The organism is Nitrosomonas sp. ANs5, assembly GCF_050584665.1.
Taxonomy (GTDB): Bacteria; Pseudomonadota; Gammaproteobacteria; order Burkholderiales; family Nitrosomonadaceae; genus Nitrosomonas.
In genome coordinates this window covers 1-57,366 of the sequence record NZ_JBEUDO010000010.1, presented here as the reverse complement: position 1 = coordinate 57,366, position 57,366 = coordinate 1, and the positions used below count along the sequence as shown (strand labels likewise).

General features: G+C 53.6%; 56 protein-coding genes, 2 tRNA genes and 2 pseudogenes. 36 read left to right on the top strand and 24 right to left on the bottom strand.

Annotation, left to right across the window (positions count from 1 at the left end; translation table 11 throughout):
* The first annotated feature begins 138 nt into the window (after window positions 1-138).
* Genes rpsP through rplS form a run of 4 tightly spaced genes read left to right on the top strand, consistent with a single transcriptional unit; the run spans window position 139 to window position 2,169 of the window.
* The gene (gene rpsP, locus ABTW62_RS04240) at window positions 139-408 is read left to right on the top strand and encodes a 30S ribosomal protein S16 (protein ID WP_430903340.1); all 270 of its coding nucleotides are present in this window, start codon (window positions 139-141) and stop codon (window positions 406-408) included.
* A gap of 10 nt (window positions 409-418) precedes the next feature.
* Window positions 419-946 carry a ribosome maturation factor RimM gene (rimM, locus tag ABTW62_RS04235; protein ID WP_430903339.1) on the top strand — a complete coding sequence of 176 codons (528 nt, stop codon included), beginning with the start codon at window positions 419-421 and terminating at the stop codon, window positions 944-946.
* 12 nt (window positions 947-958) lie between these two features.
* Entirely contained in the window at window positions 959-1,771 is an 813-nt protein-coding gene (gene trmD, locus ABTW62_RS04230; RefSeq protein ID WP_430903338.1) for a tRNA (guanosine(37)-N1)-methyltransferase TrmD, read from the top strand.
* Between the two features lie 2 nt (window positions 1,772-1,773).
* A complete protein-coding gene (gene rplS / locus ABTW62_RS04225) occupies window positions 1,774-2,169 on the top strand; it encodes a 50S ribosomal protein L19 (RefSeq protein ID WP_430903337.1) in 396 nt (131 codons plus the stop codon).
* Window positions 2,170-2,307: 138 nt separating this feature from the next.
* On the opposite strand, the gene ABTW62_RS04220 is transcribed toward rplS, so the two are convergent.
* The 7 genes from ABTW62_RS04220 to ABTW62_RS04190 form a co-directional block, all read right to left on the bottom strand.
* Window positions 2,308-2,655 carry an ArsC/Spx/MgsR family protein gene (locus ABTW62_RS04220; RefSeq protein ID WP_430903335.1) on the bottom strand — a complete coding sequence of 116 codons (348 nt, stop codon included), beginning with the start codon at window positions 2,653-2,655 and terminating at the stop codon, window positions 2,308-2,310.
* Between the two features lie 21 nt (window positions 2,656-2,676).
* The gene (locus tag ABTW62_RS04215) at window positions 2,677-3,189 is read right to left on the bottom strand and encodes an invasion associated locus B family protein (protein ID WP_430903334.1); all 513 of its coding nucleotides are present in this window, start codon (window positions 3,187-3,189) and stop codon (window positions 2,677-2,679) included.
* Between the two features lie 78 nt (window positions 3,190-3,267).
* Complete coding sequence (locus ABTW62_RS04210; RefSeq protein ID WP_430903333.1) at window positions 3,268-3,525, bottom strand: DUF2024 family protein; 258 nt, start codon at window positions 3,523-3,525, stop codon at window positions 3,268-3,270.
* 59 nt (window positions 3,526-3,584) lie between these two features.
* On the bottom strand, window positions 3,585-4,274 hold the full coding sequence (locus tag ABTW62_RS04205) for an O-methyltransferase (protein WP_430903332.1): 690 nt from the start codon (window positions 4,272-4,274) through the stop codon (window positions 3,585-3,587).
* 404 nt (window positions 4,275-4,678) lie between these two features.
* Window positions 4,679-5,986 (bottom strand): O-antigen ligase family protein, encoded by a 1,308-nt coding sequence (locus ABTW62_RS04200; RefSeq protein WP_430903331.1) that lies wholly within the window; start codon window positions 5,984-5,986, stop codon window positions 4,679-4,681.
* Complete coding sequence (locus ABTW62_RS04195; RefSeq protein WP_430903330.1) at window positions 5,983-6,768, bottom strand: FkbM family methyltransferase; 786 nt, start codon at window positions 6,766-6,768, stop codon at window positions 5,983-5,985. The genes ABTW62_RS04200 and ABTW62_RS04195 overlap by 4 nt, the downstream gene beginning before the upstream one ends.
* The gene (locus ABTW62_RS04190; RefSeq protein WP_430903329.1) at window positions 6,761-8,029 is read right to left on the bottom strand and encodes a hypothetical protein; all 1,269 of its coding nucleotides are present in this window, start codon (window positions 8,027-8,029) and stop codon (window positions 6,761-6,763) included. Before ABTW62_RS04190 ends, ABTW62_RS04195 begins: the two co-directional genes overlap by 8 nt.
* A 15-nt stretch (window positions 8,030-8,044) precedes the next feature.
* Between ABTW62_RS04190 and ABTW62_RS04185 the strand changes: the two genes are divergently transcribed.
* Genes ABTW62_RS04185 through ABTW62_RS04150 form a run of 8 tightly spaced genes read left to right on the top strand, consistent with a single transcriptional unit; the run spans window position 8,045 to window position 14,232 of the window.
* Window positions 8,045-8,287 (top strand): hypothetical protein, encoded by a 243-nt coding sequence (locus tag ABTW62_RS04185; protein WP_430903328.1) that lies wholly within the window; start codon window positions 8,045-8,047, stop codon window positions 8,285-8,287.
* A gap of 6 nt (window positions 8,288-8,293) precedes the next feature.
* The gene (locus ABTW62_RS04180; RefSeq protein WP_430903327.1) at window positions 8,294-9,043 is read left to right on the top strand and encodes a 3-deoxy-manno-octulosonate cytidylyltransferase; all 750 of its coding nucleotides are present in this window, start codon (window positions 8,294-8,296) and stop codon (window positions 9,041-9,043) included.
* A gap of 26 nt (window positions 9,044-9,069) precedes the next feature.
* Entirely contained in the window at window positions 9,070-9,831 is a 762-nt protein-coding gene (locus ABTW62_RS04175; protein WP_430903326.1) for an HpcH/HpaI aldolase family protein, read from the top strand.
* Window positions 9,828-10,766, top strand: a complete 939-nt coding sequence (locus tag ABTW62_RS04170) for a phosphoglycerate dehydrogenase (RefSeq protein ID WP_430903325.1) — start codon at window positions 9,828-9,830, stop codon at window positions 10,764-10,766. The genes ABTW62_RS04175 and ABTW62_RS04170 overlap by 4 nt, the downstream gene beginning before the upstream one ends.
* Complete coding sequence (locus ABTW62_RS04165; RefSeq protein ID WP_430903324.1) at window positions 10,759-11,703, top strand: NAD-dependent epimerase/dehydratase family protein; 945 nt, start codon at window positions 10,759-10,761, stop codon at window positions 11,701-11,703. Before ABTW62_RS04170 ends, ABTW62_RS04165 begins: the two co-directional genes overlap by 8 nt.
* On the top strand, window positions 11,700-12,356 hold the full coding sequence (locus ABTW62_RS04160; protein ID WP_430903323.1) for an HAD family hydrolase: 657 nt from the start codon (window positions 11,700-11,702) through the stop codon (window positions 12,354-12,356). The genes ABTW62_RS04165 and ABTW62_RS04160 overlap by 4 nt, the downstream gene beginning before the upstream one ends.
* Window positions 12,338-13,039: a 6-phosphogluconolactonase gene (gene pgl, locus ABTW62_RS04155; protein ID WP_430903322.1), complete on the top strand. Its 702-nt coding sequence runs from the start codon at window positions 12,338-12,340 to the stop codon at window positions 13,037-13,039. The genes ABTW62_RS04160 and pgl overlap by 19 nt, the downstream gene beginning before the upstream one ends.
* 11 nt (window positions 13,040-13,050) lie before the next feature.
* Window positions 13,051-14,232, top strand: a complete 1,182-nt coding sequence (locus tag ABTW62_RS04150) for an alkaline phosphatase PhoX (protein ID WP_430903321.1) — start codon at window positions 13,051-13,053, stop codon at window positions 14,230-14,232.
* A 108-nt stretch (window positions 14,233-14,340) separates the two neighbouring features.
* Here the strand turns inward: ABTW62_RS04150 and ABTW62_RS04145 are convergent, their stop codons facing one another.
* Window positions 14,341-15,075, bottom strand: a complete 735-nt coding sequence (locus ABTW62_RS04145) for an RNA methyltransferase (protein ID WP_430903320.1) — start codon at window positions 15,073-15,075, stop codon at window positions 14,341-14,343.
* A 49-nt stretch (window positions 15,076-15,124) separates the two neighbouring features.
* Between ABTW62_RS04145 and ABTW62_RS04140 the strand changes: the two genes are divergently transcribed.
* The 6 genes from ABTW62_RS04140 to ABTW62_RS04115 all read left to right on the top strand — a co-directional run bounded on the left by ABTW62_RS04140 (window position 15,125) and on the right by ABTW62_RS04115 (window position 20,126).
* On the top strand, window positions 15,125-15,961 hold the full coding sequence (locus ABTW62_RS04140; protein WP_430903319.1) for an inositol monophosphatase family protein: 837 nt from the start codon (window positions 15,125-15,127) through the stop codon (window positions 15,959-15,961).
* Between the two features lie 36 nt (window positions 15,962-15,997).
* Window positions 15,998-16,900 (top strand): MlaD family protein, encoded by a 903-nt coding sequence (locus tag ABTW62_RS04135; RefSeq protein ID WP_430903318.1) that lies wholly within the window; start codon window positions 15,998-16,000, stop codon window positions 16,898-16,900.
* Between the two features lie 2 nt (window positions 16,901-16,902).
* Complete coding sequence (locus ABTW62_RS04130; RefSeq protein WP_430903317.1) at window positions 16,903-17,556, top strand: ABC-type transport auxiliary lipoprotein family protein; 654 nt, start codon at window positions 16,903-16,905, stop codon at window positions 17,554-17,556.
* Between the two features lie 97 nt (window positions 17,557-17,653).
* On the top strand, window positions 17,654-17,806 hold the full coding sequence (gene lptM, locus ABTW62_RS04125) for an LPS translocon maturation chaperone LptM (RefSeq protein ID WP_430903316.1): 153 nt from the start codon (window positions 17,654-17,656) through the stop codon (window positions 17,804-17,806).
* Window positions 17,803-19,056 (top strand): diaminopimelate decarboxylase, encoded by a 1,254-nt coding sequence (gene lysA, locus ABTW62_RS04120; protein ID WP_430903315.1) that lies wholly within the window; start codon window positions 17,803-17,805, stop codon window positions 19,054-19,056. Before lptM ends, lysA begins: the two co-directional genes overlap by 4 nt.
* 23 nt (window positions 19,057-19,079) lie before the next feature.
* The gene (locus ABTW62_RS04115) at window positions 19,080-20,126 is read left to right on the top strand and encodes a phytoene/squalene synthase family protein (RefSeq protein ID WP_430903314.1); all 1,047 of its coding nucleotides are present in this window, start codon (window positions 19,080-19,082) and stop codon (window positions 20,124-20,126) included.
* Between the two features lie 273 nt (window positions 20,127-20,399).
* Here the strand turns inward: ABTW62_RS04115 and pyrF are convergent, their stop codons facing one another.
* The 6 genes from pyrF to aroA all read right to left on the bottom strand — a co-directional run bounded on the left by pyrF (window position 20,400) and on the right by aroA (window position 25,926).
* On the bottom strand, window positions 20,400-21,101 hold the full coding sequence (pyrF, locus tag ABTW62_RS04110) for an orotidine-5'-phosphate decarboxylase (RefSeq protein ID WP_430903313.1): 702 nt from the start codon (window positions 21,099-21,101) through the stop codon (window positions 20,400-20,402).
* A gap of 15 nt (window positions 21,102-21,116) precedes the next feature.
* A complete protein-coding gene (locus ABTW62_RS04105) occupies window positions 21,117-21,404 on the bottom strand; it encodes a lipopolysaccharide assembly protein LapA domain-containing protein (protein WP_430903312.1) in 288 nt (95 codons plus the stop codon).
* A gap of 156 nt (window positions 21,405-21,560) precedes the next feature.
* On the bottom strand, window positions 21,561-21,878 hold the full coding sequence (locus tag ABTW62_RS04100) for an integration host factor subunit beta (protein ID WP_430903311.1): 318 nt from the start codon (window positions 21,876-21,878) through the stop codon (window positions 21,561-21,563).
* An 8-nt stretch (window positions 21,879-21,886) separates the two neighbouring features.
* Window positions 21,887-23,608, bottom strand: a complete 1,722-nt coding sequence (rpsA, locus tag ABTW62_RS04095) for a 30S ribosomal protein S1 (RefSeq protein ID WP_430903310.1) — start codon at window positions 23,606-23,608, stop codon at window positions 21,887-21,889.
* A gap of 184 nt (window positions 23,609-23,792) precedes the next feature.
* Window positions 23,793-24,461: a (d)CMP kinase gene (gene cmk, locus ABTW62_RS04090; RefSeq protein ID WP_430903309.1), complete on the bottom strand. Its 669-nt coding sequence runs from the start codon at window positions 24,459-24,461 to the stop codon at window positions 23,793-23,795.
* A gap of 148 nt (window positions 24,462-24,609) precedes the next feature.
* On the bottom strand, window positions 24,610-25,926 hold the full coding sequence (gene aroA / locus ABTW62_RS04085; RefSeq protein ID WP_430903308.1) for a 3-phosphoshikimate 1-carboxyvinyltransferase: 1,317 nt from the start codon (window positions 25,924-25,926) through the stop codon (window positions 24,610-24,612).
* Between the two features lie 450 nt (window positions 25,927-26,376).
* Between aroA and ABTW62_RS04080 the strand changes: the two genes are divergently transcribed.
* Entirely contained in the window at window positions 26,377-26,625 is a 249-nt protein-coding gene (locus ABTW62_RS04080) for a hypothetical protein (protein ID WP_430903307.1), read from the top strand.
* 152 nt (window positions 26,626-26,777) lie between these two features.
* Here ABTW62_RS04080 and ABTW62_RS04075 read toward each other — a convergent pair whose 3' ends face one another.
* From ABTW62_RS04075 to ABTW62_RS04060, 4 genes are all read right to left on the bottom strand, one after another.
* Entirely contained in the window at window positions 26,778-29,279 is a 2,502-nt protein-coding gene (locus tag ABTW62_RS04075; RefSeq protein ID WP_430903306.1) for a DNA topoisomerase III, read from the bottom strand.
* Window positions 29,280-29,440: 161 nt separating this feature from the next.
* Window positions 29,441-29,899, bottom strand: a complete 459-nt coding sequence (locus ABTW62_RS04070; RefSeq protein ID WP_430903305.1) for a DUF494 domain-containing protein — start codon at window positions 29,897-29,899, stop codon at window positions 29,441-29,443.
* Window positions 29,900-30,091: 192 nt separating this feature from the next.
* The gene (gene dprA / locus ABTW62_RS04065) at window positions 30,092-31,201 is read right to left on the bottom strand and encodes a DNA-processing protein DprA (RefSeq protein WP_430903304.1); all 1,110 of its coding nucleotides are present in this window, start codon (window positions 31,199-31,201) and stop codon (window positions 30,092-30,094) included.
* A gap of 99 nt (window positions 31,202-31,300) precedes the next feature.
* Window positions 31,301-32,263, bottom strand: a complete 963-nt coding sequence (locus tag ABTW62_RS04060) for a LysM peptidoglycan-binding domain-containing protein (RefSeq protein ID WP_430903302.1) — start codon at window positions 32,261-32,263, stop codon at window positions 31,301-31,303.
* Between the two features lie 183 nt (window positions 32,264-32,446).
* Here ABTW62_RS04060 and def point away from each other — a divergent pair, with 183 nt between their 5' ends.
* The 8 genes from def to ABTW62_RS04020 all read left to right on the top strand — a co-directional run bounded on the left by def (window position 32,447) and on the right by ABTW62_RS04020 (window position 40,059).
* A complete protein-coding gene (gene def / locus ABTW62_RS04055; RefSeq protein ID WP_430903350.1) occupies window positions 32,447-32,959 on the top strand; it encodes a peptide deformylase in 513 nt (170 codons plus the stop codon).
* Between the two features lie 51 nt (window positions 32,960-33,010).
* On the top strand, window positions 33,011-33,949 hold the full coding sequence (gene fmt / locus ABTW62_RS04050) for a methionyl-tRNA formyltransferase (protein ID WP_430903301.1): 939 nt from the start codon (window positions 33,011-33,013) through the stop codon (window positions 33,947-33,949).
* Window positions 33,950-33,967: 18 nt separating this feature from the next.
* A complete protein-coding gene (rsmB, locus tag ABTW62_RS04045; protein ID WP_430903300.1) occupies window positions 33,968-35,248 on the top strand; it encodes a 16S rRNA (cytosine(967)-C(5))-methyltransferase RsmB in 1,281 nt (426 codons plus the stop codon).
* Window positions 35,226-35,861, top strand: a complete 636-nt coding sequence (locus tag ABTW62_RS04040) for a DUF4390 domain-containing protein (RefSeq protein WP_430903299.1) — start codon at window positions 35,226-35,228, stop codon at window positions 35,859-35,861. The genes rsmB and ABTW62_RS04040 overlap by 23 nt, the downstream gene beginning before the upstream one ends.
* 9 nt (window positions 35,862-35,870) lie before the next feature.
* Window positions 35,871-38,048, top strand: coding sequence for an ATP-binding protein (locus tag ABTW62_RS04035; RefSeq protein WP_430903298.1), 2,178 nt, complete (start codon window positions 35,871-35,873; stop codon window positions 38,046-38,048).
* A gap of 467 nt (window positions 38,049-38,515) precedes the next feature.
* The gene (locus ABTW62_RS04030) at window positions 38,516-39,781 is read left to right on the top strand and encodes a sigma-54-dependent transcriptional regulator (protein ID WP_430903297.1); all 1,266 of its coding nucleotides are present in this window, start codon (window positions 38,516-38,518) and stop codon (window positions 39,779-39,781) included.
* 102 nt (window positions 39,782-39,883) lie between these two features.
* A tRNA-Ala gene (locus ABTW62_RS04025) sits at window positions 39,884-39,959 on the top strand.
* A gap of 24 nt (window positions 39,960-39,983) precedes the next feature.
* Window positions 39,984-40,059: transfer RNA gene (locus ABTW62_RS04020), tRNA-Glu, on the top strand.
* A 74-nt stretch (window positions 40,060-40,133) separates the two neighbouring features.
* Here the strand turns inward: ABTW62_RS04020 and ABTW62_RS04015 are convergent.
* Window positions 40,134-40,484: a BON domain-containing protein gene (locus ABTW62_RS04015; protein ID WP_430903296.1), complete on the bottom strand. Its 351-nt coding sequence runs from the start codon at window positions 40,482-40,484 to the stop codon at window positions 40,134-40,136.
* Between the two features lie 116 nt (window positions 40,485-40,600).
* A complete protein-coding gene (gene miaA, locus ABTW62_RS04010) occupies window positions 40,601-41,536 on the bottom strand; it encodes a tRNA (adenosine(37)-N6)-dimethylallyltransferase MiaA (protein WP_430903295.1) in 936 nt (311 codons plus the stop codon).
* A gap of 165 nt (window positions 41,537-41,701) precedes the next feature.
* Here miaA and ABTW62_RS04005 point away from each other — a divergent pair, with 165 nt between their 5' ends.
* From ABTW62_RS04005 to tnpB, 8 genes are all read left to right on the top strand, one after another.
* Window positions 41,702-41,893 carry a twin transmembrane helix small protein gene (locus ABTW62_RS04005; protein WP_090413425.1) on the top strand — a complete coding sequence of 64 codons (192 nt, stop codon included), beginning with the start codon at window positions 41,702-41,704 and terminating at the stop codon, window positions 41,891-41,893.
* Between the two features lie 315 nt (window positions 41,894-42,208).
* The gene (locus ABTW62_RS04000) at window positions 42,209-43,921 is read left to right on the top strand and encodes a cation:proton antiporter (RefSeq protein ID WP_430903294.1); all 1,713 of its coding nucleotides are present in this window, start codon (window positions 42,209-42,211) and stop codon (window positions 43,919-43,921) included.
* Between the two features lie 115 nt (window positions 43,922-44,036).
* Window positions 44,037-45,542, top strand: coding sequence for a phenylacetate--CoA ligase family protein (locus ABTW62_RS03995; RefSeq protein WP_430903293.1), 1,506 nt, complete (start codon window positions 44,037-44,039; stop codon window positions 45,540-45,542).
* Between the two features lie 331 nt (window positions 45,543-45,873).
* The gene (locus tag ABTW62_RS03990) at window positions 45,874-49,836 is read left to right on the top strand and encodes a hypothetical protein (RefSeq protein WP_430903292.1); all 3,963 of its coding nucleotides are present in this window, start codon (window positions 45,874-45,876) and stop codon (window positions 49,834-49,836) included.
* A 1-nt stretch (window position 49,837) separates the two neighbouring features.
* Window positions 49,838-50,404 carry a hypothetical protein gene (locus ABTW62_RS03985; RefSeq protein ID WP_430903291.1) on the top strand — a complete coding sequence of 189 codons (567 nt, stop codon included), beginning with the start codon at window positions 49,838-49,840 and terminating at the stop codon, window positions 50,402-50,404.
* Window positions 50,398-53,820, top strand: a complete 3,423-nt coding sequence (locus ABTW62_RS03980; protein ID WP_430903290.1) for a hypothetical protein — start codon at window positions 50,398-50,400, stop codon at window positions 53,818-53,820. Before ABTW62_RS03985 ends, ABTW62_RS03980 begins: the two co-directional genes overlap by 7 nt.
* 153 nt (window positions 53,821-53,973) lie before the next feature.
* Window positions 53,974-54,270 carry an IS66 family insertion sequence element accessory protein TnpA gene (gene tnpA / locus ABTW62_RS03975; protein ID WP_430903289.1) on the top strand — a complete coding sequence of 99 codons (297 nt, stop codon included), beginning with the start codon at window positions 53,974-53,976 and terminating at the stop codon, window positions 54,268-54,270.
* 186 nt (window positions 54,271-54,456) lie between these two features.
* Window positions 54,457-54,648 (top strand): IS66 family insertion sequence element accessory protein TnpB, encoded by a 192-nt coding sequence (gene tnpB, locus ABTW62_RS03970; RefSeq protein WP_430903288.1) that lies wholly within the window; start codon window positions 54,457-54,459, stop codon window positions 54,646-54,648.
* Between the two features lie 111 nt (window positions 54,649-54,759).
* Here tnpB and ABTW62_RS03965 read toward each other — a convergent pair whose 3' ends face one another.
* From ABTW62_RS03965 to ABTW62_RS03955, 3 genes and pseudogenes are all read right to left on the bottom strand, one after another.
* Entirely contained in the window at window positions 54,760-55,053 is a 294-nt protein-coding gene (locus ABTW62_RS03965; protein ID WP_430903287.1) for an addiction module antidote protein, read from the bottom strand.
* 2 nt (window positions 55,054-55,055) lie between these two features.
* Window positions 55,056-55,286: pseudogene (locus ABTW62_RS03960) on the bottom strand (type II toxin-antitoxin system RelE/ParE family toxin); the annotation flags it as partial.
* A 107-nt stretch (window positions 55,287-55,393) separates the two neighbouring features.
* Window positions 55,394-55,585: a hypothetical protein gene (locus tag ABTW62_RS03955; RefSeq protein WP_430903286.1), complete on the bottom strand. Its 192-nt coding sequence runs from the start codon at window positions 55,583-55,585 to the stop codon at window positions 55,394-55,396.
* 410 nt (window positions 55,586-55,995) lie between these two features.
* Between ABTW62_RS03955 and ABTW62_RS03950 the strand changes: the two genes are divergently transcribed.
* The gene (locus ABTW62_RS03950) at window positions 55,996-56,886 is read left to right on the top strand and encodes a zinc metalloprotease HtpX (protein WP_430903285.1); all 891 of its coding nucleotides are present in this window, start codon (window positions 55,996-55,998) and stop codon (window positions 56,884-56,886) included.
* Window positions 56,887-57,012: 126 nt separating this feature from the next.
* On the opposite strand, the pseudogene ABTW62_RS03945 reads toward ABTW62_RS03950, so the two are convergent.
* Window positions 57,013-57,366: pseudogene (locus tag ABTW62_RS03945) on the bottom strand (addiction module toxin RelE); the annotation flags it as partial.

Genomic DNA, 57,366 nt, shown 5'->3' with positions numbered 1-57,366 from the left:
TTCATGAGCATGTTGCTATTTGCACCCCGACAGACGAATCTTCCCTCAAAACTTGATTTTATCGCTTGCTAATTACCTGAAAACTACCATAGAATTACGGGTTTTAGTTTACAAATAAATCATTTAATAAGGGATACTATGGTAGTAGTAAGACTGGCACGCGGCGGCGCCAAGAAACGTCCTTTTTACAGCATGGTTGTGGCAGACTCCCGCTGCAGACGGGATGGCAGGTTCATTGAGCGCGTAGGGTTTTACAACCCGCGCGCAACCGGTGGCGAGGAAAGTTTGCGTATTCACATGGATCGCCTGACATACTGGCAGTCTCAAGGCGCACAGCTGTCCGACACGGTATCAAGACTCGTCAAGCAATTTGGTAAGCAACAGCACAACACGCCAGCCCAAGACTGAGCCAAACGCTTTGCCGGCAGGCGAGCAAATGGTGGTGCTGGGCCATGTGATCGGGCCGCATGGCATCCGCGGCCAGCTTAAAATTGCCTCTTATACTGAAACAATCGAGGGACTGTTTGATTATCCGGTATGGTGGCTTGGCAAAGATGGAAGCCATTGGCGAGCAGTGCATCCCGCTTCATATATTATTCATGACGGCCGCTTGATTGCCACGGTGGCCGGATCGAGTGATCGCACCAGCGCTTCCGAACTAAAAGGATTGCAGATTGCGGTGCCACGCAGCGAGTTGCCACAGCTACCCGAAAACGGGGAAGACGGCTATTACTGGCTGGACCTGATCGGCATGCACGTTTGCAATACGCAAGGCGAGGCACTGGGCACTGTCACCGGATTGCTCGAGACCGGTGCGAACGAGGTGCTACAAGTCGGCCTTGCGGGAAGCGACAAGGAAAGATTGATCCCTTTCATCGATCAGATCATCGTCGAGGTTGACCTGAAATCCCGGAGGATCACGGCAGATTGGGGGCTGGACTATTGAAGGCGGTGAGTTTTGTCATTTGAGATCGATGTCATCACGCTTCTGCCGGGCATGTTCGATGCGATTACGCAATTCGGTATAACGAGCCGGGCAAATAAAAACGGCTTATATCGTCTGCGCACCTGGAACCCGCGTGATTATGCGACCAATCGTTACCGGACAGTCGATGATGCACCTTATGGCGGTGGACCGGGCATGGTCATGATGGCGCAGCCACTGGACCAGGCAGTTACCCACGCCAAAGCCTGGCAAGCCGGGCATGCTGTCAATAAATCGCGTGTTATCTACCTTTCGCCCCAGGGGAAATGCCTGGATCACGAAAAAGTTTTACAGCTGTCCAGGCTGGAAGGTTTGATACTGCTGTGCGGCCGTTACGAAGGAATCGATGAGCGGTTGATCGAGCGCCAAGTGGATGAAGAGATTTCAATTGGAGATTATGTGATTTCTGGCGGAGAATTGGCGGCCATGGTGCTGGTCGATGCCTTAGTGAGGCAGCTTCCCGGTGCCCTGGGTGATGCCACTTCAGCTGATCAGGACTCCCTGGTCGATCACCTGCTGGAATATCCGCATTACACGCGACCCGAAGTCTATCAGGCGCAACCTGTTCCCGAGGTGCTGCTCTCCGGCAATCATGCGAAAATTGAGCGCTGGCGGTTGCAGCAATCGATTGGCAGGACCTGGCTTAAAAGGCCCGATCTACTGGCAAAGAAATACCCGGAGGGACTCCCTGAAGATGAGCAGAAATTACTAGAAGAATTTAAAGCAGCACAACACTCACAAGCTGCCAGCCAGCCCATGAACATGATAAAAAAACAGGAGCAATGAAAATGAATTTAATCGAGCAGTTGGAACGCGAGGAAATAGCAAGACTGGACAAGACGATTCCGGACTTTTCTCCGGGTGACACCCTTGTCGTCAATGTGAACGTCGTGGAAGGTGATCGCAAACGCGTCCAGGCTTTTGAGGGCGTCGTCATTGCCAAACGCAATCGCGGACTCAATTCCTCATTCATCGTGCGAAAAATTTCCAGCGGCGAAGCTGTCGAACGTACTTTCCAGACTTATTCCCCATTGATTGCCAGCATGGAAGTCAAGCGACGGGGTGCGGTGCGTCGGGCAAAACTTTATTACCTGAGAGACCGTTCAGGCAAGTCTGCGAGAATCCGGGAAAAACTGCCCGCACGCGGCACCAGCAGGAACGCTGCCGCGGCCGAGACCAAATAAAAACGCCACAGCAGAAAACACGCGGGACGGGTGCAACACCACAACCCATCCCGCGCTGACTCACCTGGCTGCCGACATCAGCGCGGCCTGCAGCATTGTCATATCACGCCTCCGCCCTATCGTGCTGCACGCAGCACTTTACTCAGCCAACAGCTTGCTGACATTTCCCGGCGGCCGGCCCAGTACCGCATCATCACCACGCACAACAATCGGACGCTGGATCAAATCCGGATTGTCTGCCATCAGCTGCAACAACGCTTCATCATTCAGCGATTCGCTGCCCTGGGCAAGTGGTTCATCCGCGCGCAGAAGCCCCCGGACCGGCATATCGAGCTTGCGCGCCAGCTCACGCAACAACTCGACCGATAACGGCTGCTCGTAATAATTGATGCTGTCGAATGCCTTGCCACTCTGGTCGAGAATCGCCAAAGTCGCACGGCACTTGCTGCAGGTAGATTTCTGATAGATGGTTATTTTATCGTCCATAATAGGCCTGCCCGGATTTCATTAAATACCACATTCCTTGGAAATCGCCGCATGGGCCGCAGAAGAGCCCTTCAATCCGAAGGTATCCGTTGTTGCGGTACCCTGTGCCGAAACACCCTTGACAATCATCGTGCTGCCGCCTCGTATGGCAACCGCCAATTTGTTGTCGGCCGCCGCATCAGACGCCCAGGCGGTTTCATCCTGAGTAAAAAGCTTGAACTGCTGGGCGCCGATCTGAACGGTTACTTCACTATCCGATTTGAATGGGTAGCCCGCCACGAAACTGAATACATTCTTGCTTTTTTCCGCAGGACGATGGGTCACGAGCGCGAACACATCTCCCCGCTTGGAATAATTACCTTCTTTCTTTTTGGGCTTGCTGACCATGTAACAAACCTTGCTCTTGTTCTCCAGGTAGACATAGGCAGTCCAGTCATCAAACTCACCGATCGCTTTGGGTTCGGCCGCATGCACCATACCGCTCGTGACAAGCGCGGCCAGAAGCATATTTATTCGAGTGAATGTTCGTCTCATTACATGAAACTCCATATTTGCATATTCATTGTGATTATCCCATTCGGTATCCAGCGCACAATCCGATATGGAGACTTATCAGTTGCAGCCTTCCATTTTATAAATGTAGTATCCGTTCTGCTTAATGGCTTCGACCACTTCGTCAGGCGCGCCCTGGCTGTGACAAAAGCGGCACTCTTCGCTGGTCACGGCCGCATCAGCTTCCCCGATGGAAGCCAGCCACTGCTTGGCAAATTCAATTGCTTGCTTGTCATCCCGCACATCGGTAAACACATCGAAATGCATAATGTGACCATCCTTGGCTTTGACGTAAGTATCATAAACATGAATTTGCATAAATTTCTTCCTTAAAATAGATCAATTAAAAATAAGCTGAATCGATTGGATGGCCGATATTATGCCATTTTTCGCCGGGCGACGATAACGCCATCTCGCGTGGGATTGATGAATGCATCAAACGCCGGATCACTGAAAATCAACTGGTTGTGCGCTTTGATCGCTTCGGTCCAGCCGGGATGGGTATCGGTAAAATCATCCACAGCCACTCGGCCATGCCAGAGCACATTATCGGCAATATACAAGCCTCCCGGCCGGATCCTCTCCTTGGCCATGTGCCAGATATCGGGATATCCACCCTTATCGGCGTCGTTATAACAGATATCGAACATGCCTTCAGTTTGCGCAAAAATATCTTGCGCATAGCCTGTGTGATAAGCCACCCTCTCCCAGAGCCCCGCAGCACTGAGATATTGCGCGGCCTTTTCCTGATTCAGCGGGTTGCTGTCGGTGCAGATGATTTGACCACCCTGCCCAACCGCCCGAGCAAACCAGTACGCAGAATAGCCGTAACCGCTTCCGAACTCAAATACCCTGCGGGCATCAATCATTTTTGCAAGCATTTCCAGCGAAGCACCAACGAGCCGTCCCACAATCGGGAAATTATTCTCCCAGGCGTAGGCCTCCATCTCGGTCAGCACCTCATGGTCGGTTTGCCCCATCAGGGTCAGCATGTAATGCTCGATCGCGGGATCGACCGGTGCAAGCACACTCGAATTGTCACTGCCCGGCATTTGCAGATTGGTCATAACTCGGTCCTCCTCATTACTTGATCAATTATCCAGGAAACTTCAGCTGGGGGCTGAACGGTAGAAGCGGCAAAATATTCTAGGAGGTTGTCCGAGAATAGCGATCGTAGCGAGGGAGAGGCTGGTTGAGTTGGATTTTTCGATCATTTGAGGCGAATAGTCGTTCTATTCAACGAAAAGGATCGGAAAATCCAGCCAGCCAGAATCGTCCGCAGTAGATCAGTCTATTCTCGGACAGCCTCCTAGTACTCCGTTCCGCCAAACCGATTACATGAAATCGCGCCTTCGCCTGTCATGCGTTGTTGCAAATCCTCGCCATAGCTACGGCTATGACTGCGGTTTGCGCCTAGCCTGGCAGGCGAATCCATCGATTTCATTTGCAAGCTAATTGACGGAACGGATTACTAGGCATCGGCTGTTGCCTCATGGGCGGTCAAAGACGTATCGTCTATTGTATCCGATTCATTTGGCTGCTGCTGCCGCCAGCAAATCACCAGAGCCGTAATGACAAGCAGCAATGGCGGAATCCGGCTAAACAACAAGAAAACATGGGACAGCCCGGCCATGACGATATAGCATACCATCGCCGCGCCAAGCAGGCCCATTCGGCAGCGCTTGAATGCCTGAAACCAGCACCATAACAAAAATACCCATGCGGATATGCCCAGCAGCCCCAAATGCACCCCAACCTCGATCCATTCATTATGAAAATGCACCGTTTTCTGGAACTCGGGCAGATTCCGGTAAATCCCCTGTTGGTGTGTCACGATCTGCTCATCGAAATACTGTCTGGCCATCCCAGCGCCATGTCCCAGCAGCGGACGTTCGGCAATGCCGCGCAGACCGATTTCCCACATTGCCAGCCGGTAACCCAGGCTGGTTTGATAATGGCCTTGCTGGAACAATCGCAGGTCGGTGCCGGCCTGGTACAGCCTTTCCTGCAGGACATCGCTGCTCGCGGCAAATACAGCAATGGCCACCACTGCTGCAGTCAGACTGGCCATTAACTTTCTACCCTCGATTCTGTAACGCAGCACCAGTATCAGCAGCAACGCTGCCAGGGTGGCAACCAGCAATCCTCTCGAACTCTGATTGAATTGCAGAAACAACAACAGCAAGGCCAATAACCAGGAGAAACATGCCCGGCGTCTGGTTGCTGCGATACAGCCGTAAAATGCTGCCAGTATCACGCCCGTGCCGATCGCCGCCGAATAACCCAGATAGGAAAACTTAAGCCAGGGAATCCCTTGCGCACCTTCAATCGCCCATTGATAACTGCCGAGCGCCAGAATACCCACATAGCCGCTCAGTAACGCGCCCACCGCCCAGGGCCATCGATTGTTATTCAACAACGCGAAAAAAGGAATGAAAGTCAGCAAGATGAAATACTTTTTCCATTTGCCTTCGAAGGCCGCCGGGAAATCACTCCATAACAAACCCAGCAGCCATACACCGCAAAACACCAGGATGCCCCATACCAACGGCTGCTTGATCAATCGATCAAGTTTGAACAAGCCACCATCAACCAGCCAGGCCAGCGCCAAAACGGGAATTGCACTATAGAATAAGCCGTTATGCCACAGCGCAATACAAAACAGCCCCAGCGCAAACCTCGCCAGCAGCTCGCGCCAGCCGAGTGCATGCCCATACCAGAAGACAAGTTTGCTGAAGAATCCAGTCTGTTCGTTACCAGAATCAGGTGCTGCACTCATGCGCTTGCCGGATCGGGTTCAAATACACAACAGGTTTCGCCCCAGTTCTGGGTCGTTCTGGCCTTTAATGCCAGACCAGCCTGCCGCATGATCTCAATGGCTTCCTGTTGCTCAGCATCGGTCCCCAATTCAACGATGACGGAACGCAGATTGGGATGCCTCAGAACGTTCCCAGCCGCTTTGAGGATCTGAATCTCAATCCCATCCACATCGATTTTGATGTAATTCGGATATGGAAATCCCCACTTGGCGCACAACTCATCCAGCGTCACGCCGAACATCCCCTGGACATGCGAAGCGGGCACCTTCATGGCCTCGAGCGATTCCCGCCCGAACTGCGAGCGGTTGCCACCCGGAATGAATTTGGGCACATACAATTTATCAAATCCGTTATTTCCGCCGATCGCGACACAATAGGCGGTGATCTGATCTTTCAAATCGTTAAGCCAAATATTCTTGTTCAACGCATAGTAGTTGTTACTTTGTGGCTCAAAAGCAAAAACTCGAATGCCGGCACCGAATTTTTTAGCCGGGTAAAGGGAATATTGACCGATATTGGCTCCGATATCGAAGTAGCACGCACCCGGCTCAAAACTGTCCAGCCAGTCCAGGGTATCCGGCTCCTTTACGGAATAGGTCCGGATGCGCTTGAGGACGCGCCAATGATCGACCGTCAATTGAATCGGCTGCCCCCTGACTTGCACCGTCTTGGCACCCCCCTTGACCGCATAAGCCGCTACCACCAGATTTTTCAGGAACTCGACCGAGAACAGATTAGACATTGCGACCCTCCGCAGTTGGATTATTCGGTGCATCCCGGACAGTGGCTGCCCCGCCCCCGCCCGTCTCTTCCAGCAAAGCGACATAGCGTGACAATACCGCCTTGCCTCCCACGTCCAACACATGGTCCAAGAACTTTTGCCGATGCGCTTCCAGGTAAAAGTCCTGACAGCCCCTGGCAAGAAAATGACTGATCTTCTCATAGACATCATCCCGGCAGTGCAGCGCTGTTTCTGGCATGTATTCAGCCACTGCCGAACGCCCAGCGTGCAGATAATCGGCTGCCAGAACGGGCTGCCTGGAACGAACCGCCTCGAATACCACCGAGGTCGCCAGATCGATGCAGACATCGGCCCAGTTCATCAGATGCACCGAATGCATGCTGTCGCTGGCGATACGCACATTCTTCAATTTCTGCAATGACTTGCTGCGGGTGAACGACTGTTTCCAGCCACTCCGCGTGTGTGGCTTAATGATGAGCTCGACTTGCTCGAAGGCAGCGATCAAGTGCACGACTTCACTGACTTCTTCCCAGAAGGTCGTAAAGTTTGCCTTTCGCAAGAACATCACAATCTTGAGTCGCTTCTGATTCCCGATATTGGCCAGCGGCGATGGCGGCGCCAAAATTTTCAGCCTAGCGAGCCATTCTTCGCTGAAACGCGGGGAACCCAGGATGGCGATTGCCTGCTCCTCGAGAAAGGGCCGGAAACGCTGCGCACATAATTCATTGGGAACAACCAACCGGTCAAAAATGCGCGCGGCGGAAAATGTCGCATCCGGCCCCAGCCGCCACTCCCCGCGCCGGATCAGTTGATTCGCGTGAGGACTATCGCCATGCGGCAGTGACACTGTGCCCAGTCCCTGTTTGCGCGCCATGGCAACGACGGCTTCCACCCATTCCACTGCGATCACCGAGTTGCGTTCAATCCAATCGAATGCTAACACGCCTCGCGTATCCTGGCCGAATGTCCGCTCCAGCAGTAACTGTCCCGTTTTGCACCACAGTGGCGCACGCCGCCTGGCCGTGTAAACATTGGCCAGGCGGCGCACCAGGGGCCCGACGAAGGAACGGCGCAAATTACCAGTCAACAGCAACATTTGCAGTCGCCAGGCCGTATACAACCAGGGTGTAAACAGCTCGCTCACATGCGCCACCTGCACCCCATCAAGTCCTGCCAAATATTCAAGCCGGAAATCCTGCCGGAATTTCCTGGACCCGATCAACACGACATCGCAAGTATGTCCGGATTCGGCCCATTTCATAATGACCGGCGTTATATGATCAATATCGTTATAATGGCGGAGAAAAAAAAGGGCTTTCATGCCTGTGTTATCATGCGGGAATTTAGAAAATATGCAGTCATCGGTCTGGTGAATGCCGCATTATACACAGCGAATGATCTCCATGAATCCGGTTGCAACAACTTGCTCAAAATCACTCACATCGTTCGTTCATCCATGCAGTCAGGAATTCGAAGCCGCCTGCCGCTCAATGAGTCGCACCTTTATACCAATACTTGAATCCATATGAAAACGATCGCTATGATTCCTGCGCGCATGGGTTCTTCGCGCTTTCCCGGCAAACCGCTGGCACAGCTACTGGGACGCACCATGCTGGAACATGTCTACCAACGCGTCGCCATGAGCAGCTCGCTGGCCGCCACTTATATCGCGACTTGCGACGAAGCCATCCGGCAGGCAGCAGCATCCTTTGGCGCGCCAGTCATCATGACCGCCGATAGCCACGAGCGCGCCAGCGACCGAATTGCCGAAGCTGCCGAGCAGACGGATGCCGATTTGATCGTCATGGTGCAAGGAGACGAACCTATGGTGCACCCGGCCATGATCGACGCGGCTGTCGCCCCTTTTCATCACAATACTCAATTGGAATGCGTCAACCTGACACGCCGCATCGATGATGAAGCGGATTTCAGGAACCCCAACACGATCAAAGTTGTCATGGATTTACAAGGGAATGCCCTGTTCATGACACGCCAGCCCATTCCGACACTGGCCCAGGGTGGGCTCGATATGACACCGGTTTATAAACAAGTATGCATCATCCCCTTCACACGCGCTTGCCTGAACGCGTATTGCAGCCTGCCGCCCACACCGCTGGAACAGCTGGAATCCATCGACATGCTGCGCCTGCTGGAGCATGGCCGGCAGATCAGGATGATAGAAACGCATTATGACACCCAGGCCGTCGATACCGAGGCGGATCTGGCGCGTGTGGTCGGCCTGCTGGCAGACGATCCCTTGCTTACGCAATACTAATACTAACAACCGGAACCGCATTTCGCATGTCACTTAAAACCCGACTGACCCGCCGTGAATTGACCATCGGCTCATGGATTACGCTCGGCCATACTGCCATTGCAGAAATCATGGCCGAGGCCGGTTTCGACTGGCTGGTGCTCGATGCAGAGCATAGCGTGCTGGAATTGAGCGAAATTCAGAGGATGATACAGGTGCTCGATGGGCGGCATTGCCCGGCCATTGTGCGCCTGACGTCCAATCATCCGGACCAGATCAAGCGCGTCATGGATGCAGGCGCAACCGGTGTGATGGTGCCCATGATCAAGTCCGCCACGGATGCTGCCGCAGCGGTCAGCGCTGTATATTATCCGCCTGCAGGCAATCGGGGCGTTGGCCTGGCGCGCGCCCAGGGCTATGGCGCAAGTTTCCAGGCATATCGGCAGTGGCTGCAGGCGCACGCAGTCGTCATCGTCATGATCGAGCACATCGAAGCAGTCCAGAATATCGATGCGATACTGTCAGTCCCGAATGTGGATGCCTACATCATTGGACCATACGATCTTTCCGGCTCGATGGGCCGGCCGGGCGAGCTCGATCACCCGGAAGTGCAAACGGCTATTCGCCAGGTTCTGGAAGCCGGCATCCGCCACCATAAAGCGGGCGGCATTCACGTCATTGAACCCGATCCGGCCGCATTGCAGCAGCGCATCCAGGACGGCTTCACCTTTCTGGGCTATAGTCTGGACATCCGCATGCTCGATTCCCTTTGCCGCAATCATCTCCAAATCATCAAAACCCGTTCATGAGTAAAATCGTCATTTCCACTTCCTCCTTCGATCTCGACAGCAATCCCGCCCTGCAACGCCTGCGTGCACAGGGGATCAATCTGACCAGCAATCCGCATGGGCGCAAATTGACTGAGGATGAAATCCTCACCCTGCTTGGCAATGACACGGTCGCCTTGTTAGCTGGCGTCGAACCGCTTACCGAACGCGTATTGACAGCCGCTGCCGGTAGTTTGCGTGTGATTGCACGCTGCGGAACCGGGCTGGACAATGTTGACCTGGCCGCAGCCTCGCGGCTGCATATCAAGGTGTTGAACACGCCCGCTGCACCCGCCCAAGCAGTCGCTGAATTGACCCTGGGGCTGATCCTCTGCAGTCTGCGCCAGATCTGTCAAACCGATCGGCTGATACGCCAGGGTAAATGGCCCCGGACACAAGGCCGCTTACTGGCTGGCAAAACCGTTGGCATCATTGGATGTGGACATATCGGACAGCGCGTGGCGCGTCTATGCCTGGCATTCGATGCGCATGTCATTGCCCATGACCCCTATCAGCAGCAAATGCCCGAGGGCGTGACAGCCCTACCATTGGAGACACTCCTGCAGCAGGCCGATCTGGTCAGCCTGCACCTGCCCTATTCAGCGAAGGTTCACCATTTGCTGAATGCGCACACGATTGCCCGCATGAAACCCGGCGCGATCCTGATCAATACGGCACGCGGCGGGTTGATCGATGAAGACGTGCTGCACCACGCGCTGGAAACCGGCCATCTGGGTGCCGCTGCACTGGATTGCTTCGAGCAGGAGCCTTATGCTGGGCCTTTACGTGAATCCGAACGCATAATTCTGACCTCACATATCGGATCGCTCGCACGCGAAGCACGGCAACGCATGGAGCTCGAAGCAGCAGAGAATCTATGGCAAGGATTGGTTGAGACAGGTGCGGTCCATGCATAACAGCTCCCATCCCGAAGAAATAGCCGTTGTACTGGGTGCCGGGGGCTTCCTAGGCAGTCATGTCGCCGATGCGCTCTCCAATGCCGGCTATCGGGTCCGCCTGTTTGATCGCACGCCTTCTCCGTATCAGCGGCCCGACCAGGAAATGATCGTGGGCGATCTCATGGATCTTGATCAGGTCGTTGAAGCTGTCCGGGACGCGGCGTTCATCTATAATTTCGCAGCAATTGCCGATATCGATGAAGCCCATGACAAGCCACTGGCCACCGCCAGCGTCAACGTACTCGGCAACATGCATGCATTGGAAGCCGCCCGTATTGCCGGTGCACGCCGCTTTGTCTTTGCCAGCAGCGTCTATGTCTACTCCGAGTCCGGTTCGTTTTATCGCGCCAGCAAGCAAGCTGCCGAACGCTTCACCGAAACCTACCATGAGCGATATGGGCTGGATTACACCATTCTGCGCTATGGGTCGCTGTATGGCCGGCGTTCGGACAAACGCAACGGCATCTATCGCATGCTGCATGAGGCCATACAAAATCACTCCATCACTTATCGCGGCAGCGGCGAAGCCATCCGGGAGTATATTCATGTCGAAGATGCCGCACGCATGAGTGTACAAATTTTGGCCCCGGAATTCGCCAACCGCCATCTGATTTTGACCGGCCAGGAAAAACTGCGCGCACGCGATGTCATGACCATGATTTCGGAGATCATGCCCTGGCCGGTTGCGCTGCATTTCGATGAAGCCAATCCGGTGCATCACTACCAGATCACGCCTTACGCTTTTCAACCCCGTATTGGCCGCAAACTCGTACTGAACGAGCATGTCGATCTGGGACAAGGGCTGCTCGACTGCCTCAGGGAAATCCATCAACAGATCAATCAAGGTCACGAAGAAAACGATACGACGCCTTCCACCTCGGATAATTGGGCATGAATACCTTCATCAAACCCCTACAATACTGGCAAGCCATCATTTTTGACTTCGACGGCGTCGTGGTTGAGTCTGGCGATATCAAGGCCCAGGCCTTTGCCGAACTGTACCGCGACTACGGCGAGACCATCGCACAAGCCGCTGTCACCTATCATCGCGCCAACGGCGGCATGTCGCGTTATCGCAAGTTTCATTATTTCCAGCAACAATTACTGCACAAACCACCGCTCACTCTGGAAGAAGAGCAGGCACTCGATAGACGCTTTTCGCAGCTCGTCATGGAAGCGGTAATTGCCTGCCAGCCTGTGCCCGGCGCGGATACGCTGATTCGCCAGGCGGCTGCCAGCATTCCCCTATTCGTCGCCTCCGGCACGCCTGAAAACGAACTGCATATCATCGTCGAACGGCGCGGCCTGTCCCCTTATTTCACCGAGGTGCGCGGCGCGCCCGCGCTGAAAGAGACACTGGTTGCCGACATCTTGTCGGCCCACGCACTGGCTGCCGAACGGGTACTGATGATCGGCGATGCGCTGGTCGATTACGAAAGCGCACAGGGTAACGGCGTTGCGTTTATCGGCCGCGTCCGCCCCGGCGATCCCAACCCTTTCCCGGAACAGGTTGCAACCTTACCTGACCTATGCCAGCTCACCACCTGATCCAGCGTCACTATTTCAGTCACCTGTCCGCACTGACCCATGCGTTTGTCCAATATGCCAGCACGACCCTTCGTGACGCACTCGCTCAGAGAGGCCAGGCCAGTTTGGTCGTGCCGGGCGGCCAAACCCCGCGCGCCTATCTGCCACAGCTAGGGCAGCAGGATTTACCCTGGGATCAGATTTATATCACACTCAGTGATGAACGCTGGGTGAATGCTTGCCACCAAGATTCAAATGAGCGATTGCTGCGCGAGCATTTCCTGCAAAATATGCGGATACCGCCACACTTCATCCCTTTCAAAACCTCACATGCGCATCCAGAGCTGGCGATTGCCAGCCTCCATACCCGTTTGTCCGCAATCCCCAGGCCTTTCAGCCTGACCATTCTCGGCCTGGGAGAAGATGGCCATATTGCTTCACTCTTTCCCGGCATGACGCTCGATCCGTCTGCCCCCCATCTATGCCAAGCCGCCACGCCACCGGCTGCACCCGCCCTGCGCATGAGTCTCAGTTTCCGGGCATTGATTGACAGCGACCATATCAGCCTGGTCATCACAGGAAACGGTAAAAGACAATTCCTCGATCAAATGATCGCCCGGCCGGACCCCAGTTTGCCGTTCATTAAACTCTTGCAACACAAACCGGTCACAGTATTTGAAACGGATACCACTTACCAAGAGTAGGCATTGTTGAAATGAATGATCTTCACTTTAATTCAGGCCGCCGCAGATTACTTGAGCTGGGAGCGGCGAGCCTCGGAAGCTTGATGATTGCTCCCTTCCTATTTCCAGTCAGCGGCCAGGCAGCACCGAACAGACTGGCCGCTATCGGTCCGCTTCAAACACCAGACACCAACGGCGTGCGCCTGCCCACTGGCTTCGCTTCACGCATCATCGCCAGATCTGGCGATGACCTGTTTGGCTATCGCTGGCATGCCGCACCGGATGGGGGCGCGACCTTTGCCTCGCAGAACGGTGGCTGGATTTATGTCTCCAACAGCGAAATGAAAAACAAGATCGGTGGCGCCGGTGCCCTGCATTTCGACCATGCAGGCCGGCTGATTGACGCCTATCCGATTCTGACCCATACCACACTCAATTGTGCCGGCGGTGCCACACCCTGGCAAACATGGCTGTCCTGTGAAGAAACAAAACGCGGCTATGTCTGGGAATGCGATCCATTCGGCGCACGACCGGCCGTCATCCGCGCAGCGCTGGGAAGATTCAAGCACGAGGCTGTCGCGGTAGATACCGACAGCATGCAACTTTATCTGACCGAAGATGAGCCGGATGGCTGCCTGTACCGCTATACCGCCAACAAGTTTGACGCCACCGGCACACCGGCCCTGGGTGATGGATATCTTGAAGTGATGCAGGCACCGGCGGGCAGTCACGGGGAGGAGATCCGCTGGCAACGGCTACCCGATCCGGCCGCCACCCTGCAGGCGACCCGCAAACAGGTCGCGCAGGCCATGCACTTCAACGGGGGCGAAGGTATCTGGTATCAGGATGGCGTCGTTTATTTCACGACCAAGGGCGACAACCGGGTATGGGCATACCATACGAAGCACCGGCAGCTCGATATTCTTTACGATGCAGCCCGTCATGCCTCCCCTGTACTAACCGGAGTAGACAACCTGACCGCCAACAAAACCGGCGAGCTGCTGGTGGCGGAAGATGGCGGCAATATGCAAATCGTCATTTTATCAGGCGATACGATTAAACCTCTCCTGCAGATCATCGGCCAGAAACGCTCCGAAATCACCGGGCCGACCTTCAGCCCGGATGGCTCAAGGCTCTATTTCAGCTCACAGCGCGGCACAACCGGACGCCCCGAAGCAGGCATCACCTATGAAATCACGGGATTTTCCCGCTAACCGTTGCAAGTTGGGTTTGCAAGTTGGGTAAATACTTTTGCATTGGCCGCCCCATCTGCCGCGCCACAAAGCAGCAGGCCGGGAACATACGGCCTGATGCCGGGGCGTTCAATCCGGTTTGCGCAGATCGACGGCGCTCAGCAAACCACGCAGAATATTGACCTCCTCTTTTTCGAGACGAGTACGTGCGAACAAGCGGCGCATGCGGCGCATGAGCCGCTTGGGTTGTTTGGGATCGAGAAATCCGCTCGTGACCATGATTTGCTCCAAATGACGGTGAAACCCTTCAACTTCATGCAAACTGGCCAGTTCCGGTGAACGGGCAGCAGAATGTATCACCGACTCGTCAAGCGCCATACGCAACTCATAGGCCATAATCTGGACTGCGGCTGCCAGGTTGAGAGACGAATAGGCTGGATTTGCCGGAATCTGCACGGTCAGCTGGCACCGGCTAATCTCGGACGCAGTGAGGCCCGCACTCTCTCGGCCAAACAGCAAGGCAACGGGTTGCTGCCGTGCCTGCTGTACGAGCGCCATGGCTGCCTGTCTGGCGTTCAGAGTCGGATGTGGCAGATCGCGTGGACGGGCAGTCAGGGCTGCAGCCAGATGAGTGCCACCGACCGCTTCTTCCAGATTGGCGCAAACCTGGGCAGATCCCAGTATATCGCGCGCGTTGGATGCACGCACATCCGCCTCATTGTCTGGGAAACGCTTGGGATTAACCAGATAGAGCTTGCTCAAACCCATGGTTTTCATGGCCCGGGCAGTCGCGCCAATGTTGCCTGGATGACTGGTATGACTGAGCACAATCCGGACATTGTCGAGCGGTGAAACTGGATTCATATTAAAATAATGGCCCTTTGTTTATAGATTTCAACCGGAATACTTCAACATGCATCCCATGCTTACCATCGCAGTGAAAGCTGCACGTCGCGCGGGCAGTATCATCAATCGCGCATCCCAGAACCTGGAGCGATTGACTGTCACACGCAAGGCCCACAGTGATTTTGTCAGTGAAGTGGATGGCGCTGCAGAAGAAGCGATTATCAAAACATTGCTGGATGCTTACCCAGATCACTCGATTCTAGCAGAAGAGAGCGGCAACAGCGGAGACGCAAGCAAATCAGAGTATCAGTGGATCATCGACCCGCTGGATGGCACCACCAACTTTCTGCATGGCTTTCCCAAATATGGGGTTTCAATCGCGCTGCTGCACCGGGGCGTGCTGTCACAAGCTGTGGTATACGATCCAGTAAAGGACGAATTGTTTACCGCCAGCCGCGGCGGCGGCGCTTTCCTCAACGACCATCGTATCCGTGTCAGTAAACGCACGCAATTGGGCGAATCGTTGATTGGCACCGGATTCCCATTCCGAGATTTCACCCATATGGAGGCCTATTTGGCCATGTTCAAGGATGTCATTCCAAGAACTGCCGGTATCCGCCGCCCAGGGTCCGCAGCGCTGGACCTTGCGTATGTCGCGGCGGGCCGCTACGATGGTTTCTGGGAAATGGGGCTGGCGCCATGGGATATGGCGGCTGGCTGTCTACTGATTCTCGAGGCAGGCGGCATGGTCAGCGATTTGGAGGGCAATGAGCACTTCCTGAAAAGCGGGCAAGTGGTGGCAGGCAATCCAAAGATTTTTGTACAGCTTCTGCAAATCATCGCTCCGCATCTGACCGAACAACTCATTGCCGAAAATCGACCACCCGCCAGGCACGCCAAGTAATATCGCAAGATTGACCATTTATTCGGGAGGAACATAATGGAGAACCGTGCACATGCCTTTGCAGCCGGCCTATTCGTCATCCTGCTGAGCGCTGCATTGGCAATGGCAGTGAAATGGTTTAGCAGCGAAAGCATCACCTACGATCATTATTTTGTGATCTCGGAAGGCGGATCGGTATCCGGATTGAACCCGGAGGCATCGGTTCGTTACCGGGGCGTGAATGTCGGAAAAGTCGAGGATATTTATTTCGACGTAAAAAACATGCGCAATATCATCGTGCGCATCGCGGTCAGCAATCAGGTCACGCTGCCTCAGAATGTCTATGCACAGCTTGCCAGCCAGGGCATTACTGGTTTAGCCTATATCGAACTCAACGATGACATTCTTGAAATCGGAGTTGGCGATCTCGAACCCGGCATGCACATTCCCCTGAGATTGTCGCTCATCAAGACCCTCTCCGACTCACTGGAGGAGGTGCTGAGAAATTCGAATGAAGCGATCACACGCATGAACAGTTTGCTGAACGAGCAGAACCAGGCCCATATCGGCGATATTCTTGGCAATCTGGCCAGAACAATCCAGCATTACGATGACTTTGTCCAACAATTTCAGACTGATATCCAGGCACTGCCACAGCTCACGAACGAAAGCCTCGTGACGCTCAAACACACCCAGCAAATACTGGGAGATGTCGGCCAGGTCTTACAAAAAATCAACCAACAAGGCGGCATAGCCGATCGCGTCGCCCGCGGCTCACTGGAAATGGCGGAAACACTGGCCAGCCTGAGGGAAACCAGCTTAGCTATTACACAAAGCACGCAGGCCCTCAATCAGCTGCTGCATTCGCTCGAAAATCAACCGCAGAGCCTGATATTCGGCAAACCCCCGGCCCAGCCCGGACCAGGCGAAGCGGGATTCTTGCCACCCCGGCAACACTGATAATGAAAAAATATCTTGTCGCACTGCTGCTTGCCGGGTGCACACTGGCACCCAAGGCGCTCCCCCCGGTCTCGACTTATGATCTGGGACCGATGCCCCAGTCAGAATCACAAATTTCGCTGCCTTTACAAGCAATCATACAAATTGCGGAAATTTCGGCGCCAGTCTGGCTGGATACCCAAGCCATTCGCTACCGTCTGGCTTACCATGACCCGGCACAAACCTATGCCTATGCCAACAGCCGCTGGGCAGCTCCACCGGCAAAGTTGCTGACGGAACGTATTAGGCAGCATATCGCGGCATATCACAGCGGAATAGACAACATTATCAGCAACGGTCTGCCAGCAAGCTATCTGCTGAGGATCGAACTGAGTGAATTTGTCCAAATATTTGGGCAGCCGCACAGTAGTCAGGTGATGATAGAATGGCGAGCGCATTTGTTTGAGCGAACGACCCAATCCATCGTGGCGCAACGCAACTTTTCACTGACCGGATCGACAGAAACCGCCGATGCGGCAGGCGCTGTCAAAGCTTTTATACGGCTCAGCGACAAGCTGGCTGGTGAATTGACAGAGTGGCTGGTCCATCGCCTCGGACAGACCCAACATTCCGGCCATTCTGATGTCAGTGATCGGCGATCAGATACCGTCCTTTGATAGCCGTACACTATTTTTCCCAATCTGCGCCTGCGGACGAATAAAATAGCCGCTTCTGTTGCAGGCATGCCAGGTAATCCATCACTTCATGACATATATGACTCATCAATCCTTGATATTTTCACCCCTTTGCCTACGCACGCTGGTTTTTGCCGTTCTGCTTCCTCTGCTGTTGGCCGCCTGCGGGCACAAGGGGCCGCTTTATCTGCCCCAGGATGATCCTGCCAAGAATGCGCAGAGGCAGTCATGAACGATAGGACTCCGTTCTGCTATCGCCAGGATCAGCTTTTTGCCGAATCGGTCTCGCTAGCAGACATCGCCGCCGAATTTGGCACCCCCTGCTACGTCTATTCACGCGCGGCCATCACTTCAGCTTATCAGGCCTTTGACCATGCATTCGGCAATCACGATCATCTCATTTGCTATGCAGTAAAGGCCAACTCCAATATCGCCATTCTCAATCTGTTGGCAGGATTGGGCAGCGGCTTCGACATCGTCTCTGGTGGAGAACTGGAGCGAGTATTGAAAGCGGGCGGCGATCCGCAGAAAACTGTCTTTTCCGGCGTAGGAAAATCCGGCGAGGAAATACAATCAGCACTGGCTGCAAACGTCTTTTGCTTCAATGTCGAATCGGAAATGGAATTGATCGCTCTGAACGAGATCGCCGGCCGGATGAGTAAAGTCGCGCCTGTCAGTTTACGCATCAATCCTGATGTCGATGCCAACACACATCCTTATATCTCGACTGGTCTCAAGGAAAACAAATTTGGCATCCCGGCAACCGAAGCCGAGCGGATCTATGCGCTGGCCAAGCAATTGCCGCATATTCAGCCCAAAGGTCTGGACTGTCATATCGGTTCACAACTGACCGAAATTGCCCCTTTCATCGAGGCCGCCAGGAAAATGCTGGATTTGCTGGCCCGTCTGCAGGCACAAGGCCTCTCTATCGACCACCTCGATCTTGGCGGGGGACTGGGGATATGCTATCAGCAAGAATCTCCTCCCACGATAACGGAATACGTCAAGGCGCTCTCCGCCACTGTGGGCGATCCCACGCTGCGCCTGTTGGTCGAGCCGGGACGCGCGCTGGTCGGTCATGCAGGCTTACTCTTGACGCGGGTGCAATACCTCAAGCACACCCCTGCACGCAACTTCGCGATCGTTGATGCCGCCATGAACGATTTATTACGCCCCGCCTTGTACCATGCCTATCATGAAATAATACCGGTCGCGAACCGGCCAGGCACAAGTGCTAGCTACCAAGTTGTCGGACCTATTTGCGAGACGGGCGACTTTCTGGGGCAGGATCGCCATCTGACACTTGAGCAAAATGATTTATTGGCTATCATGTCTGCCGGCGCCTATGGAATGAGCATGAGTTCGAATTACAATACTCGCCCCCGTGCTGCCGAAGTAATGGTGGACGGCCACACTGCTCACCTTATCAGGGCCCGTGAGCCAATTGAACATTTATATGCCCTGGAAAATTTGCTGGCCTGATATTTTCCTATAATTCTCCGATCATGCCTATACTTGCGACACTCGATGATATGCAATACCAGGAACATATCCTGCAAGGGGTATCGCGTACCTTTGCGCTGACGATCCCCCAGTTGCCGCCTGCTCTATGCCAGGTCATCGGTAACGCATATCTATTATGCCGCATCGTCGATACCGTCGAGGATGACAATGCGCTGTCAGCGGAGCAAACCCGACAGTTTGCAGAGATGTTTGTCGCGGTAGTCAACGGTGAGGTGGAAGCTGAAACCTTTGCTCGAACTTTATATCCGTTGCTTTCCAAGCATACCATTCCGGCCGAACATGATCTCATCAAGAATACTCCTGCGGTCATACGCATCACTCATAGCTTCAACCCGGCTCAGCGTCGTGCATTGGAGCGCTGCGTCCGTATTATGGGTGATGGCATGGTTGCATACCAGGAAGCAGAATCGCTTGCCGGCCTTGAAAACATGGCCGCAATGGATCGTTATTGCTATCATGTCGCGGGTGTCGTAGGTGAAATGCTAACAGAATTATTCTGCGATTATTCGCCCGGAATCAGCCATAACAAATCCGCCCTGATGACACTGTCTGTATCATTCGGACAGGGATTGCAAATGACCAATATCCTGAAGGATATCTGGGAAGACAGGAAGCGCGGGGCCTGCTGGCTCCCACAAGATATTTTCTTGCGAGAAGGTTTTGACCTGAACAATCTGAAGCCGGGCTGTTCTGACCCAGGCTTTCATAACGGTCTGGGGGTTTTAATCGGCATTGCCAGGCATCATCTACATAACGCCCTGGCCTACACCTGCCTGATTCCACCTGAGGAAACGGGTATTCGCCGCTTTTGTTTGTGGGCAATCGGCATGGCAGTCCTGACCCTGAACAAAATCAACCAGAAACGTGATTTTACCGAAGGCTCGCAAGTCAAGATCTCGCGCCGCAGCGTTAAAACCTCGATCCTAATCACGAGCTTGCTGGCTAGACAAGACTGGGCGCTTCAAAAGCTCTTCAACCTGACCGCCAAAGGACTGCCAGAAAACAAAAGCAGTTCGACAGTAATCTAGGAGGCTGTCCGAGAATAGACTGATCTACTGCGGACGAGCCTGATTGGCCGGATTTTACGATCCTTTTCGTTAAATAGAACGACTATTCGCCTCAAATGATCGAAAAATCCAACTCAACCAGCCTCGCCCTCGCTACGATCGCTATTCTCGGACTGCCTCCTAGCTGATTTCCCGGGTGATTGCAGCCGGGTCAGGCAGAATACAGGTGGCCGGCCGCAATACATTTGGGGCCACCTTGTACATTTGGGGCCACCTTGCGATGACACTCACACCTCACCGCTCGCTGACACATGCCACTTCATGGCTCAACCGTTCGAGCGCATTGAGTGGATCGGGTGATTGGGTAATGGGCCTGCCAATAACCAAATAATCAACCCCATTGGCTATCGCTGCCGAGGGTGTGGCAACTCTGGCCTGATCATCCAGACTGTCCGCTGCCGTTCGAATACCGGGCGTCACCAGCAAGAAGCCACTACCCAGTAATGCCCTCAGTTGCGCCGCTTCCAGAGCAGAGCACACTACGCCATCCAGCCCACATTGCTGTGCAAGCGCCGCCAAGCGCCGCACGACCACCTCCGGTGCTTCATGTATGCCGATTTCATCCAGATCATTGTGGCGCAGGCTGGTCAGCAATGTGACGGCGACCAGCTTGGTCGCCCTCCCATCCAGAGCCTGCCGGGCAGCAAGCATCATCTTCCGCCCCCCCAGCGCGTGGACATTGATCATCCAGACACCCAAACCCGAAGCGGCTCGGCAGGCGGCTGCAACAGTATTGGGGATGTCATGATATTTCAAATCCAGAAATACCTGAAAACCCAACGCCATCAACTTCTCGATCAATTGTGGACCAGCTAGCGTGAACAGCTCCTTGCCTACCTTCACCCGGCAAAGGCGGCTGTCGAGCCGGGCGGCGAGCGCCAGAGCCTGAGCAGGATCAGGGAAATCCAGTGCAACGATGATGCGTGGATCGCTCATACAAATATCACAGCATCACTGTTTTTTGTAGAGCTTCTGCAGAAGACAGGAGAAATAACCAAAAATGGTGCCCGCAGTGAAACAAATAAAGAGAATGATGATCATGGGCAACTCCCACTCTATCCCCAGATAATATTGAATCGTCACCATTTCAGAGTTTTTTACCGCAAAACTCAGCAGGAGCAGAAAAATGGCCAAACGTAAAAGGGTAGCGAATATGCGCATTATTTTTTGAGAAAGCTCAGGATAATAAATCGCAGCACCGGCCCTGCAACAGGGATGCATTCTCGGCAAGCGCTGCACATACCCCCTTTTCTATCACCTGTGATAGAAAAGGGGGATCTTATCTTATACTGAATCGACTGCACTTACCCTTCAGCATCACCCTCATGAGGATCACTTTCCCGGGCTTATCAACGCCAACCACATGAACAGATCATGCCATGCGCAGCCTACCGCTCAGCCGGTAGCCCGGTCCGGCACGCTTTGTTTCTTGTAGTTGGAGTCTATCAGCTCGCGCATTTTTTTCCCAGCTTTGAAATGTGGTACATATTTCTCAGGCACGTGCACTTTCTCGCCTGATTTGGGGTTACGGCCAATGCGCGCAGGCCTGTAATTAAGATCAAAGCTACCAAATCCGCGAATCTCGATCCGCTCTCCTCGAGAAAGACTCCTAGTCATCGCGTCAAGTATGATTTTGACGACCAGCTCGGCGTCTTTGGCCAGTAATTGAGGAAAACGCTCTGCCAACCTTGAAATCAGTTCAGATTTCGTCATGTCTAGTTTTATTGTTCCTCTGAGGCTTTGCTGTCGATCTTGGCTTTAAGTAAGGCACCCAAATTGGTAGTCCCCGCATGCGCAGGCGGTGGTGCAGAAGTCACGGCCTTCACTGCTTTTTCCTCTTCTACTTGAACTTTCGATTTCACAGACAAGTTGATATTGCGGTTCTTACGATCGATGTTGATGATCATCGCTTCGATCTCGTTCCCTTCACTGATTTGAGAACGGATATCCTCAACTTTATCGCGGGACAGTTCAGATGCACGCAAATAGCCTTCCACTTCATCGGTCAGGGCAATGACCGCCCCTTTGGCATCGACCGATTTCACGGTACCTTTGACAATACTGTTCTTGTCATGCGATGCAACATAGATGGTGAAAGGATCGCCTTCCAGCTGCTTGACCCCCAGCGAAATACGCTCTTTCTCGACATCAATCGACAGCACGACAGCCTCTACCTCATCCCCTTTCTTGAATTCGCCTATTGCCTTTTCGCCTGGCAGAGTCCAGGAAAGATCAGACAAGTGCACGAGACCATCAATATTGCCCGGCAATCCTATAAACAAACCAAAATCCGTAATCGATTTAATCTGACCGGTAACCTTGTCGCCTTTTTCATGATTCAGGGCAAATTCTTCCCAAGGATTGGGCTTACATTGTTTCATGCCCAGCGAAATGCGCCGACGATCCTCATCGATCTCGAGTATCATCACTTCCACCTCGTCACCCAACTGAACGACCTTGGATGGATAGACATTTTTGTTGGTCCAGTCCATTTCCGAAACATGCACCAGCCCTTCTATGCCTTGCTCGATTTCAACAAAAGCTCCGTAGTCGGTCATGTTCGTCACTTTGCCAAACAGGCGGGTACCTTGAGGATAACGCCGGGACAATCCAATCCATGGATCTTCTGACAGCTGTTTCATCCCCAGGGAAACCCGGTTTTTCTCCTGATCGAATTTCAGCACCTTAGCGGTCACTTCGTCACCGACATTGACCACTTCGGTTGGATGTTTCACGCGACGCCATGCAATATCGGTGATATGCAGCAATCCGTCTATTCCGCCCAGGTCAACGAATGCGCCGTAGTCGGTAATATTCTTGACAATACCATGCACAACAGCGCCATCGTGCAAGCTCGCCAGCAACGCTTCCCGGTCTGCTCCCTGGGTTTCCTCCAGCACTGCGCGCCGCGACACGACCACATTGTTACGCTTGCGGTCAAGTTTGATCACCTTGAATTCCATTTCCTTGTTTTCGAAAGGTGTCATATCCTTAACGGGACGAATATCCACCAGAGAACCGGGTAAGAAAGCACGAATGCCATTGATGGTGGCGGTCAAACCGCCTTTGACTTTGCCATTGACCATACCGGTCACGATCGTTCCTTGCTCCATGGCCGCTTCCAGATCGTACCAAGCGCTCAGGCGTTTTGCCTTATCCCTTGACAAGCGGGTTTCTCCGTAGCCGTTCTCGAGCGCTTCAATGGCTACACTCACAAAATCGCCTTCCTGCGCCTCGATTTCGCCTTTATCGTTTTTAAATTCTTCTATTGGGATATAACTCTCTGATTTGAGCCCGGCGTTAACCACTACAAAATTATAATCAACGCGGATAATTTCAGCGGTAATCACCTCTCCTACCCGCATTTCCTTGCGGGAAAGACTTTCTTCAAAGAGTTCGGCAAAACTTTCAGAGGAAGCCGTTTCGTTGGTAGCAATAGTCATTATAAAAAAATACCTGATCGTAAATAGTATCCCCGCGCAACAACAGGGGATGGGTTAGTTAAGTTAAAAAATAAATGAAGGAACTGATAGGGCAGTCTGGTCCATAATCTCTCAGGCAGCTTCAGCCATAACCCTCAAATAAAAACACTTCATGTTTTCTCGAGCGTCAAGCATCACCTGATACTTAGTCTCTGGTTTCTGCGTACATTTCCAACACCTTGTCGACAACTTGTTCGATAGTCAGACAAGTCGTATCCAATAGTCTTGCATCTCCACTTCGCTGCAAAGGCGATAAAGCACGATTGCTATCACGCTCATCACGCTCTCGCAGCGCTTGCAGAAGATTTTCGATATTAGCATTTATTCCTTTCTCCATCAACTGCTTATAGCGACGATGCGCACGCTCCTCGGTGCTCGCGGTCAGATATATTTTGAGCACTGCGTCGGGGAAAACCATCGACCCCATATCGCGCCCATCGGCAACCAGTCCGGGAGGTTTCCGAAAAGCACGCTGGCGACCCAACAATCCAGCTCTGAGCGCCGGCAAGTGCGCAACCCTGGACGCGAATTCCCCGCAGGATTCGGCGCGAATCTCATCGCCGACATTCTTACCGTCCAGCCAGACCGACGTATCGCTAAAAGAGACATCCAGATGGAGAGCGATATCAGCCAATCGTTGCTCGTCATGGGCATCCACATTGGCCTGCATGGCTGCCAATGCAACCAGACGATAAAGCGCGCCACTGTCGAGATAATGAAACCCGAGCGCTTGTGACGCAAGGCGTGCAATCGTGCCCTTCCCGGAGGCGGAGGGGCCGTCCAGCGTAATAACAGGTACGGCAGAATCATTCATTTTATAGGGTGCTTGCATAGATGATTGATCAATCCAGGAAATTTCCGAAAGAATAAGAAAGCGTCATTTCAAATAACGGCGGTCTTAGGTCACAAGCCAGCATGGCGGCAGGTGATAATCGACAAACAGGCATGGACGGCTCAACAACTCATGCTTGCCCGGTACGGCGATGCACAATCATCGAAAACTTCTCAAAGTAATCCGGGAAAGTTTTGGCCACACAAGCCGGGTCGTTGATGCGCACTGGCACGCCCAACGACACCAGGGAAAAACACATCGCCATTCTATGATCATCGTAAGTATCAATATCGGCATGACTGATCAACGGTCCATCCGGCGGTGTTACACGCAGAAAATCTTCGCCGCTTTCAACTTGCGCGCCCAATTTGCGCAGCTCGTTCGACATGGCCGCGATCCGGTCTGTCTCCTTGACTCGCCAGCTGGCAATATTCCGAAGCGTGGTTGTACCTTCGGCAAACAAAGCCGTCGTGGCCAGCGTCATAGCGGCATCGGGGATATGATTACAATCGAAATCAATAGCGTTCAGGGCCTTACCACCAGCTCTGGAAGCTGGCGCCGAGGCTTCAATCCAGTCTTCTCCCATCTCAATCTGGGCCCCCATTGCTTCGAGTGCTTCAACGAAGCGGATATCTCCCTGGCAGCTGTTTTTGCCCACGCCCACCACCCGCACCGGCCCGCCTGCAATGGCTCCCGCAGCAAGAAAATAGGAGGCTGAAGAGGCATCGCCCTCTACCATGATTTCTCCAGGACTGCGATAAACCTGACCAGCCGGCAAAACAAAATGCTGCCAGGCGGTGTGTTCGACACGCACGCCAAAGCGCGCCATTTGCGCCATGGTCAGTTCCACATAAGGCTTGGAAATCAATCTGCCATTGACAGTAATCGCCATCGCTTCGCCCGTGAGCGGCAACGCCATCAGCAACCCACTCAGAAACTGACTGGAAATATTGCCCTTGATGAAGATATCGGCGGGTCGAATCGTTGCCGGATGTATTTCAAGCGGAGGAAAACCCTCGTGGCCAAGATAGGAAATCGCCGCGTTGACTTGCCGCAATGCATCGACCAGATCCCCAATGGGGCGCTCATGCATGCGCGGCACACCGGAAAGATGATAATGTCCATGCATCAATGCCAGCACAGCGGTCAAAGGACGGAAAGCCGTTCCGGCATTCCCTAGAAACAGCTCGGCCTCCTTGACCGGGAATACCCCCTTACACCCTTCGACCCACAATCCCTCTTGACCAGCTGGCGCAATATCCACACCCAATCTCTTCAGGGCCGTCAACATCTGCTGGGTGTCATCGGATGCCAGCAGCCCCCTGATCAAGGTAGCGCCTTCAGCGAGAGCCGCCAGCAAGAGAATGCGATTGGATATACTTTTCGAACCGGGCAACTGGACAACGCCCTGCACCTGGCGGGCCAGCGGAAGATCAAGCCAGTTCATAAATCGATGGTAATTGAGAAATGGGTAGGCGGTTTTTTATTACCTGCCGCTTTTTTCTTGACTGTTTCCCAGATATACCCAGGAACTTACCTGGCGTCAACTGCATCAAATTGCTATTCATATTTACGCCAAAAACCTGAGTGGGCGCTGGTCGAGCAAATCGACACGATCATCCCTGAGCATTTATTCATATTTTAATTATTCTACTTTGTAGAGAAGGCCATCATTTGGACAGCAGCTCGGCCCTGCAACGCTTTGGAAAATGGATGCCATTTCACGGCAACCGATCTCGTCAGGCGCCGCCACTTGCACACTTCACATAATCAACTGAAGCTTCAAAGTTTTATTATAATATTCATGCAGACTAATCTGCCGAATTGAAGCAAGTCAAGTGCAACGCATCCTTGATTAGTTTATTAATTTTATCATACTCAAAAGCGAGGTCGATCAATGGAAGATTCTTCATTATCAACATTACTCTATTCTATCCTGGCAATTCCGTTTGTTTGCATGATCCTTCACTGGATTAAAGTTCGCAAAGACCGTCGACGCAACGAGGCGGGAGAGGTGGAATACACCAGTTTCGGCCAGGCCTTCGCCTTCCTCTTAGTCGAAGGCGTAGCCGTCATAGGGAGCCTGTCGATTCTTATCGCTGCCATGTCAGGAATCGTTCGATATGTCATCCACACCTATGCCTGATCCACGCTTGTGTCATTTACCGCGGCACACCAACCTCACCTGCAACGGTTTCAGGCACGAGCGTTGGGCGCATTCCACCGCTCAGGCACTGGAACTGGATCACAAACAAAAAAATCCTGAATACAGCGGGAAGGGGTTGTTGTGCAACCTCGTCAGGATGTGACTTTTTTGGCTTTAAGGGCAGTATCGGTTGACTTGCCCTTAGCCTTTTTTTGCTCGAACTCGAACCCGATCTTGCCCTCTGGCCCAATCACGAGATAGGCGGAAAATGGACGTCCTTTCTTGGAAATGAATTTGGTCAGCAGATCGGTTCGGCCTGTTTGCAGCAGCTTGACCACTTGCTCAACCTCGATAGGCCGGTTGAGAATAATCTTGCCGGTTTTGAACTGACAGGTGGGATGCGCTCCCACAGCCTTCTCACAAATATAGAAAAGACCATGCTCATACACTGAATGGCCACATTGAGGGCATTTGCCAAGTGCCTGCCGGTCTGAAAAATCGACTTCCTCCTGGGTCTTATCGTCCTCGTTGCCGAAGTCGAATTTCATTTCAAGATCGTCCGTAAGCTTGATGATGGCATTAAATGCGCGCCCCATTTTGCTACGAAACCCGGATAATGGCCCGATCTCACGCGTGGAGATTAGAGTCTCCATCTCCCCTACTTCAAACTGTCGTCCGGCCAGAATTTTCCACAACGCAAAATCGCATTGCTGGCACTGGAATTTTTTATACGTCTCCTGCACCACTCCACCACATTTCGGACAAGGCACCTTGAGCGTCGCAAAGTCTCCACTGATTGTTTTCCCTCGATGGCTCTTGGCCTGCTCGACGATATGGCGCGTCATGGCAGCAATTTTTTCCATGAATGCGTCACGCTTGAGCTGACCCTGTTCTATTTGGCGCAGCTTGAACTCCCAGTCACCCGTCAATTCAGGCGAAATCAATTCAGGAATCTTGAGCCCGCGCAGTAAGGTAATCAAGGAAAATGCCTTGGCTGTCGGCTGCAACTCCCGTCCCGAACGCTGAATGTAGCTTTCAAGAATCAGCCCTTCGATAATGGCAGCACGGGTGGCAGGCGTCCCCAACCCCTTCGTGCTCATGGCCGCACGCAACTCTTCATCCTCCACCAGTTTTCCGGCACCTTCCATGGCCGATAGCAGGGTGGATTCGTTGTATCTCGCGGGAGGACGCGTTTGATTGGCCACGACATTTATTTCTTCTGCCGTAACGGGTTTATCCAGCGCAACCGCTGCCAATACCGAGCCATCCTCACCGCCCTGGCTTGCTTCGGTTTTACCATAGACAGCCTGCCAGCCCGCCTGCACCATGACTTTGCCTTCCGTCTTGAAGGGTTCATCCTCCACCCGGGTAATGCGGGTCGTAATCAGAAACTCGGCAGCCGGAAAAAAGATTGCCAGAAAACGTTTGGTGACCAGATCATAGAGTTTTTCCTCGGCTTCATTGAGCTTCTTGGGTGCAAGCGCGGTCGGTATGATCGCAAAGTGATCGGAAATTTTGGCATTATTGAAGATGCGCTTGTTAGGTTTAACCCAGTCGGCATTGAGAATCTGCCCGGCAAATTGGCCATACTGTGATTTTTCTAAAGCCTGCAATGTCTCCCTGACGGTTGCCAAGTAATCCTCAGGCAGTGCACGGGCGTCCGTACGCGGATAGGTCAACACTTTATGTTTTTCGTATAACGCCTGAGCAAGGCCCAACGTCACCTTGGCGGAAAAACCAAAGCGGCTGTTGGCATCTCGTTGCAAACTGGTCAGATCATATAACAGCGGGCAGTTTTCCTTGGCAGGCTTGCTCTCTTCGGAAACGATACCGGACTGCCCCTGACATTTGTCCCGGATCGCTTCGGCCCCGGCTTGATTCCACAACCGATCCGCCCTGGCCTCTGGTTCATCCTTACGTTTAGTAAATTTTTCATCGAACCATTTCCCCTTGTAGGAAGCACCCCCATCCGCCAAAAAAACCGCGTGGATTTCCCAGTAGGACCTCGGTACAAACTTCTTGATCGCTTCCTCGCGCTCGACGAGTATCGCCAACGTCGGTGTTTGCACCCGGCCGACTGTTGTTTTATGGAACCCGCCCTCCTGAGAATTGAATGCGGTCATGACCCGGGTACCGTTGATCCCCACCAACCAGTCTGACTCGGAACGGCTGACCGCAGCTTCCGCCAGGGGCTGGACCTCGCTGTCTTCCAGCAAGTTCGCAAAAGCCTCTCGAATGGCGGCCGGCGTCATGGATTGCAGCCACAGCCGCTTAACCGGCTTCTTGCTGCCAGTATGACGAACGATATAACGAAAAATCAACTCGCCTTCCCGGCCGGCATCACAGGCATTGATCAACGTATCGACATCCTTGCGCTTAATCAGCTTGCTTAACAATTTCAAGCGTGCCGAAGTCTTCTCAATGGGCGCCAGGTCAAAGCGCGGCGGAATCACTGGCAAGTGATCGAAGCTCCATTTCCCCCGCTTAACTTCATATTCTTCCGGCACAACCAGTTCAAGCAAATGCCCAATCGCGGAAGACAAGACATACTCATCATTCTCATAATAGTCGTTATGCTTAGTAAAATTGCCCAGCACGCGTGCGATATCATTAGCAACGGAGGGTTTTTCGGCGATGATCAGTTTTTTGCTCATGGGAAGGCGTCAGGTTGCTGTGAACGTTGATTGAGGGCTTGTTAGAACCGTGAATGTACTTACGGAATCAGGCGAGTCTGGCGGACTGGCTGGATAATCAACCTTATAGCCGGACCGCCAGTCATGAACGGATTTAGGAAATACGACTCTTATTCAGGCACTTAGTGCCGATAATGGGAATCACTGACCACGAACAGCCGCTCGACGATATTTCGATCCGTCAACTGATTCTGGATCCAGAGATCGAACAATACCACCAATTTTATTTTCTCCAGACTGGAGGTATCGCCATCCATCCGGATCACCCGGTCAATCAACAATTCACGCTGCAGGGGATTAATCACACCTGCTTGTTCGAGAAAATGAATAAAACCACGCCCCTCGGTATCGATAATTTCCATTTCCTGGGGCGTAAAATAGCGTATAGAATTGCTCTCAGCGAGGCCAGCTGGATAACGATTTGCATCCTGACCAGAAAAATCCGAAAGCCAGTCCAATGCCAGTGTTATTTCTTCGTCATCAAAACCAGCCATCGACAGCTTACGTGTCAATGTAGCGGGATCCGGGCAGTTACCAGTATCAAAATAATTTTCAAATAAATAAACAAGAATATCAAACATAGTTTGCCCAGCGACTATTAAATATCTGCTTCCATTCCTGGAATTGCATTCACTTCGAAGTCAGGCCCAAGCGCTTCCAGCCGGACGCTTTCTTGGACCGCCAATCTCATAAAAATCAAGGAAGCGGAGGCACCGGCCCCGCCTCTTTTCCGCACACCAAGCGTCTGCTCAGCGGCCCGCGTGACACCGATATCAACGAATGCGTTGATATCGGCCTCCGGGCAGCGTACCAATTCTCCCTTCCAATTCCAAGTTTAATAGCATGGCGGATACTGTCTCGGCCGTCAAGCCGCTGCGTGCGCAAAGCGTATCGATATCCGTCGCATCAAAACCCAGGTGCACAAGCAAAGTAGCATCATCATGGCGGTCGGCCTCTGCCTGCACCGTCTCGCTACCGGCCGCAGAAAAATCAGCCGGTAAGCGTGGCTGGCAATTCAATTCATCCAGGATATCTTGAATGCTTTCAACCAGTTTCGCGCCTTGTTTAATCAGCGCATGACATCCCTTGGATAAGGGCGAATGAATGGAACCGGGTATCGCCATGACTTCACGCCCTTGCTCCAAGGCCAGCCGGGCAGTAATGAGCGATCCGCTGTAGAGTGTCGCCTCGATCACCAGACACGCATGAGACATGCCGCTGATAATACGGTTCCTGCGCGGAAAATTTTTGCCCATGGCGGGCACGCCCAAGGGAAATTCGGAGATGAGCGCACCCTCCCTGGCCAATCGATGAGCCAGCTCACGATTCTTCGCCGGATAAACAATATCTAGCCCAGTACCGACAATCGCCATGCTGGAACCACACCCGCGCAACCCGCCTTGATGGACGGCGGCATCAACCCCCTGCGCCAGGCCGCTCAGCACACAGAATCCGGCACTACTGGCCGCCTCGGCAAACGCCTCGGCATTTGCCAGGCCTTGCGGCGTTGCATTGCGGCTGCCAACCATGGCCAGCGCTGGCTGAGCAAGCAGTTTGCGCTGGCCCTTGAAATAGAGAATCGGCGGCGGGTCGGGTATATTGAGCAACAGCCCCGGATAGTCAGGATCGGCAAAGGTAATGAGTGCATTGAGCGGATCCTCCAGCCACTCGAGAGTCCTGGCGAGTTTTTCCTCATCCGTCTTGCGATGAAATATACGGGCGGCGACGGGTCTTTTCACGACACGTTCAAGCGCACCCAGATTCGCAGCAAAAATCTCGGCTGGACTACCAAAAGCGGTCAACAGCTGACGGATAGACTTGCCACCCACGCCTTCAGTCAGACCGAGACGCAGCCAAAACTCGATATCCTGATTGATCAGCATTAAATGGAGATATTGATTCCCTAACGGTTACCCGGAAGCCAGCAATCTTCAGGGTGAAATGCCAAAAAACGGCGAGTATAGTAACTTTCCCCAACCTTGTCAGGGCGATTTAACACTATCCATCACTTTGATCACCTGCTTGCTTTGCATGACCAAGGCGTAACAGACTTTATCAAATACGCGAAAAACAAAAACCAGACCCATGCGCTCATCCGGGAAACGCATCCACTCGCCTGCATGCAGCCGCGCTTCACTTTTCCGGTTCACAGCGAGCACATGACCTGGCTTGATGCCATCCTCCACACCCAGGTTGAGGGTCACGATCGCATTCTCTCCAACCTCATTGACGCCACCATAAACCGAGATGATGCGCCCGGACAAAGGGAGATCAGGCACATGCAGCGGATAATCAGGCAGCCTGGCAGCAGCAGCTGGTACCAGGCGATCGCCTTGCAGAATTTCACGTACTGAATGCAACAATTTGACCGTGCTGACGGCCGCGAATTCAATCACCTCGGCACTACCTAGATAAACGGCCTCATGACCAAGGAGACGATCATTGCGATCCGGATCGATCAGCACCTTCCCGGTACGAAAAATCTGCCAAATCCTGCCCTGATCAGGCGGCAGTCCTCCCACATAAATCCTGTCACCTGCGCTTAGAATTACCCGGCCATCGCCCGAACCCAGGATGACCGGCGCTTGTTCAAGCGCATGCTCGCCGATCACCAACGGCTGGCTCAGAAAGGGGGCAATCTTGGCCAACGGAATACTGGGAGCCGCTTGCACAGCAAGTTTCTCGGCACGGATTCGGGGTGAAAGCCTGATCGTTGCCGGATGTTGCGGAATTGCCGCAGCATGGCTGGGTCCAACCTGCGCGAGCAAGACGGCTCTCGCGGAATCAGGCCGGCAAGCAGCGATACGCCGCGGCCTGTCGGCATGAGGAATCAAGACATGATCGGCGGGCGCAAGTGCTGGCAATACGGACCCGGCAGCATTTGGCGATGCGTCAGAAAATAAACTGGCAAACAAAATCACGGATATAATAGTCCAATTACGCATGGGCGGTCTTTATCTCCATGAAGACTCAGCAAGCGTGCAATCACTCACATATGTGCATTTCCGGTATATCGGCCGGAACGGTTGGACGGCCGACACAAACAAGGACAGTCGGTCATCATCTAACCCATGCGTGATGATAAAACGCCCCTTCCGGTTTTAATCTTTGATTTACGCAGGTTTGTCATGGCAATTCTAAAAATACTCCAGTACCCCGACGAAAGGTTACACAAAATCGCGGCGACCGTCCCGGCAGTCACGCAGCCGGTCCGCACACTGGTAAAAGACATGGCTGAAACCATGTATGCCGCACCTGGAATCGGTCTTGCCGCAACCCAGGTCGATGTGCACCAGCGGATAATCGTCATCGACATCTCCGAAACCCGTGACCAGCTGTTGGTGCTGGTCAATCCCGAAATCATTGCCAGCAGCGGAGAATCTGAATTTCAGGAAGGATGCTTATCGGTGCCAGGCATCTTCGACAAGGTGACTCGGGCCGAACAGGTTACCGTGCAGGCGACCGATATTGATGGCAAATCATTTGAATTGAACGCAACGGGTTTGTTGGCAGTCTGTATTCAACACGAAATGGATCATCTGCTGGGCAAAGTATTCGTTGAATACCTGTCGCCATTCAAACAGTCACGCATCCTTAACAAACTAAAGAAACAGGCGCGCAGACAAATTGCTTTATCGTAACCCAAGATCGGCCATGATAAACCGTGCATACGTTCATAATGGGCATCATTCATGAGAATTATTTTTGCGGGTACCCCGGTTTTTGCTGCCACAGCCCTGGATGCGCTGCTGGCAGCCGGCTTCGAAGTCATACTCGTACTGACCCAACCCGATCGTCCTGCTGGTCGCGGCATGAAAATGCAAGCCAGTCCGGTCAAATTATTGGCGCAGCAGCATGCTATTCCGCTGCTGCAGCCGGAAACCTTGAAATCACCAGATATTCAAGCACAACTCAAAACGCTAGCGCCCGATGCCATGGTTGTGGCCGCGTATGGATTGCTATTGCCGGAAGCTGTGTTACATATTCCACGACATGGTTGTATCAACATTCACGCCTCTTTGCTACCGCGCTGGCGTGGCGCCGCCCCTATCCAGCGGGCGATTCTGGCAGGTGACCAGGAAACGGGCATCTCCATCATGCAAATGGATCAAGGGCTGGATACCGGCGCAATCATCCTGCAACATGCGATCACCATCGCGCCGCGGGACACCTCTGCAACCTTGCACGACAAACTCGCCCAGCTCGGCGGAGAAAGTATTGTCGAAGCGCTGACATTATTGGATCGCAACGCATTGCAATCCACTCAGCAAAACGAAACAGGCGCCTGTTATGCCTCCAAAATCCGGAAAACGGAAGCGAAAATCGATTGGAGGCAGAATGCCACCCACATTGACCGCATGATTCGTGCTTTCAATCCCGGGCCGGGCGCATACACCCATTTACAGGGCGACCTGATCAAGTTCTGGCAGGCCAAGATAATTAAAACCGCTTCGGGCCAGGCAGGTGAAATCCTCGCTGCTAGCGATACCGGTATCATTGTCGCGTGCGGCCAGGATGCCATGCGCATCGAAATGCTGCAAAAAGCCGGTGGAAAAAAACTTTCTGCCGCACGGTTTCTGGCAGGCCATGCCATACAACCTGGCGCATGTTTCGCCGTGGCTGCGCAATGACCGAACCCGCGCTAGCACATGATTAAGACCCAGCTGCTGACTGTCAATGCCATTGGAAGCGTTCTGGCTGGCGCCAATCTGACAGGCGTGTTGCGGGAAACCTGGCGGAAAAACGCCATGCTATCGAGTCAGCAACGGGGCGCGATTCAGGACTTGGCCTACGGCGTGCTGCGCTATTACAGCCAACTTGACACCCTCCTCAAATCCTTGCTGCACAAGCCATTGCCTGACAGACGCCTCCACTACCTTCTGCTCGTCAGTTTGTATCAACTTAACTACAGCAAAGCGCCTGTTCACGCCATCGTAAACCATGCCGTTTCATCCGCGCGCATGCTTGCCGGCAATCGAGGCGCCTCGGGCTTAGTCAATGCCATCTTGCGTAATTTCATACGCCAGCAAGATAAGCTGCTGGCCCAAACCACACAAGACGAAACTGCCAGATACGCCTATCCACAGTGGTGGATCGACAAACTGCGGCAACAGTACCCGCAACATTATGCAGCCATTCTCCTTGCAGGCAACCAACACCCGCCAATGACCTTGCGCGTCAATCAAAAGCAGATCACAGTCAGCGATTACCAGGCCCGGCTCCAGGCATGCACGATCGACTCGGAATGGCTCTGGGGAAGCGCGCTAAAGCTTTCGAGGCCGGTAGCCGTTGAACAACTGCCGGGGTTTGCCGAGGGTCTTGTCAGCGTGCAAGATGCGGGCGCGCAACTCGCCGCGCCATTGCTGGACGTGGACGCAGGCATGCGGGTACTGGATGCCTGCGCGGCACCCGGTGGCAAGAGCACGCACCTCATGGAACTGGCAGACATAAAATTGACAGTCATGGACAAACATGAAGAACGGCTTGCCCTGCTCCAGGAAAATTTCACGCGGCTGAATATGCCCGATTACCAGCTGATTTGCGGCAGCGCACTCGAACCCTCGCAGTGGTGGGATGGCCGATTATTCGACAGAATCCTGGCAGATGTGCCATGCTCGGCATCTGGCGTGGTCAATCGTCATCCAGACATCAAATGGCTTAGAAGACCCGGTGATATAGAAGCCTTCGCGCAAACACAGAGGATAATGCTGCGCAAATTATGGCCTTTACTATGCCGGGGAGGCAAACTGCTGTATGCAACCTGTTCCGTATTTAGTGAAGAAAACAGCTTGCTGGTAACAGAATTTCTCTCCGATCACGAAGATGCCAGCGCCTTGCCCTGCACGCACGAGACGATAATTAACCATGGTCAGTTACTGCCGAGCACCCGCCACGATGGTTTTTTTTATGCCTTGCTTCAGAAAAATTGACAGATCCGACAACATATTCCGGTTATGGCGAGGTCTGGCAATTCTGCTGCTGACGATCTTGTTGTCATCCGTCACGCTTGCAAGTGACGAGGGGTATATAGAAATCGAATCATTCAATCTCAAGCAATCGGCTGAAGGCTACTTGATTGATATCGAAGCTGAGATTGTCCTGAACAAAACCCTGAAAGAAGCCCTGGAGAAAGGGGTCGAGCTTTTTTTCGTGACCCGCTTTTCGGTCATGAAACCGCGCTGGTTCTGGTGGGACGAAGAAGTTGCCCGCAGCAAGGAGCGCATTGGGTTGAGCTACCACGCCCTGACCCGGCAATACCGCCTGATTCACCACACACAACTGCAAGGCTTTGCAACACTGGAAGATGCCTTGCATGCACTCGGTAACCAATACGATATCCCAGTTGAGGAATATGCCCCGCTCAGGCAGGGCGAAGAACATGTCGCCACTTTGCAGATATGGCTGGATGTGTCGCGGTTATCAAAACCTTTTCAACTAGAATGGTTCGATTCGCAAGACTGGAATCTGAGCTCCAGGAAAAAAGTCTGGGAGATCAAATTCCCGCCGTTATCCGACGAAATCGACGAAGAAATTGACGATTAGAATCAATTTATGAAGTATGTGATCGGCATCGTGGCAGGCCTGAGTATTGCCATGCTGTATTTGTTAGCCACGGCTGGGGCCAATACCGAATTCCTCGAACGCCGTTATCGCTGGCTGATCGTTTTCATCGTAGTCTTTTTGTTATCCCTGATCGGTGTCGTCGGCTTTCTGCTCTGGCGGCTGCGACGCAGGCTCAAGACCGGCATTTTCGGATCGAGGCTGGCGCTTCGGTTACTGGTAGTATTTTCTCTGATGGCGACCTTGCCCGGGGTCTTAATCTATAGCGTCTCGGTCCAGTTCCTGGAAAAAAGCATCGAATCCTGGTTCGATGTCAAGGTTGACCGAGCGCTTGAAGGCGGGCTAAACCTGGGCCAAACCGTGCTCGACAACTTGCTGGAAGAATTACAAAAAAAGGCACAAGCTGCCGCACTGGCCCTGGCTGAATCCGCATCCTTGCCGCTAACGGTCCTGAACCAGCTCCTGATCCAGTCACAGATACAAGAGGCCACCCTGTTCAACCAGGAAGGGAGAATCATCGCCTTCACCAGCATGGACGATGCCGTTCTGTTTCCGGAAATCCCCAATATCGAAGCGATGCGGCACATCCGGATGCAAAAAAATTACCGTGCGATCGAGTCGCTGGCCGACAATACGCTCTATTTACGCGTACTCGTCCCAGTCAACGTTCTCAGCCAGGAAGAGGATATTCGGGTCTTGCAGGTGCTGCAGCGGGTGCCGCAATCACTGGCCGACAATGCCGAAACCGTTCAGGCTGGATTTAGCGATTACCAGGAGCTGATGCTATCCCGCCAGGGATTGACCAGACTATATAGCGTCACCCTCACGCTGGCACTGCTGCTCGCCCTGTTCTCTGCATTAACCGCTGCATTCCTGATCAGCGAAAAACTGAGCGCGCCTCTGGGGCAATTGGCAGATGGCACACGTGCCGTGGCACAGGGCGATTTCAGCCGACGCCATCAGGTGCAGAGCAAAGACGAGTTCGGCGTACTGACCGAGTCGTTCAATCTGATGACAGAGCAACTTGCCACTGCTCGCACCATCGCACAACAAAACCAACAGGAAGTAGAAAATGCACGAGCCTATCTGGAAAGCATCCTGGGCAACTTGTCATCGGGCGTCATTGTGTTCGATGAAGCGCTCCGCATGCGCGCCGTAAATCAAAGCGCCGAACAGATATTGCAGATTCCATTGGTCAATTTCGAAGGATTGACGATCGAAGAATGCGCCGAACAGGAGCCTAAATTGCGATTGCTGGCCAGCGAAATCCGAAGCGGCTTCGACACCGAAGCATCTGGCGAATGGCAGCGCCAGGTCATGCATTTCAGCGCAAACAAGGAGCAGATACTGCTTCTGCGAGGCTCGCGCCTGCCCCAGACCTCTGAAAGCGGCGGCGTCGTGGTTTTCGATGACATCACAAGTCTGCTGCAAGTACAACGTACCGTAGCCTGGGGAGAAGTGGCGCGCCGCCTGGCTCACGAAATCAAAAACCCATTGACGCCGATCCAACTCTCCGCAGAACGGTTGCAACATAAGTTGATCCACAAACTCGATGAGCCAGATGCCAGGATTTTAAAGCGCTCAACTGAAACCATTGTCAATCAGGTTGAGGCGCTCAAAAAAATGGTCAATGAATTCAGGGAATATGCACGGGTGCCCGAGCTGGAATTGTGCCAGATAGACATTAATCGATTGGTACGCGAAGTACTTGCGCTTTATCAAACCGCCGATAACGAGACAGGCGGCGCCTCTCAACCACGCATCCATATGGAGCTGTCGGGTGCGCTCACCCCCGTCAGAGGCGATCCTGCCCGGTTACGGCAAGTCATACACAATCTGCTGCAAAATGCACAGGATGCCCTGACCGCAATAGAAAACGCCAGCATCACAGTACGGACAGAACGGAAAAACAACGGGATCGAGCTCAGTGTGATAGATAACGGCAAGGGCTTTTCAGAACAAGTTGGAGCACATGCATTCGAACCCTATATCACAACAAAACCAAAAGGAACCGGACTAGGACTGCCTATTGTCAAGAAAATCATTGATGAGCACGGTGGTACAATTCAAATCGAAAATATCCAGCCACAAGGCGCCAAAGTCGCGATAACTTTGCCAGCATTGTTGCACGACAGTGCGCATGTGGCATCAGGATCGGTTTTGACATAAATGTCATGAGCCCCAAACCCGGCAGAAAATTGTATTGATGAAAACAAAATGACGCGTCACGACACAAAACCCCGCTATTATCCGGGCACAATCCAACGGCCAATAACGCCAAATATGGTATACATGACATATTGAAAATACCTAACCAACAACAATATAAAGTGCTTGCGAGAGAAAAGCATTCATCTAGGAGGCTGTCCGAGAATAGCGATCGTAGCGAGGGCGAGGCTGATTGAGTTGGATTGTTCGATCATTTGAGGCGAATAGTCGTTCTATTTAACGAAAAGGATCGTAAAATCCGGCCAATCAGGCTCGTCCGCAGTAGATCAGTCTATTCTCGGACAGCCTCCTAGCTAATGCCCGGATTGGCAATCAACCGAGGCATCCAGCTTGAATTTCCCGCTGCTACGGACAAGACACAACCAAGAAAATTTATTTTCCAGTGATATGAAGAGGGTGACTGACTAATGGCCAATAACACAATTCTCGTTGTGGATGATGAACTGGGAATACGTGAGCTATTATCTGAAATTCTGGGAGATGAAGGTTATAACGTAGCCCTCGCGGAAAATGCGGAACAGGCCAGGAATTGCCGCAGCCAGATGCGCCCGGATTTAGTCTTGCTGGATATCTGGATGCCGGATACGGATGGCATCACCCTGCTCAAGGACTGGGCCAATACGGGTTTCCTGACCATGCCGGTCGTCATGATGTCTGGGCATGGCACCATCGATACCGCTGTCGAAGCCACCCGCATCGGCGCGGTTGGCTACCTGGAGAAACCTATTCCACTACAAAAGCTACTCAGCACAGTCGGACAAGTATTGCGTAGTGGTCAGCACAAGTCTGTTTCGGCACTCTCCCTGGCCAGTCTTGGTCGCAGCGGGCTGATCACAGAACTCAGGCAGAAACTCGAGCAGGTGGAAAATCTGAAAGCGCCCGTACTATTGACAGGCGAACCAGGTGTTGGCGTAGAGTATTGCGCACGCTTTCTGCATCGCTCCAACACCACCTGGGCAGCACCGGAATCATGCGCTTTTCTGGTGGACAATCCACTGGGCCAACTCGAACAGGCAAAAGGCGGCATACTTTTCCTCGGTGAAATCGGGGAGCTCAGCAAACTGGAACAAAAAGGACTGCTGTTGTTGCTCAGTAAGCTCGATCAATATAGCGTTCGGCTGGTTTGCGCCACCACGCGCTCACTGGCTGAACTGACCGCACAAGGCGCTTATCACCCTAAATTATTCGAAATACTGAACAACCTCTGTATTACCGTCCCCCCCTTGCGAGCCCATCGCGAAGATATTCCGGAAATGGCCAATCAATTGCTCTCGGATCTCATTGAATCGGGGGAAGTCCCGCTGCTACATTTCAGCACTGCGGCCCTCAATGCCTTACGCAACCATGACTGGCCAGGCAACCTGGCGCAGTTGGCCAGCATCGTACATTCATTGGCGTTCACCTGCACCAGCGACGAGATCTCGGTCGACGCTGTTCAACAAGCGCTGGCATTTTCTTCGCGGGAATCAGTCTCGGTCATCTCTGATATTCCGCTCAACATATCGTTACGAGAGGCGCGGGATATTTTTGAAAAAAACTATTTCGAGAAACTGATCGAGCAAGAAGGCAGCAACATGACCAGGGTTGCCGAGCGCGCGGGACTGGAACGCACCCATCTTTACCGGAAGCTCAAAACATTAGGGATCAAGTTACGCAGCCAGAACCATCAATGATTAGATCAAACAATTGCCAGATACGGGCTGCCAATGCAAGATTCTGCACAGCCTGCTTTACAAAGCGCCCGCGGCTCAGTATAATCTGCGCTTTGTTTGATTGGGGGTATAGCTCAGCTGGGAGAGCGCTTGCATGGCATGCAAGAGGTCAGCGGTTCGATCCCGCTTATCTCCACCAGCTTTTTGTTTATCCGCAAACCTGGTCCCCATCGTCTAGAGGCCTAGGACATCACCCTTTCACGGTGAGTACAGGGGTTCGAATCCCCTTGGGGACGCCATCATCTCTTCTGAAAGAAGAATCAGGGGTGGCAATACGGTGCACAAGCACCGACTGCCACGCTATTGCTGCTGATTAACGCACGCCGCTCAAAACGATTTCGTTATTCATTTTCTGAACCCCGTCCACCAGCCAGGCCTGCATCACAGCCTGATCGACCTGCTCCTGATTATTGGCCATCCCGCTCAGGAATACCTCACCATTCGTAACACGCACGTGCAAGTCCAAATTGCTCAGCTCAGGAATTGCCGATATTCTGGCCACGATATTCGCTGAAATAACATTGTCATCATAACTTGCGCCCGCTTCAGGCGTTGCAACCCAGGATTCATGCACCTTTTCCGAATCCCCGCAACCGGCCACCCCCACAACCAGGACGCAGACACACACTGCAACCAGCGCCCTTACCGTTGAATATTGAAACATTTTTACTCCTCTCCTCTAAAAAATTGACATGCGGCTCGCCCGCAAAAATACCCACAAAAACCATCCAGTTATCACAATCTTCTAACCGGCACACAATCTGATCGACGAGCAAACGATCAAAAACAATCTTGTTGCTGCAAGTAAGATTTCACCAATCCAGACAAGTCATTCGCCAAGCAGTCAAATATCTGCAATGCATGCATGGATCGCAGCCAGGTCAACTGACGCTTTGCCAGCTGCCGCGTAGCATACACGCCCATCTCCCGCATTTTAGCCAAACTGATTTGATTGTCCAAATACATCCATACCTGGCGATAGCCCACACATTTCATAGAGGGCATATCCGCAGCAAGCTGAAATCGGGCACGAATGCCACTGACTTCATCGATCAACCCCCTCTCCAGCATCGCGTTAAAACGCTGCTGAATACGTTGATGCAAAATACCACGGTTGCTGGGCAACAAAGCCACATTGAACACGCGATACGGAAAATCACTGGCCCGACGCTGTGCCAACAACTCCGACATGGGTCTGCCGGTCAGATAGCAGACTTCCAAGGCGCGCTGAATTCTCTGGCTGTCATGGGGCTGAATATGGCTTGCCGTCACCGGATCAAGCTGCTGCAAGATCACATGCATCGCCGGCCAGCCCCGCTCCTGGGCAGTACGCTCCAGCGTGCTGCGCGTGGCTTTGTCAGCAGAGGGCAGATTGGCGAGCCCCTCTCGCAGCGCCTTAAAATAAAGCAGGGTACCGCCCACCAGAAGCGGAACATTTCCCCGCGCGGTAATGTCTATCATTTTTGATAAGGCATCTTGCCTGAACTGCGCGGCGGAATAGCGTTCATCAGGGTCAATCAAGTCGATCAAATGATGCGGGAACGCCGTTTGCGTCGATCGATCCGGCTTCGCGCTACCAATATCCAGATAGCGATAGATCTGCGCTGAGTCGACACTGACGATTTCGACCGGGAAATGACGCGCGATATCTATCGCGACACTTGATTTTCCGCTGGCGGTAGGTCCCATCAAAAAAATGGCAGGCGGATGCGGCATATCAAGACCGTTTACAGAACATAGTTATCAGTTAAAATGGGTAGATTCTGGCAGTTTTTCAAGACCGTTTCCAACATTATCTTGCGCTGACTAGATTTTCTATATACAACCATGCGAACAATTCGCAGCGATCCTGATTCGACTGCAGCTCACTGAGGAGGCAACTTGAAAATATTCGCTATTTTACTCTTGCTAATGATCCTATACAGCCTTGGCTCAGCACTTTATTACATGATCAAGGACAAAGGGGAAAGCACTCGCATGGTCAAATCGTTAACGATACGCATCGTTTTGTCCATGATACTGTTTGGCGGAATGATGCTATCGACCTACATCAATTACATCCACGAGAGCTAGGAGGCTGTCCGAGAATAGCGATCGTATCGAGGGCGAGGCTGGTTGAGTTGGATTTTTCGATCATTTGAGGCGAATAGTCGTTCTATTTAACGAAAAGGATCGTAAAATCCAGCCAATCAGGCTCATCCGCAGTAGATCAGTCTATTCTCGGATAGCCTCCTAGCGGATTTCCCCACCCGGGGATCCGCAACTTGATTTACCGGCTTTTCTCCCTCCCGCTTGAAACATATGAGCGCCATTCTCTGACGATAGTCCGCCAATGGCGCCCGTCACAGCCAGCGATCAGCAGCCCGATACCGTCTCAGGCATGCCATAATGCCCCATAGTACCACTCTGATCACAACCATCGCTGTCAGCCTAGGGCTTGCGCTGATCATGGGGATGATCGCCCATCGCCTTAAATTACCGGTACTCGTTGGCTATCTGGCCGCCGGCATGATCATTGGGCCGGCCACGCCCGGTTTTGACATAGACATGGCACTGTCAAACCAATTGGCAGAAATTGGCGTCATTTTGCTGATGTTCGGCGTCGGACTGCATTTCTCGCTCAATGATCTGCTGGCGGTACGAAAGATAGCCATCCCCGGCGCAATCGCACAAATAGTCGTCGCGACAACCCTGGGCGCAAGTGTCGCCTACGCCTGGGATTGGAGCATTGGCGCCGGCATCGTTTTCGGTCTGGCGCTCTCGGTCGCCAGCACCGTTGTACTGTTACGCGCCCTCGAGCACCGCGGCTTGCTCACATCAATCAATGGAAAAATTGCGATCGGCTGGCTGATAGTCGAAGACATGGTAGTCGTACTGGCCCTGGTGCTGTTACCCGCATTGTCAGGCTGGCTCGCAACCGACACACAGACACCCTCTCCGCATACCCATCTTGATTTATTGTTCGCACTCGGCGCCATACTGGGCAAAGTCTCGGTATTCATTGGCTTCATGCTGGTAATCGGGAAGCGAATGTTTCCATGGCTGCTCTGGTATGTTGCCAGCACCAAGTCTCATGAGCTATTCATCCTGTGTGTGGTGGCGGTTGCGGTCGGAATCGCCTATAGCGCCGCCTTGCTGTTCGATGTCTCTTTAGCACTCGGCGCCTTTTTTTCCGGGATGGTCATGCGCGAATCCCACCTGAGCCATCGCGCAGCACAAGAATCACTGCCCTTGCGAGACGCTTTCTCGGTACTGTTTTTTGTTTCAGTCGGCATGCTGTTCGAACCCAGCATTCTGCTGGAAGCGCCCCTGCAAGTCTTGATTGTGGTCATTATCATCATGTTTGGGAAATCGTTGACGGCGTTGATATTGATCCTTGCTTTTCGATATCCGCTCACTACCGCACTGACTGTTTCAGTCAGCCTGGCCCAAATTGGTGAGCTTTCCTTTATTCTCGCCTCCTTGGGCTATTCGCTCGGTTTACTGCCTGACAAGGGTTATAGCCTGATAATGGCCGGCGCATTCATTACGATCACACTCAATCCGCTGGTATTCCAGACTGCCGAACCCATACGCAACTGGATCCACTCCCGTTCCAGGCTGGCACGGATGGTTGAGCGTCCCAACGACCCACTGGCAGAGCTCCCGCCCGCAATCAGCTCTGAAGCGGTTACTGATCACATTGTGATCGTGGGCTACGGCGCGGTCGGCAAGCGGGTCAGCAGCATGCTGGCACAACGCGGCGCACCAATGGTCATTGTGGATCAAAACCGGGAAACAGTCGAACAACTGCGTCGCCAAGGCATGCATGCCGTAGCCGGAGACGCAGCGAGTCCAGCAGTACTGATTCAGGCACATATTGCGCGTGCCAGCGTCCTGGTCATTACGGCATCGGACCCCATCCGCGTCCGGCAAATGGTCGAAACAAGCCGTATCCTGAATCCTCGCAATGAAGTGCTGATCAGTACCTACAGCGAAGAAGAAGCGTTATTGTTGCAAAAAGAGCCAATCGGCACCGTTTTCCTGGAAGAACAGGAACTTGCTCGAAACATCGTCAATCAAGCATTGAAGAAACTGCACGCCGAGGACAACCCAAGCTAAAAGCAGGCAGAAACATCCCTGCAATCGGCGCCAAATCATCCATAACGGGATTTGATTTATTTGCCCAGCCAGTTTATCTTGATAACCTGCCCTCCCACCAAAACGAGCGTTCATCATGACCAATAAACGCATATCAATCGACCGCGATAGCTTCGATCATTTCATTGACTCTCGCCTAGATGATCTCCTGGGAAAGCCGGACGAGCGCACGGCACAGGACAAGATTCTGGCGTTATTCCAGCGGAGTGCCGCTGAAGTCCCCGCCTACCGGAAATTGCTGGCATCAAAACAGATTGATCCAGCAAATATTACTCACTACCAAGCGTTCAAAACTTTGCCACTCATGACGAAAGCTGGATACATGCAAGCTTATCCCCTGCCGGAGCGCTGTCTGGGCGGCAGCCTGACCGGTGCCGATCGCATAGCAGTTTCTTCCGGCTCTACCGGCCAACCGACTTTCTGGCCCCGGTCCGCTGCCTACGAGCTAGATGTAGCGGTTCGCTTTGAACAAGTCTTTCATGACAGTTTCCATAGTCATGAACGCAGCACGTTAGCGATCATTTGCTTTGCACTTGGCAACTGGGTCGGTGGCCTGTTCACAACCTCCTGCTGTTGGCATCTTGCGCGCAAGGGCTATCCGCTGATGGTAGCGACACCGGGCAATAACAAGGCCGAAATTTTGCGCGTCGTGCGCGAACTATCTCCTTATTTCGAACAAATCACGCTCTTGGGCTACCCGCCTTTTGTCAAAGACGTCATTGACTCGGGCATAGCTGAAGGTATCGCTTGGGCCGACTACAAACCCAAACTGGTATTTGCCGGCGAAGTATTCAGTGAAGAATGGCGGGATCTGGTCGGGCAACGAATTGGCTCGGACATGCCCTGCTTCGACTCGGCTTCTTTGTATGGCACCGCAGATGGCGGCGTACTCGGCAACGAAACCCCTCTAAGCATCGCTATTCGCCGCTGGCTGGCTCAACACCCTGACGCCGCCCGTGCCCTATTTGGCGAATCACGCCTGCCGACGCTGGTGCAGTACGATCCGGCCAGCCGTTTCTTTGAAGAGCATGACAATACCCTGGTGGTATCCGGCGAAAACAGCGTGCCGTTAATTCGGTATCACATCGCGGATAAGGGCGGATTAATCTCTTACCAGGCAATGTGGCGTTTCCTCGAAACACAAGACATACCTGCCTGCACGGCACTGGGTCTACCTGCGGATTTTCAGCCGCGCGAGCTGCCGTTTGTCTATGTATTCGGTCGCGCTGATTTTACTGTTTCCTACTATGGCGCCAATATTTACCCCGAGAACGTGACGGTAGGTCTGGAACAGCCGAATATCACCCCCTGGGTCACCGGCAAATTCGTACTGGAAACCGAGGAGGATGATCACGGCGATAAAATACTGCATATTGCGGTCGAACTGCTGCCAGACATTACCGAGCATCCCGGCATGGCATCGATAATCGCCGACTCCATCCAGCAGCAGCTCCTGCGGTTGAACAGTGAATTTGCCCAATACACGCCCATTGAACGACAAACACCGCGCATCAGTCTGCACGCTTTTGCAGATCCTGAGTATTTCCCTGTCGGCGTAAAACACCGTTACAGCCGCAAATAGCGATACATCCCATACCCGATTATCATTCATCTTTACCGGGCCGCAAAACGCATTCCTGCGATAGCTTGCCATTTGCTACGTTTGACAACTCAAATGACTTTCAGTACATTCATTTCAGATGAAAAATGTCTTTATATTCCCGTACTGATCCCATGAGACTAGTACTCCGTTCCGTCAATTAGCTTACAAATGAAATCGATGGATTCGCCTGCCAGGCTAGGCGCAAACCGCAGTCATAGCCGTAGCTATGGCGAGGATTTGCAACAACGCATGACAGGCGAAGGCGCGATTTCATGTAAGCGGTTTGGCGGAACGGAGTACTAGACAGCACATGCAATTGGATCATGAATCGGCTGCCCATCCCCCGCGACCTTGCCGCGGCAGACGGCTCTTTCTTGCCGGCAGCATAATATTCTTACTCGCAGCAATATCGATCTGGCTCCTGGTCAAATGGATCGAGAGCGATGACGGGCGCCAGTGGCTATTAACCAGCCTGCGAACCCATGGCGTCACTGCCGATTACGGGTCACTCGAGCTTGAACCCTTACATGGTCGGCTCATCATGCACAATCTAGTTGTGCCCATGCCAGCACCGCATCGTCCGGTATCCCCCAATCTGCTCACGCTCTCCCGGATTGAGCTCGATTGGTCATACCGTGCCTTGCTGACAGGCCGCCTGCGTTTCAATCTTGTCAAACTCGATACCGCCGCAATTTATATCGTGCGTGATGCATTGGGGCGCACATCGCTTGATCTGCTGCATGCCGAACCACAACCATCAATCACTGCACGCTCGCAGCTGATCGAGACACTGACGAGCCCGCTCCCACTGGAAATCCACGCCTTCAGCCTGCAGGATTTGTCTTTCAATTATAGCGAACTCGAGCGTGACCAAATGGGCCTGCAGCTGGCCCTATCCGGCCTCGCATTGCATGCAGACGCACATCTCACGCCAGAGGGACCGGTCAGCGCATATCTGGTAGCAACGACGGTTGCAGACTCCAATGAAAGTCACATTCAATTCACTCGGGCTGACCAGACACAGGAATTCATACTGGCGCATACGACACATTTCACCTTGCGCGATGCCGGGACAATCGCCGCAGTTTCACGGATCGATCTTATACAGCACGATTCGTCACCGCCACTTCCCGTACCGCTCCGTTTGCTGGATCTGGACATGGCATTGGAATTCGATAGCCAAGCCACAGCATTGCGCATGCATATCGATAAACTGCACCTGCTCGACGATGCGCTGCAGGGGACATTCGCGCTCATGCTGCCGGACGATAGCGATGCACCCAGATTGGAACATGGCGCCGGCGAACTCAACCTGGCCCCGCTCCAGGCACTGCTACCGCCGGCATTTGCCGACTCCGATATTCAGCAAGGACACTTCACCTATCAACTGACTCCGGCTGAATCCGGCGACGAGATGACGCTCATGATCGCGGCAAGCGATTCTGCAAACTGGATGGCCCTCTCTTCACCCCAGGGCATATTGTCACTGAGTGACAGCAATCCAACCCTCAGCGGCCACCTGTGGCGTGACCGCTATGCGCTGGATCTGGTTCTTCCCGCACACGAAATAGTCGCTCAAATCAACGACATCCAGTTGAACCTGCACAACCCGACATTCCGCCTGCATGCCAGTGACGTGTTTTTCAGACCCAATACTGAAGAACGGCCCGCTGGACAGCTGCATATTGAGATCGAAAGCCGACATGTCAGTGCCCAATCCCCGACACAATTGACAACACTACATGGGCTGCATGGCCAAATCAGCGCCGGGTTTCATGCCACCACCCTTGACTGGGGAACATTCAAGGGCCAGGGCAATATCGACGACATCGGCATTCAGCGTGATGCCGGCCCATATTTGCGTATCGGCTCACTCGCTTTTACAGCCACGAGCGCCATGCCAGATCCCGAATATGTCTCACTGCGCCTGGATGCGCCACTCCACGATCTGGTGCTGCGCATGCCTGAATCCGGGAGTGAAATCACGCTTCGGCAGGCAAGCCTGGGATTGCGCAGCAACCTGTCAAGGTCTGGGCAAATCACGCATGTCTCGGGCGAGCTGCCTTTCACTGGGCTGATAGTGCAAACCGGCCAGCGTCGTGTTCAACTGAATCATGGGCGTAGCAAGTGGACAGTGTCGCAATTGGCGATCAATACCGAAGAACCGTTTGCTTCGACAGCCCATTTCGACGTCAGTCTGGCAGCGGCCAATATCACGGCAGATCTGCATGGAAAACTCGCCAGCCAACGCCTTGATACCAAATTCAAACTGCATGCCCTGTCGATAGCTGAATTTGCCGAATACCTGCCCCAAGTGCCAGTAGCAATCGACCCCGAATCACTTGGCATCGCGCTGACAGGCAAAGCCACGTGGTCTGATCTGACACAGCCGATGCCCGCCATGCAACACAGCGCACAGCTCAAACTGACAGCACTTGCCCTCGAGACCGAGAACGTGCACGCGAAGTTGCCGTTGATCGAAGTCGATTTACAACATCAGCTACGCATGTCCCGACACACAGCCAATCTCCGGGCAACCATACATCCTCCACACAGCGATCAGTTATCCATCCAGGAACCGCTGACGCTCAAGCTCACGGCTTCTGCCCATGGCGACACGCGCAGTGCCCGTTTCAATGCGAACCTCGAGAGTGCGGACGGTCTGGGCATTGCCCTCGACGGCAATGCCACGCTGACTGCCGATGGCTCGCTGGCGCATGCAGTTAACTTGGACGCCACCCGGTTAGGGCTGATTGGGAACCTGTTTCTCGCAGAAAGTCACCCCCTGCGGTCTGTATTCGAATTCGACAATCTGGCATTGCGCGTGCAGTCCCGCGGCAAGCTGGGCCCGCTGCTGGATGCCAAGGGTGCTGTGCGAACCCATTGGCGCGATCACTTGAATGGCAGCCAGCGCCTGGAAGCTGATCTGCGCAATCTACTGTACCATCAGGAGGGATTGATCATCGCCTTACCCAGAACCGGGTTACAGCTGGATGCACAGCTCATGGACGGTGCTCTGCGCGCGCAAGCGACATTCGATACGCCGCAGCTCGAGCTCGAGATGAATGGGCAACGCGCCAGTGTCCGCAACAGCCTGCAGGCAGTGCACCTGGAATCAGATGCACTGCCACCACAAGCGCCGCTACGCATGACACTGGATGGTCAAATCGCAAGTGTAGACCAGACATTCTACCCGCCCTATCCCATCGAAGAAGTCAGTATCAGCGGCCATCTCGCGATCCATCAACTGACAGAACTGACACTTGACGACCTGGTGCTGGTCAATGGCCGTGGAGGCTCACGGCTCGTGCTGCACAAACACCTCGAGCGAGGACGGCGAGACAGGGATGCCGAGACGAATCGCCAGCGCACCGGCGGGACGCGCATCGTCTTGCGTGGTCACTTTGAGCAAGATCTTGCACGCGTCGACGCCCACCCCGAACAGTTGCGCGCCCATGGCAAGATCACCGCGCCCTTCTCGCTGGAATCGGGCGATGGCGCACTGTTCCGGCTACAAGCGGAACTGGCATTGGACGATGTCGCCATTGCTCTGCCGGAAGCGGAAATAGATGCCGCAGGCATACACGGGCGCGTGCTGCTCGAAGAGACTGTCGAATGGTCATCGCCCGGTCCGCTGCGTATCGTGCCGTATACCGCGAGAAACCCTTTCGCCCGGACACGCTTTGAAGACATACAGCCGTTCTTCCCCTCACGCGATCCATTGACTATCGAGCGCCTGCGCTGGCGCGAGCGGGAAGCGGGCCCAGTCTCGGGCATCGCCTATATTGACCGCAACATCATTGCCATCCAGAACCTGAGAATCGAAAAAACACCAGGCATTATCACTGGCGCACTCATACTGGATTATCTGCCCGGTGCCGAAAGCATGCGCTTTCGCGGCAGCGCGACCGGTCTGCGCGGCGGGCGGGATAATTCGCCACTTGATGCCAATGCAGCTTTCGTGCTCACGCCGGCAACCCTTGAAGTCGACGGGCGCGTACACATCATCAGAATCAGCCGCACACACCTGCATGAACTGCTTGATCTGCTCGATCCCTTCCATGAAGATCTCGCGCTCAACAGCTTGCGCAAGAAATTGACCTGGAGCTATCCTCGCAGCGTACGCATTGCGATGGCGCAAGGACTCATGTCGCTGCAGGTCGAACTCGGCGGCCTCGGCGCACTGTTCCAGCTTGGGGAAATTCGCGGCATCCCGCTCGGTCCTTTCATGAATCGGCATGTGGCACCCCTCCTGCACGGCGGAGAGAATTAAGATGAATAACGCACGCATCACCTTCCTGATACTCTGTGCGCTACCTGTCACAGGCTGCATCACCCCACCCGATGTGGTGATGCTCGACCGCAAGACAGTACTCGAAGAACAGGCCAGCGGAGAATTATACGCACTGGAAAACGAATTGCGTGAATTAGTCCTGCTACCGAAAGGCGTGGATTATACCCGTGGACAGCTCGGCGATGCCGGCGCAGATCTCTCGCGAACAAGCTTGAGCGTGATCTCCGAAGTGCACGCCCTGCTGCGCCTGGATTCCGAATTCCTCGATGATTTACTGGTGCGCCGGTGTGTGGGCGAAGCCCGCAGCGGACTGATTGTTGAAACCACCGCCACCTGTGCCGGCCGTACAGCAGCCCGCCGCATCAGCGCTGCGGTCCAGCGTGTCAATCGTACACGGCGCCAGCTCTGGGAATGGATGCACAGCCAGCAGCCGGATCGCAGTCTGGATGAGATTCGCAGCAGCTGGCGCCAACACCATCTGGCGGCCATAGTATGTGGCGGCCAGATCGAAGACGATGACGGCGCCTGGATCGCCAAACAATGCTGAAATACCTCATTGCAGCGCTATCGATGCTGTTTCTGTCAGCGGCATACGCCGATGCGGGCGAGGTGCCGAGCGCATTGCATGCCCGCCGCGGCCTCACTGCCGGGAGTTATGATCATTTCCTCGGCCAGTTGCACCCGGATGGCACAACACTGTTCTTCGCTGGCAATGCGAACAGCACGGTAGAAATCTTTACCCAGGATCTTGTGCGCGGCACACCCAAGCGTCTGTTCGATGAGAGCGCCGATATCAATCAGCCACGCATCAGCCCGGATGGCAAACAAATTCTATATATCTCCTACCGTGAACATGCCGCCGGCGATGTCTGCACCCTCGATCTTGGCACACACGCCCGGCGTTGCCTTGGGCAGAGGAAGGCCCATATCATGCATGTCTTCTGGTTCCCAGACAACGAACATATCGGCATCCTGGGGCGCGAGCGATCCGGCAATGCAAACCAATTATGGAAAATCACGCGCCGCGCGCGCCAGGGTGATACCGGTCAACTGCTATTCACCGGCAACATGCTGGCACCTGCCATTTCACCCGATGGCCGCTGGCTGGCATACATCCCTTTTGCACGCAGCGGCCGGGACATGAATATAGCGGGCGACATCGTGCGCGCCGAGCCTGGCCTCATGCTGCTGGCGCTCGATGATCCTTCCTCGGCTCCTGTCCATTTCATCCCCGACCTGCCCGGCACATCGGGCTTCCCGGCGTTTTCACTCGATGGCACTTACTTGTATTTTACGCAGTACCTCAACGACTCGAATTTTGACGGCACCATCGACGGCAATGACAATGGGGTATTGTTTCGCATACCGTTCACTGCCGTCGCCCAACAGGCAGACACACGCCAGGCCGAACAACTCACCAGCGGCCGCTATAATTGCCAGTATCCGGCGCCTGCCCATGATCGGCTGATTGCGACCTGTGCACGCGCCGGCTATTTGCAAATCTATTCCCTGCCGCTGACCGGTCTGGTACCGGAACAATGGCACGCGCAACGCAAGCGCAGCGAACTGGCGGTGAGCCGTGATGCCTGGGAACAATTGATCATACTCGCCAGCCTGCTGGCTGAGACACGAGATCGCGCACAGCGTGTCCGTCTGGAGCAACGGATGGTCATGACTCATATGGCGCTGCATGAATATGAATCGGCAGAACAGTACCTGCGCTACCTGCGGCGCGATGCCCCAACCGGTTCCGTTATTTCTGTGTGGGGCGAGATAATGGCCGAATTCATCGCCTTCCGGCGTGCAGAGCAGCGCCTCGGTCACGGCAAGCTTACCGAAGACTTCATCACTACCCAGCAGGCACGCCTGGCACGGCTGGAAGATTTCAGCCGTGCCGAAAATGTCTCGATTCAGCATCTGGCCGTGATTGTGCGCACTGAAATCCTGTTTGTGCTCGGCGACAGAGGCCGCGCTCTCGCGCTATTTGATTCAATCGATATCATCAATGAAACCTCGGCACTGGTCGTACGGCCCTGGGCGCGCCTGGCCGAGACCCTGTTGCATGACCTCGAAGATCGTGGACGCTGGGCTGCCGCCCATTTAACATTATCATCGCACGCGGCGCTTTCCGAGCGCGAGCAACTTGCTTTTGCGCGCCGTTATGTCGATGTACTGATCCGTGGCCGCAGCCTCGATGAGCGCGTACCGTTACTGCATGCCGCGCGCGCAAGCGTGGCCGGACATACTGCAGCCGAGCTAATGCTTGAAGTAGAACTCGCACTCGATACCATTCGGCATGCCGACCACCAAACCCGATATTCCACACTGAGCGATTTGTGGGCACGCTGGACGTCTTTCGAAAGCCATCGCGCGGTGGCCATGGCAATCATCAGCCGGGCAGCCCGTGAAGACTGGGAAATTCTGCTGGTCGAGTTTGCCCAACACTGGCTGGAAAATATTCCAGCCATGCATCCCGAACGCAAATACGCTGAAGCGCTGTTTGCCGAGGTCATGCTCGAGCGTGCTTACGTCGAGACCCAGCGCGGACACCTAGAGGCCGCCCGCGAGCACTTCCGGGAGATTGCCCTGGCAGTTAACGCACTCGAAGCGCATACCGGCTACCTCGAAACTTCATTACAGCTGAATATACCGGCCCAGACGCTGATTGCAGAATATCGCACCGGCCGGATGGTCTCAAAGGAGACAGCCATCAACGCTTTCAGCGAAGCCTATGTAATGGCTCGCAATCTGCCGCAAATCGAAGACGCCGGCCAGCATGCGCGGGTGATCGAACGTGCCCGGACGCTGCTCGCACCCGTGATCGAGGCCTTTCCTCGCAGCACCGAGGTGCATCATCTTTATGCCTACCTGGCACATCGGCATTATCATCGCACCCATGACAAATCGGCAGCCATGCTGGCGCATATGCGTTATCACCTGGCCCTCGATCTGGCTGTGGACAACCCGCGCCGGCGAGCCAGCCTGCTCACCGAGCTTGGCCTACTGCAAGCCTCACTGGGCAATCACCGCATCGCACTCACCCATTTCACCGAACGTGAACGCTTGCCCTTTCTCGATCCGGCTGATGAACTGGCATTACGCCTGGCCAAAGGCCGCAGCCTGTTTCACCTGGCCGCCTATCAGGAAGCCAAAGCCGAACTGGCATTGACCGTGCCACTGACCAAACCGGGTTCGGGTCTGGAGCGTTTCGCCGCGATCAATCTCGAGCGAGCAGCACTCTATCATTATGCCGCGGGCGCACATAAGCCTGCCGCAGCACTCTATCAGGATCTGCTGACCGTTATCGGAAGTGCCTCACTGGCCGCTCGCCTCAAGGCACACATCGGACTGGGGGCATCGCTTCTGGCTGCCAGCCAGGCAGAAGCAGCATTGGAGCCACTCGAAGCAGCGCTAGCTTTGCTTGATAGCGATGAGCCGTTCAGACAGACCAAGCCGGACACATCTGCGGACACCCATCTCGACCGCGAAGCATTCCGTCCGCTGGTAACCGGGCTACTGGCACAGAGTTATCGTGCACGCGGAGATCTCACCCGCAGCCGGGAAATGTTGCTGCAACGGCATGGTTTCTATCAGGCACGCATACGCCGGCTGAACCTCGATGCCGATCTCCTGGAAATCGCCCATATTGGCCAGCAATTGACCGAAATCGCATGGCAGCTGGGCGACAAAACCGCTGCCACCACTTATCTCATCGATGCGCTTGCACACGCCGACAAATGGCGCAAGCGCACCAACACCCAAATCGAGGCCGTTACCCTGGCCCTGGTCCGTGCGGCCGCCGAACTACACCTATTCGGCGCGGTTCCACGCTCGGCTTTCAAATTCGATCTCGTCGCCCGGCTACAGCAAAGCTATGAAGCGATCACGCTACGCCCCAATCCACGCTGGGCGAACGAGCGTTATCTCTTCCCGGTCTATCTGACGCTGCTACAAGATGATTAAAGTAACCTGGCAGAGAATCTTTTTTTAACACGGCAAAAGGGTCCGGCAAAGCCTACCAAATTACCGATGAGATCAATCATCCGCAAGCACCCCCACCATCTAAAAATCAAGAATCGTTTTAGTTATCTTCAGCCATTTCCAGGAGGATAACTGATGGCATCACCGGAACAACAGGTACTCCATATCCAAGCGTGGCAGGCCAGTGGTTTGTCACAAGCGGCATATTGCCGTGAGAATGGATTGAATGCCAAGACATTTGGAAACTGGATGCGGACTTACCGGAATACGCACAAGCGGCATCAACCGACTTCGCTGATACCGGTGACGATCAAGGCCCGCACATCGGCGGCAGGCTCCTTGAGACTCCGTTGCCCAGGTCAGCACGTATTGGAACTACCGGCAGAGGTATCGCCGCAATGGCTGGGAGAATTGTTGAAATGTCTGAATTGATTACCCATACTAGGAGGCTGTCCGAGAATAGCGATCGTAGCGAGGGCGAGGCTGGTTGAGTTGGATTTTTCGATCATTTGAGGCGAATAGTCGTTCTATTTAACGAAAAGGATTGTAAAATCCAGCCAATCAGGCTCGTCCGCAATAGATCAGTCTATTCTCGGACAGCCTCCTAGGCAAATCTGGATGGTGGCTGACCCGGTGGATATGCGTCAGGGTATTGATGGTTTATCGCTGCTGGTACAGCAGACATTGGGCCATTCTCCTTGTGCGGGCTCGGCTTTTGTATTTTGCAATCGTGCCGGCCGCCAGCCATTGTCAGAACACCCGCTGCGGCGGCCTGCAGTCTATCTCGGCAATTTTGGAAAACCAGGCTAATGGGTGACCCCTTTGATTTGCTGTTATTTCTTGCGTAGCACCTTACGGCCCCCTTCTTGCTGCTTTGTCTGCGGCTCCGAAGGAGCCGTCAGACTGCTTATGATGGCATTATTACGCGGCTGTCTCAAATTTGATTCGCAACCCTAGCGCTTTTGCAATTTTTGCTACAGTCGCGAAGGTGGGGTTGCCTTCTTCAGAAAGAGCCTTATACAGTCCCTCTCTGGAAAGACCAGCCTCCCTGGCAAGCTGGCTCATATTCTTGGCACGTGCAATGACTCCAAGCGCATGTACGATATAGGCCGGATCATCGCCCCCCTCTTCCAGAACAGCTTCCAGATATGCCTGGATATCTTCATCAGTTTTCAGATACTCAGCCGAATCCCAGCGACTTAGCTTAACGGTCATTTCTACACCTCCAGTTGTTGGGCCAATTCTTTGGCTTTCGCGATGTCCTTACTCTGGGAGTTTTTATCACCCCCTATTAGAAGTATGACCACAACTGAAGAGCGTCTGGTGAAGTAGATCCTATATCCTGGCCCATAGAACAGGCGCAGCTCGTTAACTCCGTCTCCAACCGACTCAACATTGCCGAAATGGCCCTGCTCTAATCGGTCAATTCGAGCCTGGATTCGTGCCTTTGCTTGGCGGTCTCAAAGCCTCTTGAACCACCGGGCGAATTCTTCAGTCTTGTAGACTTCCAACATATGCCAACTCTAGTTCACAATACCAGATATGTCAACCACGGTTAACACTGTTCACAAATCACCAGTTTGCCCACTAACGCTTTGCACAAGTGGCCGGAAAAGCCGCTAGGCTTTGGAGGTCCCGGTCCAGAAAGGTCGATGCTTGATGCATCCGGGTTAGAGCGCAATTTATCGGCGGCTTTCCGGTGCTTGTTATTCAACTCCTTGAGGAATTGTTGTTCCGTGTTATTCATGCTGTTTTTTTCTTGCAATAGCGCCTTGCGCAGCAAAACTCTGTACCAATGTCATATTTCCTATGTGTCAGGATAAGGCGAAGTAAAATCAGCCTATTTTACTCCACCCCTGCCCTGTGACTTTCATCATGTCAGAAATCGGCGCTGATTCCGGCGTTCACTTCACTATAAGACAGTGAGCTGAGCTGTGTGGTGATTCGGGTTAAATAATCAGGATTTATGTTGGTATACTAGACCTGACCCCTTGTTTATTTCCTTTGTCAAAAAACCCTAGTTTTTCTGCAAACCACCGAGGAAGATATGATGAATAAAATGCGGACCCTATACCACAGCTGGAATATTGTCGATGGTGGACCAGCATAACTAACCCATGGCGCCACCACCGGCTGATCAACCGGCTTCAAACCATCTTGCTTGTACTGGTACTGTTTGGAATTTCTACCCTGGCTGGCAATCTCCTATTCGGTGAGGCCGGCCTGTGGGTAGCGCTAGCTGTAAGCCTGTTCGCGCTGATCGTCGAACCTGTCGCCACCTCGGTGCTTACGCTGAGGATGTATCGTGCTCGGCCGATTCATCCTGCCGAAGCCCCGGACCTGTGGGCACTGATATATGAGCTTGCACGTCGAGCCAAATTGGAGTCAATACCCAAACTACACTATATACCCAGCACAATGATCAATGCTTTTGCAACTGGTTCACGACGTCACTCAGCGATAGCGCTCACCGATGGTTTGTTGCACACTCTCACGCCACGAGAACTCGTCGGTGTCATCGCACATGAAATCGCGCACATCGCCAATGGAGATCTTCGCGTCATGAGCCTGGCCGATTATGTGAGCCGGCTGACCAGTCTGATGGCACTGGTCGCTAAAATTTCCATCCTGCTTTCCCTGCCATGGCTGCTTTCCGGCCAACTCAACATCAACTGGTGGGGATTGCTGTTACTGGTGATTTCACCTCAGCTAGCCTTGCTGGCCCAACTGGGCCTGTCCCGGGTGCGTGAGTTAGATGCCGACCATACGGCCGCCGAACTCACTGGAGATCCGCGAGGGCTGGCCTCGGCGCTCGCCCGCCTCGAACAAATCAATCGATCGTGGCTCGCATGGCTGTTACCAGGCTGGGGAAACCCAGAGCCCTCATGGCTGCGTACCCATCCTCCTACCGGAGAGCGCATTACCAGACTGCTCGCACTTGAAACATCCGCCCATACTCCGATACCAAACACTGGAAGCCAATTCAGCCCCACTTCTAAGCCAATACGCCGACCACCACGCTGGCATCCAGGTGGGTTCTGGCGTTAATCCATTTTCAGAAGCCGTCAAACTCACCACGCGATCACATCTTGCCACCACCTCTCGATCAATGGAAAATCACACCCACGCACACGGGGTCGCGTCCGCACACGAGGTCGCGTCTAACATCCAACATCAATCCCGGCTATTTTGTTCGAATCGCCGCACAGCTCGGCTCACTGTCATATAGTGAACGCCGAAATGAACGCCAATTTCCGACATGGTGTAGGCGCCGGATAGATAGGCCCGCGCCATTGCCTCAATTCTGTCCGAATGACGTTGCTCATACTCAGCAAGGGGCAGGGCGACGGATCTTCGATGGGCTTTGGAGACTTCGCGGAGCGCCTCCGGTTTCTTGTCCTGCCGGAATTGCTCGACGAAAGCATCATCGCCCAACAGCAATTGATGCCGGGTCTGATCTAGCGGACTGGGCAGCCCTTTGCCTTCCATGATAAATCGACGGCAGGACTCAATCGCGCACTGGCGTTG

Bases quoted from the DNA above. Each gene is read 5' to 3' on its own strand.
- rpsP (WP_430903340.1), top strand. From the start codon at position 139: ATGGTAGTAGTAAGACTGGCACGCGGCGGCGCCAAGAAACGTCCTTTT.
- rplS (WP_430903337.1), top strand. From the start codon at position 1,774: ATGAATTTAATCGAGCAGTTGGAACGCGAGGAAATAGCAAGACTGGAC.
- ABTW62_RS04220 (WP_430903335.1), bottom strand. From the start codon at position 2,655: ATGGACGATAAAATAACCATCTATCAGAAATCTACCTGCAGCAAGTGC.
- ABTW62_RS04215 (WP_430903334.1), bottom strand. From the start codon at position 3,189: ATGAGACGAACATTCACTCGAATAAATATGCTTCTGGCCGCGCTTGTC.
- ABTW62_RS04210 (WP_430903333.1), bottom strand. From the start codon at position 3,525: ATGCAAATTCATGTTTATGATACTTACGTCAAAGCCAAGGATGGTCAC.
- ABTW62_RS04205 (WP_430903332.1), bottom strand. From the start codon at position 4,274: ATGACCAATCTGCAAATGCCGGGCAGTGACAATTCGAGTGTGCTTGCA.
- ABTW62_RS04200 (WP_430903331.1), bottom strand. From the start codon at position 5,986: ATGAGTGCAGCACCTGATTCTGGTAACGAACAGACTGGATTCTTCAGC.
- ABTW62_RS04195 (WP_430903330.1), bottom strand. From the start codon at position 6,768: ATGTCTAATCTGTTCTCGGTCGAGTTCCTGAAAAATCTGGTGGTAGCG.
- ABTW62_RS04190 (WP_430903329.1), bottom strand. From the start codon at position 8,029: ATGAAATGGGCCGAATCCGGACATACTTGCGATGTCGTGTTGATCGGG.
- ABTW62_RS04185 (WP_430903328.1), top strand. From the start codon at position 8,045: ATGATCAATATCGTTATAATGGCGGAGAAAAAAAAGGGCTTTCATGCC.
- ABTW62_RS04180 (WP_430903327.1), top strand. From the start codon at position 8,294: ATGAAAACGATCGCTATGATTCCTGCGCGCATGGGTTCTTCGCGCTTT.
- ABTW62_RS04175 (WP_430903326.1), top strand. From the start codon at position 9,070: ATGTCACTTAAAACCCGACTGACCCGCCGTGAATTGACCATCGGCTCA.
- ABTW62_RS04170 (WP_430903325.1), top strand. From the start codon at position 9,828: ATGAGTAAAATCGTCATTTCCACTTCCTCCTTCGATCTCGACAGCAAT.
- ABTW62_RS04165 (WP_430903324.1), top strand. From the start codon at position 10,759: ATGCATAACAGCTCCCATCCCGAAGAAATAGCCGTTGTACTGGGTGCC.
- ABTW62_RS04160 (WP_430903323.1), top strand. From the start codon at position 11,700: ATGAATACCTTCATCAAACCCCTACAATACTGGCAAGCCATCATTTTT.
- pgl (WP_430903322.1), top strand. From the start codon at position 12,338: ATGCCAGCTCACCACCTGATCCAGCGTCACTATTTCAGTCACCTGTCC.
- ABTW62_RS04150 (WP_430903321.1), top strand. From the start codon at position 13,051: ATGAATGATCTTCACTTTAATTCAGGCCGCCGCAGATTACTTGAGCTG.
- ABTW62_RS04145 (WP_430903320.1), bottom strand. From the start codon at position 15,075: ATGAATCCAGTTTCACCGCTCGACAATGTCCGGATTGTGCTCAGTCAT.
- ABTW62_RS04140 (WP_430903319.1), top strand. From the start codon at position 15,125: ATGCATCCCATGCTTACCATCGCAGTGAAAGCTGCACGTCGCGCGGGC.
- ABTW62_RS04135 (WP_430903318.1), top strand. From the start codon at position 15,998: ATGGAGAACCGTGCACATGCCTTTGCAGCCGGCCTATTCGTCATCCTG.
- ABTW62_RS04130 (WP_430903317.1), top strand. From the start codon at position 16,903: ATGAAAAAATATCTTGTCGCACTGCTGCTTGCCGGGTGCACACTGGCA.
- lptM (WP_430903316.1), top strand. From the start codon at position 17,654: ATGACTCATCAATCCTTGATATTTTCACCCCTTTGCCTACGCACGCTG.
- lysA (WP_430903315.1), top strand. From the start codon at position 17,803: ATGAACGATAGGACTCCGTTCTGCTATCGCCAGGATCAGCTTTTTGCC.
- ABTW62_RS04115 (WP_430903314.1), top strand. From the start codon at position 19,080: ATGCCTATACTTGCGACACTCGATGATATGCAATACCAGGAACATATC.
- pyrF (WP_430903313.1), bottom strand. From the start codon at position 21,101: ATGAGCGATCCACGCATCATCGTTGCACTGGATTTCCCTGATCCTGCT.
- ABTW62_RS04100 (WP_430903311.1), bottom strand. From the start codon at position 21,878: ATGACGAAATCTGAACTGATTTCAAGGTTGGCAGAGCGTTTTCCTCAA.
- rpsA (WP_430903310.1), bottom strand. From the start codon at position 23,608: ATGACTATTGCTACCAACGAAACGGCTTCCTCTGAAAGTTTTGCCGAA.
- cmk (WP_430903309.1), bottom strand. From the start codon at position 24,461: ATGAATGATTCTGCCGTACCTGTTATTACGCTGGACGGCCCCTCCGCC.
- aroA (WP_430903308.1), bottom strand. From the start codon at position 25,926: ATGAACTGGCTTGATCTTCCGCTGGCCCGCCAGGTGCAGGGCGTTGTC.
- ABTW62_RS04080 (WP_430903307.1), top strand. From the start codon at position 26,377: ATGGAAGATTCTTCATTATCAACATTACTCTATTCTATCCTGGCAATT.
- ABTW62_RS04075 (WP_430903306.1), bottom strand. From the start codon at position 29,279: ATGAGCAAAAAACTGATCATCGCCGAAAAACCCTCCGTTGCTAATGAT.
- ABTW62_RS04070 (WP_430903305.1), bottom strand. From the start codon at position 29,899: ATGTTTGATATTCTTGTTTATTTATTTGAAAATTATTTTGATACTGGT.
- dprA (WP_430903304.1), bottom strand. From the start codon at position 31,201: ATGCTGATCAATCAGGATATCGAGTTTTGGCTGCGTCTCGGTCTGACT.
- ABTW62_RS04060 (WP_430903302.1), bottom strand. From the start codon at position 32,263: ATGCGTAATTGGACTATTATATCCGTGATTTTGTTTGCCAGTTTATTT.
- def (WP_430903350.1), top strand. From the start codon at position 32,447: ATGGCAATTCTAAAAATACTCCAGTACCCCGACGAAAGGTTACACAAA.
- fmt (WP_430903301.1), top strand. From the start codon at position 33,011: ATGAGAATTATTTTTGCGGGTACCCCGGTTTTTGCTGCCACAGCCCTG.
- rsmB (WP_430903300.1), top strand. From the start codon at position 33,968: ATGATTAAGACCCAGCTGCTGACTGTCAATGCCATTGGAAGCGTTCTG.
- ABTW62_RS04040 (WP_430903299.1), top strand. From the start codon at position 35,226: ATGCCTTGCTTCAGAAAAATTGACAGATCCGACAACATATTCCGGTTA.
- ABTW62_RS04035 (WP_430903298.1), top strand. From the start codon at position 35,871: ATGAAGTATGTGATCGGCATCGTGGCAGGCCTGAGTATTGCCATGCTG.
- ABTW62_RS04030 (WP_430903297.1), top strand. From the start codon at position 38,516: ATGGCCAATAACACAATTCTCGTTGTGGATGATGAACTGGGAATACGT.
- ABTW62_RS04015 (WP_430903296.1), bottom strand. From the start codon at position 40,484: ATGTTTCAATATTCAACGGTAAGGGCGCTGGTTGCAGTGTGTGTCTGC.
- miaA (WP_430903295.1), bottom strand. From the start codon at position 41,536: ATGCCGCATCCGCCTGCCATTTTTTTGATGGGACCTACCGCCAGCGGA.
- ABTW62_RS04000 (WP_430903294.1), top strand. From the start codon at position 42,209: ATGCCCCATAGTACCACTCTGATCACAACCATCGCTGTCAGCCTAGGG.
- ABTW62_RS03995 (WP_430903293.1), top strand. From the start codon at position 44,037: ATGACCAATAAACGCATATCAATCGACCGCGATAGCTTCGATCATTTC.
- ABTW62_RS03990 (WP_430903292.1), top strand. From the start codon at position 45,874: ATGCAATTGGATCATGAATCGGCTGCCCATCCCCCGCGACCTTGCCGC.
- ABTW62_RS03985 (WP_430903291.1), top strand. From the start codon at position 49,838: ATGAATAACGCACGCATCACCTTCCTGATACTCTGTGCGCTACCTGTC.
- ABTW62_RS03980 (WP_430903290.1), top strand. From the start codon at position 50,398: ATGCTGAAATACCTCATTGCAGCGCTATCGATGCTGTTTCTGTCAGCG.
- tnpA (WP_430903289.1), top strand. From the start codon at position 53,974: ATGGCATCACCGGAACAACAGGTACTCCATATCCAAGCGTGGCAGGCC.
- tnpB (WP_430903288.1), top strand. From the start codon at position 54,457: ATGGTGGCTGACCCGGTGGATATGCGTCAGGGTATTGATGGTTTATCG.
- ABTW62_RS03965 (WP_430903287.1), bottom strand. From the start codon at position 55,053: ATGACCGTTAAGCTAAGTCGCTGGGATTCGGCTGAGTATCTGAAAACT.
- ABTW62_RS03955 (WP_430903286.1), bottom strand. From the start codon at position 55,585: ATGAATAACACGGAACAACAATTCCTCAAGGAGTTGAATAACAAGCAC.